65 protein-coding genes, 1 tRNA gene, 1 pseudogene and 1 other annotated feature (1 of these 68 only partly in view) are annotated in these 56,886 nt (G+C 44.8%); of the genes and pseudogenes, 65 read left to right on the plus strand and 2 right to left on the minus strand.

Annotation, left to right across the window (positions count from 1 at the left end; translation table 11 throughout):
• The first annotated feature begins 399 nt into the window (after positions 1-399).
• From EST42_RS00270 to EST42_RS00335, 18 genes are all read left to right on the plus strand, one after another.
• Entirely contained in the window at positions 400-840 is a 441-nt protein-coding gene (locus EST42_RS00270; protein WP_134643703.1) for a YueI family protein, read from the plus strand.
• A 25-nt stretch (positions 841-865) separates the two neighbouring features.
• Complete coding sequence (locus EST42_RS10775; protein ID WP_245150298.1) at positions 866-1,045, plus strand: helix-turn-helix domain-containing protein; 180 nt, start codon at positions 866-868, stop codon at positions 1,043-1,045.
• A 245-nt stretch (positions 1,046-1,290) separates the two neighbouring features.
• Positions 1,291-1,533 (plus strand): hypothetical protein, encoded by a 243-nt coding sequence (locus tag EST42_RS10780; protein WP_245150299.1) that lies wholly within the window; start codon positions 1,291-1,293, stop codon positions 1,531-1,533.
• Between the two features lie 24 nt (positions 1,534-1,557).
• Entirely contained in the window at positions 1,558-1,905 is a 348-nt protein-coding gene (locus tag EST42_RS10785) for a hypothetical protein (protein ID WP_245150300.1), read from the plus strand.
• Positions 1,906-1,926: 21 nt separating this feature from the next.
• On the plus strand, positions 1,927-2,460 hold the full coding sequence (locus EST42_RS10790) for a hypothetical protein (protein ID WP_245150301.1): 534 nt from the start codon (positions 1,927-1,929) through the stop codon (positions 2,458-2,460).
• Entirely contained in the window at positions 2,435-2,662 is a 228-nt protein-coding gene (locus tag EST42_RS10795; protein WP_245150302.1) for a hypothetical protein, read from the plus strand. Before EST42_RS10790 ends, EST42_RS10795 begins: the two co-directional genes overlap by 26 nt.
• A 32-nt stretch (positions 2,663-2,694) precedes the next feature.
• Complete coding sequence (locus EST42_RS00280; protein ID WP_134643704.1) at positions 2,695-3,981, plus strand: replication-associated recombination protein A; 1,287 nt, start codon at positions 2,695-2,697, stop codon at positions 3,979-3,981.
• Between the two features lie 305 nt (positions 3,982-4,286).
• A complete protein-coding gene (locus EST42_RS00285; protein WP_134643705.1) occupies positions 4,287-4,565 on the plus strand; it encodes a hypothetical protein in 279 nt (92 codons plus the stop codon).
• Between the two features lie 122 nt (positions 4,566-4,687).
• A complete protein-coding gene (locus EST42_RS00290) occupies positions 4,688-5,143 on the plus strand; it encodes a universal stress protein (RefSeq protein WP_010373452.1) in 456 nt (151 codons plus the stop codon).
• 425 nt (positions 5,144-5,568) lie between these two features.
• Entirely contained in the window at positions 5,569-5,802 is a 234-nt protein-coding gene (locus EST42_RS00295; RefSeq protein ID WP_134643706.1) for a hypothetical protein, read from the plus strand.
• 89 nt (positions 5,803-5,891) lie between these two features.
• Entirely contained in the window at positions 5,892-6,386 is a 495-nt protein-coding gene (locus EST42_RS00300; protein ID WP_134643707.1) for a DUF916 domain-containing protein, read from the plus strand.
• Positions 6,387-6,398: 12 nt separating this feature from the next.
• Positions 6,399-6,776 (plus strand): WxL protein host-binding domain-containing protein, encoded by a 378-nt coding sequence (locus EST42_RS00305; RefSeq protein ID WP_134643708.1) that lies wholly within the window; start codon positions 6,399-6,401, stop codon positions 6,774-6,776.
• Between the two features lie 17 nt (positions 6,777-6,793).
• Positions 6,794-6,985 carry a hypothetical protein gene (locus EST42_RS00310; protein WP_134643709.1) on the plus strand — a complete coding sequence of 64 codons (192 nt, stop codon included), beginning with the start codon at positions 6,794-6,796 and terminating at the stop codon, positions 6,983-6,985.
• A gap of 23 nt (positions 6,986-7,008) precedes the next feature.
• Positions 7,009-7,533 (plus strand): hypothetical protein, encoded by a 525-nt coding sequence (locus EST42_RS00315; RefSeq protein WP_134643710.1) that lies wholly within the window; start codon positions 7,009-7,011, stop codon positions 7,531-7,533.
• 8 nt (positions 7,534-7,541) lie between these two features.
• A complete protein-coding gene (locus tag EST42_RS00320; RefSeq protein ID WP_134643711.1) occupies positions 7,542-7,727 on the plus strand; it encodes a hypothetical protein in 186 nt (61 codons plus the stop codon).
• 75 nt (positions 7,728-7,802) lie between these two features.
• Complete coding sequence (locus EST42_RS00325) at positions 7,803-8,342, plus strand: hypothetical protein (RefSeq protein WP_134643712.1); 540 nt, start codon at positions 7,803-7,805, stop codon at positions 8,340-8,342.
• A 270-nt stretch (positions 8,343-8,612) separates the two neighbouring features.
• The gene (locus EST42_RS00330) at positions 8,613-8,858 is read left to right on the plus strand and encodes a PH domain-containing protein (RefSeq protein ID WP_134643713.1); all 246 of its coding nucleotides are present in this window, start codon (positions 8,613-8,615) and stop codon (positions 8,856-8,858) included.
• Between the two features lie 561 nt (positions 8,859-9,419).
• Positions 9,420-10,166, plus strand: coding sequence for a hypothetical protein (locus tag EST42_RS00335; RefSeq protein ID WP_134643714.1), 747 nt, complete (start codon positions 9,420-9,422; stop codon positions 10,164-10,166).
• 63 nt (positions 10,167-10,229) lie between these two features.
• On the opposite strand, the gene EST42_RS00340 is transcribed toward EST42_RS00335, so the two are convergent.
• Positions 10,230-10,303 (minus strand) — tRNA-Lys (locus EST42_RS00340).
• A 96-nt stretch (positions 10,304-10,399) separates the two neighbouring features.
• On the opposite strand from EST42_RS00340, the gene EST42_RS00345 reads away from it, so the two are divergent.
• Complete coding sequence (locus EST42_RS00345) at positions 10,400-11,167, plus strand: hypothetical protein (RefSeq protein WP_134643715.1); 768 nt, start codon at positions 10,400-10,402, stop codon at positions 11,165-11,167.
• Positions 11,168-11,283: 116 nt separating this feature from the next.
• On the opposite strand, the gene trhA is transcribed toward EST42_RS00345, so the two are convergent.
• Positions 11,284-11,937, minus strand: coding sequence for a PAQR family membrane homeostasis protein TrhA (gene trhA / locus EST42_RS00350; RefSeq protein WP_134643716.1), 654 nt, complete (start codon positions 11,935-11,937; stop codon positions 11,284-11,286).
• Between the two features lie 159 nt (positions 11,938-12,096).
• Between trhA and EST42_RS00355 the strand changes: the two genes are divergently transcribed.
• The 46 genes and pseudogenes from EST42_RS00355 to recN form a co-directional block, all read left to right on the plus strand.
• Complete coding sequence (locus EST42_RS00355; protein WP_209019461.1) at positions 12,097-12,711, plus strand: LysE/ArgO family amino acid transporter; 615 nt, start codon at positions 12,097-12,099, stop codon at positions 12,709-12,711.
• Between the two features lie 16 nt (positions 12,712-12,727).
• Complete coding sequence (locus EST42_RS00360; RefSeq protein WP_134643717.1) at positions 12,728-13,123, plus strand: tautomerase family protein; 396 nt, start codon at positions 12,728-12,730, stop codon at positions 13,121-13,123.
• Positions 13,124-13,256: 133 nt separating this feature from the next.
• Positions 13,257-13,544 carry a hypothetical protein gene (locus EST42_RS00365; protein WP_134643718.1) on the plus strand — a complete coding sequence of 96 codons (288 nt, stop codon included), beginning with the start codon at positions 13,257-13,259 and terminating at the stop codon, positions 13,542-13,544.
• A gap of 43 nt (positions 13,545-13,587) precedes the next feature.
• Positions 13,588-13,801 (plus strand) — a binding site (T-box leader).
• Positions 13,802-13,883: 82 nt separating this feature from the next.
• Positions 13,884-16,547: a valine--tRNA ligase gene (locus tag EST42_RS00370; protein WP_134643719.1), complete on the plus strand. Its 2,664-nt coding sequence runs from the start codon at positions 13,884-13,886 to the stop codon at positions 16,545-16,547.
• A gap of 580 nt (positions 16,548-17,127) precedes the next feature.
• Positions 17,128-17,583: pseudogene (locus tag EST42_RS00375) on the plus strand (matrixin family metalloprotease); the annotation flags it as partial.
• A gap of 249 nt (positions 17,584-17,832) precedes the next feature.
• Positions 17,833-19,143 carry a bifunctional folylpolyglutamate synthase/dihydrofolate synthase gene (locus EST42_RS00380; RefSeq protein ID WP_134643721.1) on the plus strand — a complete coding sequence of 437 codons (1,311 nt, stop codon included), beginning with the start codon at positions 17,833-17,835 and terminating at the stop codon, positions 19,141-19,143.
• Between the two features lie 143 nt (positions 19,144-19,286).
• Positions 19,287-20,036, plus strand: coding sequence for a glycosyltransferase family protein (locus tag EST42_RS10800; RefSeq protein ID WP_245150304.1), 750 nt, complete (start codon positions 19,287-19,289; stop codon positions 20,034-20,036).
• Positions 20,037-20,060: 24 nt separating this feature from the next.
• A complete protein-coding gene (locus tag EST42_RS10805) occupies positions 20,061-20,801 on the plus strand; it encodes a glycosyltransferase (RefSeq protein ID WP_245150305.1) in 741 nt (246 codons plus the stop codon).
• A gap of 11 nt (positions 20,802-20,812) precedes the next feature.
• Entirely contained in the window at positions 20,813-21,514 is a 702-nt protein-coding gene (locus tag EST42_RS00390) for a glycosyl transferase (RefSeq protein WP_134643722.1), read from the plus strand.
• Between the two features lie 178 nt (positions 21,515-21,692).
• Positions 21,693-21,911: a hypothetical protein gene (locus tag EST42_RS00395; RefSeq protein WP_134643723.1), complete on the plus strand. Its 219-nt coding sequence runs from the start codon at positions 21,693-21,695 to the stop codon at positions 21,909-21,911.
• A gap of 126 nt (positions 21,912-22,037) precedes the next feature.
• The gene (locus tag EST42_RS00400; RefSeq protein ID WP_134643724.1) at positions 22,038-23,996 is read left to right on the plus strand and encodes an ABC-F family ATP-binding cassette domain-containing protein; all 1,959 of its coding nucleotides are present in this window, start codon (positions 22,038-22,040) and stop codon (positions 23,994-23,996) included.
• 165 nt (positions 23,997-24,161) lie between these two features.
• Positions 24,162-24,437: a co-chaperone GroES gene (locus tag EST42_RS00405; protein ID WP_010373518.1), complete on the plus strand. Its 276-nt coding sequence runs from the start codon at positions 24,162-24,164 to the stop codon at positions 24,435-24,437.
• Positions 24,438-24,486: 49 nt separating this feature from the next.
• Positions 24,487-26,106: a chaperonin GroEL gene (groL, locus tag EST42_RS00410; RefSeq protein WP_134643725.1), complete on the plus strand. Its 1,620-nt coding sequence runs from the start codon at positions 24,487-24,489 to the stop codon at positions 26,104-26,106.
• A 185-nt stretch (positions 26,107-26,291) separates the two neighbouring features.
• Positions 26,292-28,124: an APC family permease gene (locus EST42_RS00415; protein ID WP_134643726.1), complete on the plus strand. Its 1,833-nt coding sequence runs from the start codon at positions 26,292-26,294 to the stop codon at positions 28,122-28,124.
• Positions 28,125-28,237: 113 nt separating this feature from the next.
• The gene (locus EST42_RS00420) at positions 28,238-29,221 is read left to right on the plus strand and encodes a DUF2785 domain-containing protein (RefSeq protein WP_134643727.1); all 984 of its coding nucleotides are present in this window, start codon (positions 28,238-28,240) and stop codon (positions 29,219-29,221) included.
• A gap of 68 nt (positions 29,222-29,289) precedes the next feature.
• Positions 29,290-30,438: a D-alanine--D-alanine ligase family protein gene (locus EST42_RS00425; protein ID WP_134643728.1), complete on the plus strand. Its 1,149-nt coding sequence runs from the start codon at positions 29,290-29,292 to the stop codon at positions 30,436-30,438.
• A 156-nt stretch (positions 30,439-30,594) separates the two neighbouring features.
• Positions 30,595-31,122: a YqeG family HAD IIIA-type phosphatase gene (locus tag EST42_RS00430; RefSeq protein ID WP_134643729.1), complete on the plus strand. Its 528-nt coding sequence runs from the start codon at positions 30,595-30,597 to the stop codon at positions 31,120-31,122.
• Entirely contained in the window at positions 31,118-32,257 is a 1,140-nt protein-coding gene (gene yqeH, locus EST42_RS00435; RefSeq protein WP_425335769.1) for a ribosome biogenesis GTPase YqeH, read from the plus strand. Before EST42_RS00430 ends, yqeH begins: the two co-directional genes overlap by 5 nt.
• 1 nt (position 32,258) lies before the next feature.
• On the plus strand, positions 32,259-32,573 hold the full coding sequence (yhbY, locus tag EST42_RS00440) for a ribosome assembly RNA-binding protein YhbY (RefSeq protein ID WP_043707651.1): 315 nt from the start codon (positions 32,259-32,261) through the stop codon (positions 32,571-32,573).
• Between the two features lie 27 nt (positions 32,574-32,600).
• Positions 32,601-33,266 carry a nicotinate-nucleotide adenylyltransferase gene (locus tag EST42_RS00445; RefSeq protein WP_134643731.1) on the plus strand — a complete coding sequence of 222 codons (666 nt, stop codon included), beginning with the start codon at positions 32,601-32,603 and terminating at the stop codon, positions 33,264-33,266.
• Complete coding sequence (gene yqeK / locus EST42_RS00450) at positions 33,229-33,828, plus strand: bis(5'-nucleosyl)-tetraphosphatase (symmetrical) YqeK (protein ID WP_134643732.1); 600 nt, start codon at positions 33,229-33,231, stop codon at positions 33,826-33,828. Before EST42_RS00445 ends, yqeK begins: the two co-directional genes overlap by 38 nt.
• Positions 33,828-34,199 carry a ribosome silencing factor gene (gene rsfS / locus EST42_RS00455; protein ID WP_134643733.1) on the plus strand — a complete coding sequence of 124 codons (372 nt, stop codon included), beginning with the start codon at positions 33,828-33,830 and terminating at the stop codon, positions 34,197-34,199. Before yqeK ends, rsfS begins: the two co-directional genes overlap by 1 nt.
• Complete coding sequence (locus EST42_RS00460; protein WP_134643734.1) at positions 34,199-34,945, plus strand: class I SAM-dependent DNA methyltransferase; 747 nt, start codon at positions 34,199-34,201, stop codon at positions 34,943-34,945. The genes rsfS and EST42_RS00460 overlap by 1 nt, the downstream gene beginning before the upstream one ends.
• A gap of 17 nt (positions 34,946-34,962) precedes the next feature.
• Positions 34,963-36,156 carry a nucleotidyltransferase gene (locus EST42_RS00465; RefSeq protein ID WP_134643735.1) on the plus strand — a complete coding sequence of 398 codons (1,194 nt, stop codon included), beginning with the start codon at positions 34,963-34,965 and terminating at the stop codon, positions 36,154-36,156.
• 3 nt (positions 36,157-36,159) lie between these two features.
• Positions 36,160-36,702 carry a DUF177 domain-containing protein gene (locus EST42_RS00470; RefSeq protein ID WP_134643736.1) on the plus strand — a complete coding sequence of 181 codons (543 nt, stop codon included), beginning with the start codon at positions 36,160-36,162 and terminating at the stop codon, positions 36,700-36,702.
• Positions 36,703-36,776: 74 nt separating this feature from the next.
• The gene (gene mutS, locus EST42_RS00475; protein ID WP_134643737.1) at positions 36,777-39,419 is read left to right on the plus strand and encodes a DNA mismatch repair protein MutS; all 2,643 of its coding nucleotides are present in this window, start codon (positions 36,777-36,779) and stop codon (positions 39,417-39,419) included.
• A gap of 14 nt (positions 39,420-39,433) precedes the next feature.
• Entirely contained in the window at positions 39,434-41,431 is a 1,998-nt protein-coding gene (gene mutL / locus EST42_RS00480) for a DNA mismatch repair endonuclease MutL (protein WP_134643738.1), read from the plus strand.
• A gap of 77 nt (positions 41,432-41,508) precedes the next feature.
• Positions 41,509-41,961 carry a flavodoxin domain-containing protein gene (locus tag EST42_RS00485; protein ID WP_134643739.1) on the plus strand — a complete coding sequence of 151 codons (453 nt, stop codon included), beginning with the start codon at positions 41,509-41,511 and terminating at the stop codon, positions 41,959-41,961.
• Positions 41,962-42,877: 916 nt separating this feature from the next.
• Positions 42,878-44,854 (plus strand): threonine--tRNA ligase, encoded by a 1,977-nt coding sequence (thrS, locus tag EST42_RS00490; RefSeq protein WP_134643740.1) that lies wholly within the window; start codon positions 42,878-42,880, stop codon positions 44,852-44,854.
• Positions 44,855-45,214: 360 nt separating this feature from the next.
• Positions 45,215-45,451: a class A sortase gene (locus EST42_RS11470; protein WP_342365122.1), complete on the plus strand. Its 237-nt coding sequence runs from the start codon at positions 45,215-45,217 to the stop codon at positions 45,449-45,451.
• A gap of 27 nt (positions 45,452-45,478) precedes the next feature.
• Positions 45,479-45,673 carry a sortase family protein gene (locus EST42_RS00500; RefSeq protein ID WP_134643741.1) on the plus strand — a complete coding sequence of 65 codons (195 nt, stop codon included), beginning with the start codon at positions 45,479-45,481 and terminating at the stop codon, positions 45,671-45,673.
• 137 nt (positions 45,674-45,810) lie between these two features.
• Positions 45,811-46,539, plus strand: coding sequence for a glucosamine-6-phosphate deaminase (locus EST42_RS00505; protein ID WP_134643742.1), 729 nt, complete (start codon positions 45,811-45,813; stop codon positions 46,537-46,539).
• Positions 46,540-46,838: 299 nt separating this feature from the next.
• Positions 46,839-47,117, plus strand: coding sequence for an HU family DNA-binding protein (locus tag EST42_RS00510; protein WP_134643743.1), 279 nt, complete (start codon positions 46,839-46,841; stop codon positions 47,115-47,117).
• 175 nt (positions 47,118-47,292) lie between these two features.
• Positions 47,293-47,568 carry a hypothetical protein gene (locus EST42_RS00515; protein ID WP_134643744.1) on the plus strand — a complete coding sequence of 92 codons (276 nt, stop codon included), beginning with the start codon at positions 47,293-47,295 and terminating at the stop codon, positions 47,566-47,568.
• Positions 47,569-47,580: 12 nt separating this feature from the next.
• Positions 47,581-49,020, plus strand: coding sequence for an ABC transporter permease (locus EST42_RS00520; RefSeq protein WP_134643745.1), 1,440 nt, complete (start codon positions 47,581-47,583; stop codon positions 49,018-49,020).
• 13 nt (positions 49,021-49,033) lie between these two features.
• A complete protein-coding gene (locus EST42_RS00525; RefSeq protein WP_134643746.1) occupies positions 49,034-49,693 on the plus strand; it encodes an ABC transporter ATP-binding protein in 660 nt (219 codons plus the stop codon).
• A 147-nt stretch (positions 49,694-49,840) separates the two neighbouring features.
• Positions 49,841-50,311: a hypothetical protein gene (locus EST42_RS00530; RefSeq protein WP_134643747.1), complete on the plus strand. Its 471-nt coding sequence runs from the start codon at positions 49,841-49,843 to the stop codon at positions 50,309-50,311.
• Between the two features lie 29 nt (positions 50,312-50,340).
• The gene (locus tag EST42_RS00535) at positions 50,341-50,601 is read left to right on the plus strand and encodes a hypothetical protein (RefSeq protein WP_245150306.1); all 261 of its coding nucleotides are present in this window, start codon (positions 50,341-50,343) and stop codon (positions 50,599-50,601) included.
• Positions 50,602-50,616: 15 nt separating this feature from the next.
• Positions 50,617-51,156 carry an ECF-type riboflavin transporter substrate-binding protein gene (locus EST42_RS00540; RefSeq protein WP_134643748.1) on the plus strand — a complete coding sequence of 180 codons (540 nt, stop codon included), beginning with the start codon at positions 50,617-50,619 and terminating at the stop codon, positions 51,154-51,156.
• 175 nt (positions 51,157-51,331) lie between these two features.
• Complete coding sequence (locus EST42_RS00545; protein WP_134643749.1) at positions 51,332-52,222, plus strand: bifunctional 5,10-methylenetetrahydrofolate dehydrogenase/5,10-methenyltetrahydrofolate cyclohydrolase; 891 nt, start codon at positions 51,332-51,334, stop codon at positions 52,220-52,222.
• Positions 52,207-53,472 carry an exodeoxyribonuclease VII large subunit gene (gene xseA / locus EST42_RS00550; protein WP_134643750.1) on the plus strand — a complete coding sequence of 422 codons (1,266 nt, stop codon included), beginning with the start codon at positions 52,207-52,209 and terminating at the stop codon, positions 53,470-53,472. The genes EST42_RS00545 and xseA overlap by 16 nt, the downstream gene beginning before the upstream one ends.
• Positions 53,472-53,690, plus strand: coding sequence for an exodeoxyribonuclease VII small subunit (locus EST42_RS00555; RefSeq protein ID WP_043707614.1), 219 nt, complete (start codon positions 53,472-53,474; stop codon positions 53,688-53,690). The genes xseA and EST42_RS00555 overlap by 1 nt, the downstream gene beginning before the upstream one ends.
• 1 nt (position 53,691) lies before the next feature.
• Positions 53,692-54,555: a polyprenyl synthetase family protein gene (locus EST42_RS00560; protein ID WP_134643751.1), complete on the plus strand. Its 864-nt coding sequence runs from the start codon at positions 53,692-53,694 to the stop codon at positions 54,553-54,555.
• Complete coding sequence (locus tag EST42_RS00565; RefSeq protein WP_134643752.1) at positions 54,556-55,404, plus strand: TlyA family RNA methyltransferase; 849 nt, start codon at positions 54,556-54,558, stop codon at positions 55,402-55,404.
• Entirely contained in the window at positions 55,391-55,840 is a 450-nt protein-coding gene (locus tag EST42_RS00570; protein ID WP_134643753.1) for an arginine repressor, read from the plus strand. Before EST42_RS00565 ends, EST42_RS00570 begins: the two co-directional genes overlap by 14 nt.
• Before the next feature lie 20 nt (positions 55,841-55,860).
• Positions 55,861-56,886 carry the 5' portion of a DNA repair protein RecN gene (gene recN / locus EST42_RS00575; protein WP_134643754.1) on the plus strand. 663 nt of this gene lie beyond the right edge of the window, so the window shows 1,026 of its 1,689 coding nt (coding positions 1-1,026); it begins with the start codon at positions 55,861-55,863; its stop codon lies off the right edge, out of view.

Consider the following 56,886-nt stretch of genomic DNA (forward strand, 5'->3'; position numbering starts at 1 on the left):
AACACAAAAAGGTGTTGATGGCATTTCTTCCACCAACACCAGAAAGTATAGAGCCGTTTTTTTGCGTTTTAGTGTACCGAAAACGGGATATAGAACATGCGTAAAATGCATGTGTTTTGTAAGGCTTGGGGTATAATATTTTTTGTTCTTAAAGCCCGTGGCTTTTACCCAATTTCTCACGAGCTACTAGTGTCAAAACTAGTTGAACTCCTATATGAAGTTGTTTGGTGTTTTTCCCAAATTTAACATCAAGCCTGAGTCGTATCAGGTAGGCTTCAAAATGATTCTTCTTTAGATAGAAGATTGAGTGAGACGGGATTTCCGTCTCTTTTTTTGTGCTGTCATTATGGTAAACTTAGGGGTGAAACAACTATGAAAATGAAAGTTGAGGACCCGTCTATGTCTGATATGGATCCACATATGCAAGCAGCCGTTTACGGCACACCACAAATTAACCCGGATGAACGTAACCACTATTTAGGCACGTTTAGAGAGCGAGTTTATGCGGCGCAAACACGTGACACATTTGGTCAGGCGGCCTACATGCCAACATGGGAGGCGCAATTTAAGGCGCATCCGGATGGCACGTTGTTCTTAAATGGCCATTTAGAATTAGATGATTTATCCCCATATATGCAATTAGCCTCGAAGTATAGCATTGGGTTTACGCTGAAGTCAGATGATGTGTTTGATCGTTCAGATATCGTTGCGGTTTTCGCAGCAAAAGAGGCTGTCAATATCGATCAAATTGATATTGTTAAGTTAACTAAGGCACCAACGGTGGAAGGAGAGAGCCAGCCGGTGGGGAAAAAGCCTTGGTATAAGCGATTGTTTGGTTAAATAGTTGCTTAAAGGGAGAGAGAAAATGAGACCATATGGTGAAGTGCTGAATGATATTCGAGCTGATAAAAACGTGAGTATCAGTGGGATTGAACGGTTTGGCATCAGTAAGTCACGCTGGTATCGCTTTGTTGCTGGCAAGGCAGAGTTATCGTTAAAAGAATTAATTGATGTACTAACATTGTTTAACCATGACTTTTTTTGAATTGGCTATGGCAGCCAAAGTCCCATTATTTCGGCTGTTTAGCACGGTCTCGATGTTTGCACTGTTACTTGACCAGTTAAAAACCGATGTGATTGAGACTGAAAATACTGTGGCAGTGGCGGGTCCTGACGATTATGGCCATCAACTGGCTCAGATGGTCCTGTACATTAGTGAAAACGGTACGTATAATCCGACGCTGTTTGAGTCGTTAAAAGAGTTATTGTTACACCATCTTCGAGCTGAATGTGGCTGGTTTGTTGGCGTATGGTTTGACGCCCGAAGAGTTTATGGTTGTGTACCAACATTTTGACCGTTCTATCACGATGTTTAACACGTTCTTGCCAATTGACGTCTGGGGGATTGCCATGCAGATGCACGTGCAAGCTATCAAAAAGTTTTTGATTGATCCTAAGAATCGTAATCGCGAAAATCCGCGGTTTATTCTAGAAGCGATTATTAACCAACCAGCCACGGTTGATATGGTTTAATTGAAAATTTTGCGACGGTTGGCGATGCTGGTTCGTGACGATAAGATGATGTTAAATCCCGCTTTGGATGATTTAGTTGCTTCGTTTTTGGCAGCAGCTGAACGCGAACAGGCGAGTGTCATTGGCATTGCACCAAGTGATTTAAACCTGACATTAATCTGGCAAACCTATCGCGCCGAACGTGAGAGCTTCTGGCAACTAGCTGAAACACCAAATAATTTCCCGGTTTATGCAGCCGGAACTGAAGTGCCATACTTTGAACACTTTGGGAAGCTGTTTCAATGGGGAGTGCAAGGGAAGCATATTACGACGGCAACGATTGATCGATCTGACGTGTCGACTTATAAGTTATACCGGGCCTACAAGGATTAGGACCTATTACGGGCTGATGATATGACGGTTTTGATGCGGGGCCTGCGCCTATTGCCGGCCTATTTAGATGCAGTGGTTTACAGTCAATACATTGATACCACGCATACAGCTTGGGTGGAGTATGTGCCAGAATTGACCGATCCCACCATGGATCATGTGATGGCCGAGGTTGCCCTGAAGAATTACGAACGACTAGGTTCTCGGCGTAATTTGGAAGCTTCCTTTGAACATCGCGGACTAGATGGTATGGCCCGTTTTCCTGGTTGGCTATCAAGTCCGGTGGCCAATCAGTTAGGTCGGGAAATCATAGATGAGTTGATAAACATTGATGTGTGGCATGATCACGAAGTACGCTTGGTGAAGTTTGGTTTACTGGACATTGATTCACTGGATATGATTGATATTTGGGCCAAACTCATGCGACAAGTCTATGAAAAAAACTATGAACCTTATCGCTTGATTGAAAACATTTTAGAGGCGCTTGACTTAGCAACATTTAGAGCAACGTTAATAGGCAACCGTGAGCTGGTTGCCTATTACACAGCTGGCACGTGACCTAGGTCGGGAACAAGTCCGTGACGGCAGTTTGCGGTTGCAGTGGCGCTGGACAATATTAGAGTACTATGAATGGTTCTTTGATGATCCGACAGCATTAGTCTCAATGTTGCGTAATTTTGTCATCGACTATCAAACGCTAACAGGTAATTTTGCTATGATGCTGCGTTATCGCGCAATTTTACAAGCACTTGGTAAGTAGCCAAAAATAAAGTAAGAAAGAAGGCGGTTGACATGCAACAACCTTTAGCATTTAGAATGCGCCCTCGGACGATTGAGGAAGTTGTTGGTCAGCAGCACTTAGTCGGTGAAGGGAAAATTATTCATCGCATGGTCACGGCGAAAATGTTGTCGTCGATGATTTTATATGGACCGCCCGGCACGGGTAAGACAAGTATTGCGAGTGCCATTGCCGGTTCGACGAAATATGCCTTTCGCATTTTAAACGCCGCAACGGATAGTAAAAAAGACCTACAAATTGTGGCAGAGGAAGCTAAAATGTCAGGTGCCGTCGTTTTGTTGCTTGATGAGATTCATCGGTTAGACAAAACAAAACAGGACTTTTTGTTGCCACATTTGGAAAGTGGTCGCATCGTTTTGATTGGTGCTACGACGGAAAATCCGTATCTCTCAATTTTACCGGCCATTCGATCAAGGTCACAAATTTTTGAAGTAAAGCCATTGTCAGAGGATGACATGAAGATTGCCATTCAACGTGCGTTAACCGATAAGGACCGCGGGCTTGGTAATTTTGATGCGGTGCTTGATGAAGATGCTGAACGTCAATTGGTTTACGCAACAAATGGTGATTTACGTTCGGCTTTGAATGGGCTCGAACTTGCTGTTAAATCAACGTTACCAAGTGAAGATGGCCAAATTCATATTACGTTGCCTATTATTGAGGAAACTGTCCAACGCAAGGCGTTAACAGCGGACAAAGATGGGGATGGCCATTATGACGTTATTTCGGCGCTTCAAAAGTCGATTCGTGGTAGTGATACTGATGCGGCGTTGCATTACTTGGCGCGCTTGATCGAAGCGGGTGATTTGCCAATTATTTCACGGCGCCTGCGGGTAATCGCGTATGAAGATATTGGCCTGGCCAATCCAGCAGTAGCAGCTCGAGCGATTACGGCAATCGATACAGCTGAAAAGCTGGGCTTTCCGGAAGCGCGGATTCCGTTGGCGAATGCCGTGACTGAATTGGCATTATCGCCAAAGTCGAATTCAGCGTACACGGCAATCGATGCGGCACTAGCAGATGTACGCAAGGGTGGCACGGGTGATGTGCCAGACCACTTGAAGGATGCACATTATAAAGGCGCCGAAAAACTGGGGCATGGGGTGGATTACGTTTATCCACACGGGTATCCTGGCGATTGGGTACCGCAACAATACTTACCTGATAAATTAGTTGGTAAACACTACTTTGATCCAGCGGGAAACTCAAAGGTCGAAGTGGCGTATAAAGATCAATATCAAAAATTGACTGACGCCCAACGTAAGGGATTAAAAAAGTAGCCTGTCAAGACTGTTTATTTTATGTAACAGGCGTATAATAAGGTTACGCGAATTCCTTGGACGTACGCGTGATTCCTACTATATGTAGTTGCTTTACAAACATATTGCTCGGGGATGTCGGGAAGCCGGCGAGGCCAGCTGTTTCACTCAGTAGCCGCGAACGCTGACTTATTCACCCACTTACCTATAATCTGGAGCCAACTCATTGTGAATCATTAACGGCGCCAATCAAGTGTTCGTGCACTACTACGGTTCGCCCTGGTGGTGCTTTTTTATTTGAAACGAAAAAGAGAGAAATTTTTATCATGATGATTATGATTACCTTTGTTGTCTTTGCTTTGCTCATCGGGGCGATGGGAATTTACTTATTGCGCCACCGAACTGGCTTTATGGACATCGATGCAACCCAAGCCAAAATGCCAGCGACAGTCTTTGGTTGGTTTTTCACGGTTGATGCCGTTTTGCTGCTCATTAGCGTGGCGATTTATCGGGATGCACCACTACCAGCTGGCATTTTTATTATCCTCGCAACAATTATGACAACGGCATTAGCGCTAACTGTCGTGCGCCGTTTGTTTAAGTGATTTGCGCAATAATGAAATCTTTATACCTTTCGCATGGTTTGCATGACATTTATTAATGAAATCGTTTTCTAATAGCGTATAATAAACATATAGGGAAAGAGCCTATTAGAGGAGGACTTATCATGGCAGATGTAAACGTAAACTACAAGAACATTTTGGTACCAGTCGATGGCTCAAAGGAAGCGGAAGCCGCTTTGGGCAAGGCAATTCAAGTGGCAATCCGTAATGGGGAGGATGCTAATTTGCACATTTTGCACGTTATTGATACACGTGCTTTCCAAAATGTGACTGATTTTAAGACGACAATGGTTGAACAAGTTGCTGAAACTGCAAAGAAGACGTTGGATGCATACTTGCAACAAGCTAAGGATGCTGGTGTGCAAAACGTGGACTACACAATTGAGTATGGTTCACCAAAGGACATTATTGCTCACCAAGCGCCAGAGAAGTTGAACGCTGATTTGATTATGATCGGGGCAACTGGTTTGAACGCAATTGAGCGTTTGCTAATCGGGTCAGTAACAGAATACGTAACGCGTACAGCCAATGTCGATACATTGATTGTTCGTGCAAAGTAATAAATCAAAACGCTCTGAAGCAATTGCGCTTCGGAGCGTTTTTTACTTATCAGCAAAATCTCGGCTAATGATCGATGAATCGACTGGCATACGAGTATTTGGGAATACTGGTAGCGTTTACAAATGGTGATGAATTAGGCATACTGTTGGGTTGCGAGGGAATGGGAATAAGTGAAATATTTGGGGTGTTTTATTACCTAATATAAGTAGGTTAAAAGAATTTTTTGACCTATGAGAAGTTATCAAGCCAAATGACGGGAAATCAAGTTGATAATGAACTTTTGAAGTAGAGAAATGGTGGGACTTGAGGAGAGACTTGTCTCATTAGAGAAACGAGGAAACAAATATGATGTTTAAGACTTTTGCATCTGCTGTACTTGGGGCTGCTGTTTTGGCTGCAACGGTTGCCACATCAGTCAATGTTGATGAATTTCTTAGCTGATAACGGTCAATGGACGTTGGAGGTTAAGCAAGGTGGCTGGGTTAAGGGGACTGATGGTACTAATGTCGCTACGGGTAATGCAGCCAACAACGGTAAGGCTATTGATTTGGGTGCGTACGCCTTGAACGTCGCAGCGGGAACGAACGTTAACAGTGGTACGTACACGAACATGTTGACTTGGTCATTGTCTAACATTGCTGGTAACACAACGAAGTAAAACTTTTTAAACCATCTTTGATTTCCCATCATTTGGCTTGGTAAAAAGAGAGTATTTCTGTAAGAGGTTATATACATAATGAATAAAAAATGACATGGTTGGCATTTGCTGTCGGGGTCGGGGCGGTGACATTGTCCGGTACGACCATCCACGCGGTTCAGGTTGATTTGAATGTGACACCTGTCCAGGCGGCAAGCCAACGTGATAAGAGCGAAAGTTTCTTTGATGTGGTCTTGCAACCGAACCAGACTGAAAACTTGGTCGTTAAGGTACAAAATACGGCCAGGAAAGATATGGTGGTGGACGCTCAGGCAGCACCTGCATCAACCAGTAATAGCGGTATCGTCCAGTACGATAACCATGCCAAATTGGATCCATCGTTGGTGTATAACGTGAACAAGTTGGTGCAAACACCGGACAAAGTGACGATTCCGGCCGGCCAAACGGTGACATATACGGCTAAGCTAACCATGCCTGGCGCAACGTTACCCGGTATGGTTTCTGGGGCGTTGATTTTTGAGCCCGAAACGGGTGAAAAATCAACCACCGGTCAAGGAATTATGGGGATTGTCAATAAATTCTAATACACTGTTGGTATTTTGGCACATAAAGAAAATCGGACATGGGAACCTGATTTGACGTTTGCAGGGGTAGCAACGAAAAGTGAGACCGGAACGACGAACATTGCCATTAACATACGTAACACAACGGGCGCATATTTGAACCAACTTGCGGTTGAAGCGACGGTCACGAAGGATGGTAAGCCATACAGCCGTAAGCAGCGAGATATGAAAATGGCACAAAATTCGAACTTTGGTTATATGATGCCGTTGAAGGATAATGCAACGACTGGTAAATACGCGGTTAAGGCAATAGCTTACTACGTTAAGGATAGGCGCTGGTCAGTACCAGGATGGTACGGGCCAACGTTATCGTTACAAGAAGACGTTGACAAATTCCGTCACACTGTCTGACCAGCAAGCCAAAAAATTTGAACGCTGATATTAAGCAAGCAGCTGGTGGGGTACCAACGAGTATTATTGCTGGAATTTCAGCAATTGTCGTACTTGTTGCGGCCGTGCTTGGCATGATTTTCTTGATGATGAAGCGTCGTAAGCACGCGGATAGTCGTATGGCTGACTTGGAAGCCGAATTGGCTAAATTAAAGGCCAACCAAAAATAATTAGAGGGAAAGGGGCAACTGACATGATTAATCGTAAGCAACAAACACGGTTACGGGTAGTTGTCGCCTTTTTGTCGTTAGTGATGCTTGGCTCAGCTGGTGCAGTGGGTTATGACGTGGTGCTGAACCAACCTGCACATCTTGTACAAGCCGATGCAACTACTAAAACAGTGCTTAGTTTGGGCATCCCCAAGGCGGTCATTCAGGCCATGCTGGATAACAGTTTGATGAGTGATGGCAAAACGCCAACAGCAGCCGGTAAAACTGTGACGAACTTTACAGGCGGTGACATCCAAAAGCTGAAGACGTTGTCGTTGGCAACGCGCGTGAAAAATGCTAATGGTACTTATACATCTAAAACCAATGAAGCCGTCGCAAATTGGTTGGGCGGTTTGAATTATAGTGCAACTAATGGTGGTGGATGCCCTGTTGTGACAGCGGATGTTGTGCTAGGAGCTGATTATTTGTCAACCGGTCAAACGTCTGCAAGTAGTATTTTGGATAATGGGGTGCCGGTGATCAATATTACTCACCAACGCCTATTTTAAATGTGCTGATGGCGGTCATAAATTCAGCCACAAATACAACAACCTTTGATTTGACAGGAATTCTATCTAAGGTGCCGGCTCAAAGTAATTACAACACGGTCCACATGGCCACGCTGGCATTGGCCCAGATAAATAAGTTAACGGCCCTCAAAACACTGAACCTTGATGGTAATCAATTAGGTGTAGATAAGTAGGGTTCAGCTGCAGTTGATGGCTCAGCCTACTATCTATTCTGTTCAAATACTCTGACATCGAGATCGGTCACCAATTTGGATTTATCAAATAATGATTTTACAACGCTGGATGGTAATATCTTGTCGGGAATTGGCTCACAAATTTCATCCTTAAACTTAGCTGGTAGTGAAAACTTGGATGTTTCTGGTAACACGGCCTACGTTATTGCGTCGGCTTTGAATTCTGGTTGTGCTTCTTTGACGCTGGATGATAAGACAGCGAACGACTTGGCTGCAAACCAATTAGCGAACCAAAGTGCTTGGCCGGGGGTTAGTTCGTCCGAACTCCAATCAATTGCGCCACAGCTAACGGGTGACACGGTTTCTAACATTGTTGACAAGAATGCCATGGCTGTAACGTCAAATGTGTCGGAAACGTTGGCGACAACTAACGCTGATGCTATCAACGCGAATACGTTGACTAGTTTGACTGATAAAAACGCCAATACGATTACGTCAGATTCTTTGGCCGTGGTGACGGCTAATAATGCGGGCACGTTTGATTCAGAAACTCTCGCAAATACGGATAAAACGAATCCGGACGCACTGACAAACTTGCCAGATGATGATAAGTAAAAAGTTGTTGAGGCGGCCGGTGGGGCGGACAAGGTCGGCGACATTGTGGCAGATCCAACTGCTGTACCAAAATCAGAAGCAATGAAACCGGCAATGCAGTAAGAAACGGACACGCCTGATAATTCATCACAAGCAGGACCTGTTGCAGTATCTGGTGGTAATATTGATTTTGACCATGCAAACCTAGGCACGACAAAAACTTCAACCTCACCATCGGCCATCGAGGTGTCGGGGACAGTACCAAAATCTTGGTCTTTGGCCGTGTTGGCAATGCCTTGGCAAACAGCGGATGGCCAACATAAATTCGAACCAACGTTGACATTTGATACCGTGCAGGATAAAACCAATAACAAAGCGTTAGAGGCAATTAAATTATCATCGGACGGCCGTGCAAAACTGTTGGTTAGTAATGCATCTGACGCGCAAGCCTTTGATGTGCGGATGGGATCGATTAAAATGACAGAATTTGAACAAGCTTTAGCTGGTCAAGCATACACTGGCACAATCAATTGGTAACTCAGCAATACGCAGAGTGCCACACAACAATAGTAACAAAAGGGACACCTTGTGAATGAGATATCCCTTTTTGGGTTATCCGGGACGGGTGAACGACTGGTCTAAATGCTTGTGGTGCCCTCAGACAGGGGTTTGAGGGGAGTGTGGGACACCGCATTTAGCTGATTAAAAGTGCGTTAGTTTAGTAGTCAGGAAGGGGATGTGACGTTATGAAAAAGCGTTATATGAGGAACATTACGGGGGTTCACGCTGGCACAACGTACGCTGGTTCATTGACGTGGTAGTTTAATAATCTGCCCGGGACGACAACAAGTTAAGAACGTTCCTTTTTTAGGGATTTTTCGTTTGGGGTGGTGGAAAAGGGTATAATTAGAGGTACGTAAAGGACAGTTTATCTTTTTAGCCATCTAACCAATGGTCTGTTCCTTTACCTCATATAACCATACAGACCTACTAGGGTAATCTCTTACTGGTGGGTCAGCGAAACCATGGGTACTACCCATGGTTTTTCTGTTACAATAGAAGGTAAAGATAAACAGTTAAAGAGATGAGGATCTCATAATGAATGAAACAAAAGTAAATTTAGTTGCTTCAACTTTGACAAATAGCTTAGGGACGACGGTCATTGGACACGTTGGGGTACCGGCAGCTGTGATCAATGTGAAGTATCCAAATGGTAAATATGATACGGTCGTTTCAGACAACCAAGGTGATTTTGTGATCAAGGCGCCAGCTGGCGTTATTGATGGAAAAATTTTGGTGGAGGCTCAGTTGCCTGGTGATGTCGCGTCAAAGGAAGCGGTTACGTTAACGATTGATATTCCAGCGCCAGTTGTGACGGCGATTATTTCAACACAAGATAATCAACGCTTGCTGGAAGGTCGGGTTAATCAGCCAGATGTCGATGTAACCGTTAAACTTAATGAAGAAGATGACCCTGTCTTTTTATTAGTTGATAATAGCCACGAATTTGAGCTGGTACTACCTGAAAACACGACACCAGCGCAAGTTGAAGTGATTGCTAAGAGCCGTATTACTGGCAAGACAGCAACTACTAAGGTTGGGTTAGGCGTTACGACTAAGACGCTTGTCATGCCAGCATTAACAGATGACATGATTGCCGAATATGTCGCTAAGGAAAAGGAACAGCAGGCTGCGGCTGAAAAGACGCCACGTCCGTTTCAACCGGCAGCGGAAACAGCACCAGTTGATATTCCAGAAGAAGTTGTTGATGAGGCGCCTGCCACGCGTCAACAAGAGAAGCGAACCGGTCTTCGTGGTTTTTTCTCAAAGCTATTTGGCAAGTAATCAAAAACAAAAACGACATTCAGAGCATGTGCTCTAAATGTCGTTTTTCTAATTGACGGTTTATACCCCCTCAGGGATTCGAACCCTGGACCCGCGGATTAAAAGTCCGTTGCTCTAACCAGCTGAGCTAAGGAGGCGTCAATACAGTTATTATTATGCACAAGCCACCAAAATTGTGCAAGAGGTTATGTTAAAATAATAAAGATAAGTTTAAGAGAAGACGAGGATACCGTATGTTTAAGGATAAACGAGTACTTGTTGCGGCCATTATGATTTTGGCGGCAATTGCAGTCGTATTTGCGATTGTCACGAATGGCACAAAAGGCAGTGAATCAAACCGTGCGAAGGAGACTTCTAAAACAGTGAAGAAGTCATCGAAGTCATTATCTGAAAAGTCGGCAAGTGTTGCCAAGTCGGCGAAGACTTCAAGTAAGCAAGATCAAGATAAGTCATCAAGCAGTTCTAACAAGGATTCGAGTTCATCATCAAGTTCAGCGAGTGCTAGTTCATCAAGTAGCGCTACCGACAAGTTTGATGTGACGGCAGCCTTGAAGGGCGTTGACGGCGCACCTGCAGTATTGTCAACGAATATTGGGGCGACATCAGCACAAGTCGTCCTGGCTGACAATGCTACTCAGGATTTTGATGCCTACACAGGAGCTTATGCAAAGTCAGCTGTTGCGATTTTGAAGGCAGCAGCCAAGACTGGCAAGATGACGGACATTTATGTGGCACGCCAAGTTAAGTTGGAAGACGGGACTGAGTTCGCGATTGCCGGTTATTGGACGGGTGATCAATTGAAGAATGCCGGGAACTTGGCAGACAATACATCGATGAAGGATTTGTTGGTCAATGCAAGTCGTTACTATATCGGTGGCTCGGTCTGGGGTACGTTCTCACAACAACAGAAGAATGATTACACGAATCACCAACAAGGTGGTCAAATTGGTGATAATCAAGACTTTACCAAGTGGGTGACGTCAGGTACGACGAAACAATAGTATTGAAGAGCCTGCAGATTATTTTGTCTGCGGGATTTTTAATTTGGCGCACGGAAAAGCACCCCAACTACTATGTTTCGTGATAGTGGGGTGCTTTAAATATTTTGACTATGCTATTAAAACAACATGCTGAAGATTGAGACGTACATTAAGGCGGCACCGCCGAGGACGAATAGGTGCCAATAGACGTGACTCATTGGCAACTTTGGAATTAAGTATACGCCGGCACCTAATGTGTAGGTAATACCACCCGCTAATAGCAGGTTAAATGCAAGCGGTGTTAATGAATGGTGTAATGATGGAAAGGCTAAGATGATTAGCCAGCCCATGACAACATAAATGAGGACTGACACCCAAGGCCAGCGACCGACAAAGAATAGGTCGTAGATGATGCCAGCAATTGTTAGTCCAAGAATTGTGCCCCAAATTGGCCAGCCAACATTATGTGGTAAGAACAACCAAGTGTAAGGCGTGTAACTTCCTAAAATCACCAGGTAGATACCAGAGTGATCTAAGAACTGAAATATCTTACCAGCTTTGGTAAAGACCAACGCATGAAAGAGGGTTGAAGCGAGCAGAAAAGTGATGATTGAAAGCGCGTAAATCCAAAGGGCGACCATTGTAAAGCCATCAAAGTCAGCGTGCATACTTTCCCAAAGTAGCAATGTGGCGCCACCAACGGCAGCTAATACGCCAAGTCCGTGGGTGACGGCGTTTAATGTTTCATAGGTAATTAAGTAACGGCGATTCTCATTTGTTAAGACAGGCATGATGCACACCTCCGTGTTTTCGTTTTTTATTGTTGTAACTATCGTAACGCCAACATCTGGTGTTGTAAACTAGATGAACTGAATTTTGACTTTAAATGGTTACTGACGGTCATTTTCTGTATACTGTATCGGTAGTGAAAATGTTGGGGGTGAAAAATAATGATGACCTTGTTGAAGGGCATGATGATTGGTTTTGCATTCGTTGCACCAATTGGCATGCAAAATTTGTATGTGTTTAATAACGCGATGAATAACCACTTGCGGCGTGCGTTTTTGTACGTCTTGTTTGTGTGGATTGCCGATTCAGCGTTTTCGATGGCCGCGTTCTTCGGGATGGGAGCGTTGATTAGTTCTCATGATACGCTCAAACTAATTGTGATGCTGTTGGGAGGCTTGTTAGTGATGTGGATTGGTTACGGCATTCTACGAGGAGCCAATTCGGTGCAACTGAATACGCAACAGAACGCCATGTCACTGAAAAAGGCACTAGTAACAGCGGTGATTGTGTCGTGGGCTAATCCACAGGCGTTAATTGACGGTAGTTTGATGCTTGGTGCACTACGGGGAACTTTGGCGGATTCGCAAGTGTGGCCGTTTATTATCGGTGTTATTATGGCGACATTTATTTGGTTTAGTGGCATCACGATTACGATGAATTTGCTAAAAGATCGCTTACCGAAACGAGTATTGGTTTGGGTCAATATCCTTTCTGCGGTCATTGTACTGGGATACGGGGTCTACTTATTGGTAGAAGCGATTAGCATGTTAATTTAAGAAATGAGGCGAAAAAATGCCATTACTACGATTTGATTTATATAAGACAGGTTGGGAAGATAAGTCACGCGTGAAGCAATTGTTGGACTTGTCATATGAGGTGATGCGTGAAACGTTTGATGCGCCTGAAGGGGATCGTTACCAAATCGTAAGCTACCACGAGCCGGAAGATTTCATTATGGCAGACACGGGGCTTGGATTTACGCGAACGAATCAATTTATTTCTTTGTCAGTTCGTACGCGTCCACGCACAACGGAACAGAAGGAAAACTTCTATCGTAAGCTGGTGGCGCGCATTCATAGTGAGCTGGGAATTGATCCACAGGATGTGATGATTAATCTGGTCTCAAACACGGATGAGGATTGGAGCTTTGGGTTAGGTAAGGCACAATTCTTGACGGGCGACTTATAGAATTACATTGTGACTAAAAGTTATTTCTGTTATGATAAATATATTAACGAAAGAGGTATCTGGCAATCGTCAGGTACCTCTTTCCTGCTTTAAGGAGATATAACGATACCATTAACAATTAACAGGGGGCATTATGTCAGAGACAAAAGAACGCTACGTGACATATGAAGAATTCAATGACTTTAAGCGCCATGATTTTCAAGAATTAAAGCGAGGTGTTAAAGGCTTACGTAGTGACGTAAGGGAAATTCGAATTGATTTGAAGGAAAGTCGCATCGAACTGACAGAATTACGTGGCGACTTGAAGGTTCTGACACAACGAGTTGATGGCATCGTCACATCGCTGAATTGGTACAAGTATGTCTTTGTACTAGTGGTTTTAGCACCATTTATTGAGCGCTTGGTGTCACACTTTATTTGAGCATCATGCCTTGCTTTTCTAACTAAATAAACGTAAAATACCTTTTATAGCAATTCACTAAAAAGTAAGTTAAACGGCGATTGTCCAGCGAGTGCACAGGTGATGAGAAGTGCATCAATCAGTTTAGGTGAAAGTAGTTAGTGGGCCGCACCGGTGAACGTGAGTAGTCGATGCCGTGAGAAACGCGTTAAGTTCTAACGAGATAGCGGGAGCAGTCCCGTTAAATCAGGTGGTACCGCGATTAAGTCGCCCTGATCATACAAGTTAGTATGGTTAGGGTGTTTTTTATTTGCGACCATCTGTTATTAAGATAGCTATTATTTATAAGGAGAATTTCACATGCGCGAAATTGATATGCCTGGAAAGTATGACGCCACTGCTGTCGAAGCTGGCCGTTATGACAAGTGGGTGCAAGAGAACCGCTTTAAGCCATCAGGAAACGATAAGGCTCGTCCTTACTCAATCGTTATCCCACCACCAAACGTTACAGGTAAGTTGCACTTGGGTCACGCTTGGGACACGACATTGCAAGATATGATTATCCGCCAAAAGCGTATGCAAGGTTTTGACACGTTGTGGTTGCCAGGAATGGACCACGCTGGTATCGCGACGCAAGCGAAGGTTGAACAACGTTTGGCTGAACAAGGTGTGTCACGTTACGACTTGGGTCGCGAAAAGTTTGTTGATCAAGTTTGGGACTGGAAGAACGAATATGCGGCGACCATCAAGTCACAATGGGGTAAGATGGGACTTTCTTTGGACTACTCACGTGAGCGTTTCACGTTGGACGAAGGATTGTCAGAAGCTGTTCGCAAGGTCTTTGTGACGTTGTATGAAAGGGGTTTGATTTACCGTGGTGAGTACATCATCAACTGGGATCCTAAGGCTCGTACGGCTTTGTCAGATATCGAAGTTATCCACCAAGACGACGAAGGGGCTTTCTACCACGTGAAGTACCCATTTGTTGAAGCGGGTGTGACTTACGACGGTAAGGACTATATTGAAATTGCTACGACGCGTCCTGAAACGATGTTTGGTGACGTTGCGGTTGCCGTTCACCCATCAGACGAACGCTACAAGGATTTGGTTGGTAAGATGGTGCGCGTCCCACTTGTTGGTCGCGAGATTCCAATTATCGCAGACGAATACGTTGACCCAGAATTTGGATCAGGAATGGTGAAGATTACACCAGCCCACGATTCTAACGACTTTGGGGTTGGTAACCGTCACGACTTGGAACGTATCAATACGATGAACGAAGATGCGTCAATGAACGAGCGTGCCGGCAAGTATGTTGGTATGGATCGCTTTGATGCCCGTAAGGCAATCGTTGCAGACCTGCAAGCCGAAGGTTGGATCCTGGAGATCGAGCCAATCGTGCACTCAGTTGGTCACTCAGAGCGTACTGGTGTTCCAGTTGAGTCACGTTTGTCAACGCAATGGTTCGTTAAGATGCAACCATTGGCTGAGCAAGCTTTGGACATGCAAAAATCAGATGACCGTGTTAACTTCTACCCACCACGTTTCGAAGATACCTTCACGCGTTGGATGGACAACATCCACGACTGGGTTATCTCACGTCAACTATGGTGGGGGCACCAAATCCCAGCTTGGTACCACAAGCAAACGGGCGAGATGTATGTTGGTATGGAAGCGCCTGAAGATATCGAAAACTGGGAGCAAGACTCTGACGTTTTGGATACGTGGTTCTCATCAGCTTTGTGGCCGTTCTCAACGATGGGTTGGCCTGATGAAGAGGCTGCAGACTTCAAGCGTTACTTCCCAACCAACACGTTGGTTACGGGATATGACATCATCTTCTTCTGGGTTGCGCGTATGATGTTCCAATCAAAGGAGTTCACGGGTCGTCGCCCATTTAAGAACGTTTTGATTCACGGTTTGATTCGTGACGAACAAGGACGCAAGATGTCAAAGTCTTTGGGTAACGGAATTGACCCAATGGATGTCATCGAGAAGTACGGTGCTGATGCATTGCGCTGGTTCTTGGCAACTGGTTCCACGCCGGGTTTGGATGTTCGTTTCTCATACACGAAGATGGACTCAGCTTGGAACTTCATCAACAAGATTTGGAACGCTTCACGTTACGTTATTATGAACTTGGACGACGAGACGAAAGTTGAATTGCCTGCTGACTTGTCAGTTTTGACGTTGGCTGACAAGTGGATTTTGTCACGTTTGAATGAAACGATTGCTTCAGTAAAAAAGAACTTTGATAAATTTGAGTTTGGCGAGGCGGGTCGTTCATTGTACAACTTCATCTGGAACGACTTCGCTGACTGGTACATCGAAATGACCAAGGAAACGTTGAACGGAAATGATGAAGCTGCCAAGAAGAATGTGCAAGCTGTTTTGGCTTACGTTTTGGACAACACATTGCGTTTGCTACACCCAATCATGCCATTCGTAACCGAAGCTATCTGGCAAGAGATGCCACACGACGGTGAGTCAATCGTGGTTGCTGTATACCCAGAAGAGAAGGCAGAATTGGATAACCCAACCGCTGAAGCTGACTTCCAAAGCTTGACGGATTTGATCAAGGCGGTTCGTACAATCCGTACGGAAGCCAATGCCCCAATGTCAACTGAAATCGACGTTTTGATTAAGACGTCAGATGAAAACTTGGCGCGCATCTTTGCTGAAAACTCAGATTACATCAACCGCTTTGTAAAGCCAAAGTCACTTAAAATTTCTGCTGATGTGGCTGCACCAAAGTTGGCCATGACGCAAATTATTTCTGGTGCTGAAGTTTATGTGCCTTTGGAAGAGTTGATTGACTTGGATGAAGAAATTGCCCGTTTGCAAGGTGATGTTAAGAAGTTTGCTGGTGAAGTAAAGCGTGCAGAAGGTAAGTTGGGTAATGAAAAGTTCGTGAACAACGCACCTGAAGCCGTGGTTGCAGAAGAACGTGAGAAGCTAACTGACTGGCAAGCTAAGTTGGCAGCAACCGAGTTTCGTTTGGCCGAATTGCAGGCTGCGAAGTAGGACAGAGCATAGAGCAATGTTTTTTTGGCTGAAAGTCAAAAATCAAGTGTCCGGAGATAGGTGAATAAATGCTTGGTGCGCTATCAGTGTGCCAAAATTTATTTGCTTATCGTAGAGATTCCTGAAGTTGCGCCAGGCGCTCTGAAACGAGATTGTTACTTCTAAAGGCTTGCAGGTCGTCGGCTTTTAGAGTATTATCTTATATATTGTTAATAACGAATTTAAGCTGTTCGTTGTTACAATGTTAGTAAATTACACCTGTAAAAGCGCTGTTCGCATTTGTGAATGGCGCTTTTACTATTTCTGTGCGTTTTTGCAACAGTTAAATCATAAATTGTCCGTGCAAACGGAAGCGATAACCGGTATACATACATTATGTTGGTTTATCGAACAGTGAAAGCGTAAGAGAGAGTGAGAACTATGTGGCGACGGAGCAAATGAATGGGCCAATGGGTGATGGCCAGCCTAACAATACTGCTCGCCGTGGGCACAATAAATGATGTGTCGGCTGCTGGGGCTTTAGTGTTTCAGGGAATGCTAGAATGCCTGATAAGGTCGAACAGCCGTTTTTGAGGCAGCTCAAGAATGGCAAACTGTTTTAAATGATGATGATTTGTTTGATGCTGCGGAAGCGACGCGGACGAACGTAACGGTTGTTTTGGATAGAACGCACGACGCCAGAACTGCGAAAGATGATGCTGTGGCCGTGACGAAAAGTACGGGGACCCCAACGAAACCGGCCTTTGAGATTGTGTTGTATAAGTGGGATATCAATCGGGCGTTAAAGCAAGATGGCTTTGCCACGCAGGGACAACAACTGCGGACGATTATGTTGCACGAATTAGGCCATACGATGGGCTTGGCGCATAGTGCGAGCGCACATGATGTGATATATCCAATGACACTGGGACCAACGCAACACATTACCGCCGAGGATGTTCGCCAGTTGCCGTTTGCTGTTCGCAATGGTGTACAGCAGGAATTAGCAAAGCAAGATCGTGCCTGGTTTGCGCCCCGTCGTTGGTTACAATGCTGACAGAATTGGTTGTGAAAACGTTTAAGCGACCACATAGTTTAGAAATTGCGGCGTTGAGTTTTGGTGGCGCACTTATGCTCACTGCGGTTAGCACGATGATTTATAATCGGCGGGCCCGCTGATTAAAAACAGTAAAACGAGTATGACGAGGCATCTAACCCTAGGTGCCTCGTTTTTTGCACCAAAAAATCGCTACAAGATATACGGTGTGTTAGGATTGTAGAGATGAAAAGGGAGGCTCGTTTAGAGATGATTACAATTGAAACGGCAGCTGACGCCATTGCCTATATTCACGGGCGTCATAAGTGGAAGAAAACACCTAGTTTTGCCAGAATTGAAGCACTCCTTGATCGATTAGACCATCCGGAACGGGCTTCTAAGTTTATCCATATTACTGGGACGAACGGCAAAGGGTCGACTAGTAAGATGATTGCGCAATTATTGCGTCAAACGGGCTTGACGGTGGGGATGTTTACGTCGCCTTTTATTATGACGTTCAATGAACGTGTTCAAGGAAATGACGGTAACATTCCGGACGCGGACTTATTGGCGATTATGCAGCGAATTGCACCAATTACGGAAGCGTTGGACCGAGAATTGCCTGACGGCGGTCCAACTGAGTTTGAAACGTTAACAGCCATGATGTTTGTGTACTTTGCAGAGCATCCAGTTGATGTGGTCGTGCTAGAAGTTGGGGTCGGGGGAACCTGGGACACGACTGAGGTAATTCCTGATAAACTGCTATCGGTAATTACAACGGTTGGGTTAGATCACATGCAGGTGTTAGGCAATTCATTAGCTGAAATTGCCACACAAAAGGCGGGCATTATTCAACGGCAACGTCCGGCAGTGACAGGACGTTTACCAGAAGAAGCTCGTCGAGTCGTAATAACGGTTGCTAAGGCCGCAGGTGCTCCGCTTTACGAGCTTGGTCATGAATTTGAGGTTGCCATGGAACCCGGTGATGCCGAATGGGGTGAACACTTTAATTTGTCTGGTACCGTAACACAGCAAAATGTTTTCGTGGATTTAATGGGTGATTACCAAATAGAAAATGCTGCCGTGGCCGTCCAAACAGCCAAGCTAGCTGCAAAGTTGCTTGGCCGTGAGCTTACATCTGAGATGATTGAGACGGCCTTGGCGATTGTTACTTGGCCGGTTCGGTTTGAACGCGTATCAAACACACCACTAACTGTTCTGGATGGTGCGCATAATCAGCACGGCGTAGGTGCACTAGCTACGACACTGGCACGACGTTTTAAACAACGAACAGTCCATATCTTGTTCGGGGCGTTAGCAGATAAAGCTTACCCGGAAATGCTCCACGCACTGGCTGACTTGCCTAATGTGGATCTGCACGTCGTTGGTTTCCGAACCCCGGGTAGTCGGACGGTACTAGATCCGAGTGAGGCGGCCGCTCAAGTGACTGGACACACAGTCACTGTTCACCAGGATTGGCAAACAGCCTATCAGGCTGTTAAAGCACTCGCGAAGCAAAATGATATGATTTTGTTCACAGGGTCATTATATTTTGTGTCAGAAGTTCGCGCTAATCTATAAATATGCATACACGCCTGCACTAATCTGCGGGCGTTTTTTGGTATACTTTTAAATCAAGACAGTGGCGATTGGAAATAACGGTGTCTTCGCATCACAAGTTTGATTGGCTACTCTATTAAATTGGATAATAAGAGGTAAGTGCGATGAATTTTTTCGTAAATGAGGGACTCGCAGCACAGGGCTCGGGGATTGAACACGCCCAAGTGCAACGCGGTAAGTTATTTCGTAAGCATGGTCAGTCATTTAAAATCGTGACCCGGGTTTACAATGCCAATGGTCATCGAGATTTGCTGGCATGGCAACTAAACGATGCTGAAGTAATTAATATGTATGATTACTATGCAGGAACAGAATATGTGCCCGATCGTATCGTGACGGCTGAAGATGTTAAATGGGGTGGTCGCCCAGTTGCATTGGTGGAGCCAATGGCTGATAAGCCTGAGACGTTTATGGCGTTTGAAGATAGTGAACGGACACGTTTTTTGGGGCGGATTCACGTAGACTTAGAGCACGAAAATCGTGTCACGATGGTGGAAGTGTTTGTGGATCGAACGATGGCGGCTGATGAAGGCTTGTTGCACATGGATCGACCAGCTTATATCGGGTTCCATTTGCACAACTTACATGCGTCGGACACCCGTGATGTCATGACAACAGATGAAAATAACAACTACGAGTTTGATTTCATGCACATGAATGACTATCAGGCGATTATCTCTGCAATGCCACGTCAAACGGCTGATGTGGTAGCGCGTTATGCACCTAAGGCAACACCGTTTACGATTCCGGTGGGGGTTGTGCCAGCTGAAATTCGTGAGGCGAACCGTGTGCCAATGGCTGATCGCGAGCCAAATTCAGTTTTGATGATTGTACGTCGCGCCCCAGACAAGTGACCTGCCGCGGTAGCAGAAGCTTTGATGATCGCGAACCAAAAGCAACCAGGGCTAAATGCACACTTAGATGTTTATGGTTACTTTGACAACACTGGCAACAATAAGACCAACAAGGACTTGATTAACTTGTTCGATAAGTACGGGCTACCAAAACCAACGATGTTAGATGAGAAGGACGAAGAGACGACTGATATTAATGAAGGCCGCCGTTTGGATTCACCAGTTGTGACTTTGCATGACTACGTGACGGATCGTGATGAGCTATATGCTATTCACCATTCACACCAAGTGTATAGTCTGGCGTCAATGATGGAAGGGTTTAACATTTCAATGATGGAAGCCATGTCAAATGGGGTGCCGGGTGTATCGACGAATGTGAACTACGGTCCAAAAGACTTGATTATCAATGGTGAGAATGGCTATTTGACAGCCTGGGCACCGGAAGGTCAAGAAAATGAATTTGTCTCTGAAATGGCCGATCGATTCCTTGAATTATTCAACGATCCACAAAAGTTACAAGCATTCTCAGATGCTGCTTATGACCACAGTGACCGTTATTACGAGGGAAATGTGTGGCAAGCTTGGCAAGGTTTGCTAGACGATGCAAACAAGCGCTGGCCAGCGATGGCAGCTCAAGATCCTGCATTATCAAACGTTGGGGTTGGAGAAGGCGGTACAACGATGACGGCGTACACCCTCGGTCAACGAGCGGATGAAGTGACGATTAATGGTGTTGCAGGTGTCACTTACTTTGCAGCGAATTAAGGAGATTAGCGATGAACTTATATATAGATAATTCAGATTTACCAACGCTTGATGTCAACGTGGCTGCACGGGTAAAAGATGATCGGGTAGCGGACAATGACGCAAAAATTGTTGTGCGTGGGTACTATCCGGATCAGCATATGAACTTGGCTAATCATGGTTTAACGGATCAAGACTTGTTGAATATGTATGATGTGTTTCAAAAGGCAACTGAAGTGGATCCTAAAATGGTCCACTATCGACACAATCCGCAAATTGATAAGACACGCTATCACTTAGACGGCATTGATTGGGGGATGGCGCAGGCTCGTCGGTTTGGGACGACTTACGGTCGCAATGTGATTGATGTAGAATTATTTGCCGGCAACCCAGCTGGCCGTTCATCAATGTTGCATTACATTGATAGATTGGACAATGTTGCTGTAACGGATATTTGGGACTGGCGTGGGTTTAAGTCAGCAACTCGTTATTACCAAATGAATGGGAATATCTCAAACATTATTTTCTATACCACGACTGGGGAGGTTGCCGCACGAGCCTCATTTATGTGGCAACACATTGAAGGTAAGCCGAATAATGAATGGCCACTTGTCCAAACATCATTGGAAGTTATGGACTACGATGGGAAGCATCTCTGGTTTGAGAGCGAAATGCATGCCTGGGGGTACTTTATTCAGCATGAAAAGCAGAAGCAAGGTGTCGTTTTCCAGTAATCTGCTCTTTTTAACGTAATATGTTATAGACTTTCTCTGTTCGACTAACATGGGTAAGTTAGTCAAACAGAGAAAGGGGTTAGAATATCATAAAGCGCTTAATAGTGGTTGCGTTGATTGTATTCGGTTTGAGTTTGGTGGGTGGCACGGCGTTTCTGATGAAACGACGGTTAGTCGGGTGACTACCAATGGCGCAAACGCGACCGGTGCGCAACTTGACGGTGGCACGGTGGTCCAATATCAAGCGCCTGATGAAGTGCGGGCAATGAAGGCCGGTAATCAAACCAATCATACGTTACCGAGTTACACATGGCTCTGTCTGGTGGTGGTTGCTGTCACGACGATTGGCGGCTTAGTCTGGCAACCGCCGCGACGGGAAATCAGACGGGCAGGCTAAAATAGCAAGGATAGTTTCGGGGTAGTCTTTTGACTATCGCGGAATTTTTTGCGTTTTCTGTTACACTAGATAGAAAGATTTAGGCAATGCCCTGGACGCGGGGTGTTGAGACGGAGATATATAATCATGATTATTTTACAAGCAAGTAATGTTGCCCGCCGTTTTAGCGGTGTAACGTTCTTTGAAAACATATCAATGCAGATTCAAGATAAAGGTCGGGTTGGTTTGGTCGGACGTAATGGTGCCGGTAAATCAACGCTTTTGAAGATGCTAATTGGCGAAACACAACCTGATGAGGGGACCGTTTCGATGAAAAAGGGCATTAAGCTCGCTTATTTGGCACAAAATTCAGGCTTAGATTCAGATCTATCGGTTTACAATGAGATGTTAACGGCGTTCGACCGCTTGATTTCGTTGGAAAAGAAGATGCGTGATATGGAAGCCAAAATCGCATCAGCGACGGATTACGAAAGCGATGAGTACACGAGCTTGTTGTCGGCTTATGATCAGGCACAACATGATTTCAATGAAATGAATGGTTACGGATATGAAGCAACTATTCGATCGGTGCTGCATGGATTTGGTTTTGATGAATCATTCTATGATCAAAAAATTTCATCACTATCTGGTGGTCAGCGCACACGTTTGGCGATTGCAAAGCAGTTGCTGGAGACGCCTGATTTGCTAATCTTGGATGAGCCAACGAACCACTTGGATATGCAAACGCTGTCTTGGTTAGAGCAATATCTGCAAAACTACCAAGGGGCATTGTTGATTGTTTCCCACGACCGTTACTTCTTGGATCGTGTCGTGAACGAAATTTATGACATGCACTCAGGTGTGTTGGATCACTACACGGGTAATTACTCACGCTTTATGGAGCTAAAGGCCGCTAAGGTGCTGCAAGAACAGAAGGCGTTTGACAAGCAACAAGAAGAGATTGCGAAGCTGGAGGACTTTGTGAACCGTAACATTGTTCGCGCGTCAACGACGAAGCGGGCTCAGTCACGCCGTAAGCAGTTGGAGCGTATGGAGCGTTTAGAAGCCCCCAAGAATGAAACGGGTGTTGCTCATATCCAATTTTCGACTGACGAAGAGTCTGGTAATGAAGTGATGCGTGTCAATGAAGTGAAGCTAGGCTACGACTTGACGAATATTTTGGCTGAGCACGTCAATATTGATGTGGACAAGCAACACGCAGTGGCATTGGTCGGACCAAACGGGATTGGTAAGTCAACGTTGATTAAGACGATTTTGGGGAAGCTACCTTTGATTGCAGGCACAATCAAAATGGGTGCGAATGTTGAGGTTGGTTATTATGACCAAGAGCAACAAACCTTGGATCCAAAGAAGTCTGTCTTAGACACAATTTGGGATGAACACCCAACAATGCCAGAACGTGATGTGCGCTCAATTTTAGGTTCATTTATGTTCTCAGGTGAATCAGTGGATAAGATTGTGTCGGCACTTTCGGGTGGTGAACGCGCACGTTTGTTGCTAACAAAGTTGTCATTGCAACACGCAAATTTTTTGATTCTTGACGAACCTACCAACCACTTGGATATTGATTCACGTGAAGTGCTTGAGACAGCGTTAAATGAGTTTAACGGTACGATTTTCTTTGTTTCGCACGACCGTTACTTCATTAACGCCGTGGCAACCGAGGTAGTTGAGTTATCACCAAACGGCACGCGCTTCTTCGATGGTGACTATGATTACTACTTGGAGAAGACAGCTGGCGAACAAGCGACGTCACACCGGGCCAAGGCTAGCTTTGAGACGACGGAAGAGTTCAAAGAAGCATCAGCCACGCTGATTGAGAACGTGAGTCGTGAAGAACGGAAGGAACGTCAGAAAGAACAACGTAAGATTGAACGGGCAGTGTCAGCAGCTGAAGAAGAGATGGAAACGCTGAATACCAAGCGAGATGCACTGAATGCGGAGTTAAATGATCCAGCCAACGGTGCTGACTTGGGTAAGTTGACGGACTTGTCTAAGGAAATCGCCGTGTTGGATGCACAATTAGCAACAGTCGAGGAACAATGGACTGAAGCAAGTATGGCACTGGAAGCATTTAATGATTAAGACAAAAGTCTCGGCAGGAAACGTCGAGGCTTTTGTCTTATCCGGGTAAATAATTGCACAAAATTTGTTGCAAAAATATCTCAGTGTGCTATTATTATTTATGTTGATTAGCACTTAACAAAAGAGAGTGCTAAAAATTATAATTGCCTATGGAGGTCATATAACATGTTGAAGCCTTTGGGAGATCGTGTTGTTTTGCAAGTTGAAGAAGCACCTGAGCAATCAGTTGGTGGTATTTTGCTTGCGTCAAACGCTCAAGAAAAGTCAGTTACCGGAACAGTTGTTGCTGTTTCAACGCAATCAGTTGGTGACTTGACGGCCCCAGCTGCGGTCAAGGAAGGTGACCAGGTCATCTTTGATAAGTATGCTGGCTCTGAAGTAACGGTTGACGGTGTCGACTACTTGGTCGTACACGAAAAGGATATTGTTGCGGTTCTTTAATTTACAAAACACAATTAATCAAAATTATTAAATAGAGGGTGAATAAATCATGGCTAAGGACATTAAGTTTGCTGAAGATGCACGCGCTAAGATGCAAGCCGGCGTTGATAAGCTTGCAAATACGGTTAAGACGACAATTGGTCCTAAGGGACGTAACGTTGTGATTGAACAAAGCTACGGCGCACCAACTATTACGAATGATGGTGTGACAATTGCCAAGTCAATCGAGCTGGAAGACCATTTTGAAGACATGGGGGCAAAGTTGGTTGCTGAAGTTGCCTCGAAGACTAACGATATCGCTGGTGATGGTACGACGACGGCCACTGTTTTGACACAAGCTATCATTAACGAAGGTTTGAAGAATGTGACAGCTGGCGCTAACCCTGTTGGTGTGCGTCGTGGAATTGAATTGGCAACGGACGCAGCAGTTAAGTCATTGCACGACATATCAAAGACGGTATCAACGAAGGAAGAAATTGCGCAAATTGCGTCAATTTCAGCTGCCAACTCAGAAGTGGGTGAGTTGATTGCTGAGGCGATGGAGAAGGTTGGTAACGACGGTGTTATCACCATCGAAGAGTCAAAGGGTATCGAAACGACGTTGGATGTTGTTGAGGGTATGCAATTTGACCGCGGTTACATGTCACAATACATGGTCACGGATACAGACAAGATGGAAGCATCTTTGGACAACCCATACATTTTGATTACAGATAAGAAGATTGCTAACATTCAAGAAATCTTGCCAATGTTGCAAAATGTTGTCGAGCAAGGTCGTGCTTTGTTGATCATCGCTGACGACATTACGGGTGAAGCTTTGCCAACATTGGTCTTGAACAAGATGCGTGGTACGTTTAACGTGGTTGCTGTTAAGGCCCCTGGCTTCGGTGACCGTCGTAAGGCCCAATTGGAAGACATTGCCATCTTGACGGGTGGTACCGTGATTACCGAAGACCTCGGTTTGAACTTGAAGGACGTTACGATTGCCCAACTTGGTCAAGCTGCTAAGGTTACGGTTTCAAAGGATAACACGACGATTGTTGAAGGTGCTGGTAACAAGGATGCCATCGCTGAACGTGTTAACTTGATTAAGGGTCAAATTGCTGAGACAACGTCTGATTTTGATCGTGAGAAGTTGCAAGAGCGTTTGGCTAAGTTGGCCGGTGGTGTTGCTGTTATCAACGTCGGTGCTGCAACTGAAACTGAGTTGAAGGAACGCAAGTACCGTATTGAAGACGCCTTGAATGCCACACGTGCCGCTGTTGAAGAAGGATTCGTTGCTGGTGGTGGAACTGCCTTGGTTAACGCAATCCCTGCGGTTGCTGCCTTGTCTGAGGATGGGGATGTGCAAACGGGTATCAACATTGTGCGTCGTGCCTTGGAAGAGCCAGTTCGTCAAATCGCTGAAAATGCTGGTTTGGAAGGATCAGTGATTGTGAACCAATTGAAGGCCGAAAAGCCTGGTATTGGTTACAACGCTGCGACTAATGAATGGGTTGATATGGTTGCTGCTGGTATCGTGGATCCAACGAAGGTGACGCGTTCAGCTTTGCAAAACGCTGCCTCAGTGTCAGCTTTGTTGTTGACAACTGAAGCTGTTGTTGCGGAGCAACCTAAGGAAGACGCAGCCCCTGCAATGCCTGCTCAAGGGATGCCGGGGATGATGTAATTTAATACAAACTAATGAACCACCGTCATGCTCTTGGCGGTGGTTATTTGTTTGTGAAAAATTATCTAAATATCAATGATAGACAACGGGTGTAAATAGCACTAAAATAAGTCGTTGTAGAAATTTTAAATTGTCTTACAAATTGGTGTAACAGCTAAATCTAATTTAATAGGAGCGAATTAATCATGTGGCGCTTTTTAAAGCGGTTGTTGATTGGAAAGCCATTGAAGACCCTGGAAGAAGGCTCGCAACATTTGAGTCGAACCAAGGCATTGGCATTGTTGTCTTCTGATGCGTTGTCATCAGTTGCCTATGGTACGGAGCAAATTACGACGGCGTTGATCGCTGCGAGTGCTGCGGCCCTTTGGATGCAGATTCCGATCGCAATTCTGGTTTTGGTGCTGTTGGCAGCGATTACATTGTCATATCGCCAAATCATTCATGCGTACCCATCAGGTGGTGGTGCGTATGTCGTAACGTCAACTAACTGGGGACGTAACGCAGGACTTGTCGCGGGTGGTTCATTGTTGGTTGACTACATGCTGACCGTGGCCGTATCTGTTGCGGCAGGTACAGAAGCCATTACTTCAGCAATTCCAGCCTTACATCCCTATGCAGTTGGGATTGGTGTCGTGATTATCTTGATTTTGATGGGAATCAACTTGCGTGGTGTCCGAGAGTCAGCCGGTTTCTTGATGGTGCCGGTTTACTTCTTTATCTTGATGATTACGGGGATGGTGCTATATGGTTTGTATAACATCGCTACTGGCCAGGTAGCGTTCCACGCTGCTTCGGCTATCGGTACGACGGGATCAAATATCGGTATCATCTTGTTCTTGAAGGCGTTCTCAAGTGGTTCATCTTCATTGACTGGTGTTGAAGCAATTTCAAATGCCGTACCAAACTTTAAAGAACCAAAGCCTCGTAATGCAGCGGCAACGTTGTCAATTATGGCCTTGATTTTGGCCTTCTTCTTTGCCGGGATTACGTTCTTGTCATATTGGTACGGTATTCGTCCAAATGATCACGTCACGGTTTTGGCCCAAATTGGTCAAGCAACCTTTGGTCATGGCGTACTGTTCTATTTGTTGCAAATTGCCACAGCTTTGATTTTGGCGGTTGCTGCCAACACCGGCTTCTCAGCGTTCCCACAATTGGCCTTTAATTTGGCTAAGGATAAGTTCATGCCGCACATTTACATGGACAAGGGTGATCGTCTAGGCTACTCAAACGGTATTATGTCATTGGCCATTGGCGCCATCGTCTTGCTGTTAATCTTTAACGGTTCGACGGAAGCGCTGATTCCATTGTATGCTGTGGGTGTGTTCATTCCATTTACGTTGTCACAATCAGGAATGATTATTCACTGGTTCCGTGAACGTGAAGGTGTCTGGCTGGGTAAAGCATCAATCAATTTCGTTGGTGCGGCCATTTCATTTGCCTTGGTGGTTATCTTATTCTGGATGCACTTCAAGTCAGTTTGGCCTTACTTGATTATCATGCCTGTGCTCATTAAGATGTTCTGGACTGTAAACAAGCACTACCGCGCTGTCGCGAAGCAATTGCGTGTTTTGTCTAAGGAACCGGTCAAGCGTCATCATTACGATGGTGCGACTGTGATTGTCTTGGTCTCAAACTTGACGAAGGCAACGGCTGATGCGATTGACTATGCCCAATCAGTGGGTGATCGGGTTTTGGCGATGCACGTTTCGTTTGATTCAAACCCGGAAAAGGAACATCGTTTGGGCGTGGAATTCAAGCGTGAATTCCCGGATGTCCGCTACGTGGATATTCACTCGTCATATCGCTCAATTACAGAGCCGTCATTACGTTTCGTGGATGAAATTGCGAAGGGTGCTAAGGAACGTAATCATTCCTTGACCATCTTGATTCCGCAATTCGTACCACGTCACGGTTGGCAAAATGCTTTACACAATCAAAATAGTTTGCGTTTGCGTACGGCGTTGGCCTCACGTGATGTCACGGTATCGACGTACTACTTCCACCTAAAGGAATAGTTGTTAAAAACGAATATTTTCATCTGCTATCATCAGGAGGTTGTGTTAACCTATTGATGATAGCTTTTATTTTGAAAGCAAAAAAATTTAGAGAAAATAAAGGGATAGAGATAATGGATTATACCGTTGATGAAGTCCGACAAGAATTACAAGCCATCCGTGAACGAGTGCACCATGGCGAATTATTCGATTCGATGGGAGCTGAGATTGGTCGCTTGATTGATCAGTTTGATTATGATGCACCAACAACCGTTGAGCAATTAGATGCAGCCACAGCTAGTGCGTTGCAAGAAAAATTGTCTGATTGGCAGACGGCGTTGATTGCAGGTGAACCGGTGGTGGTTACAGATCAAGACGTATTGGACATGATGACGGGTTTGCGTCAGACTGACCCTGAAGTACGTGATCGTGGTGTGTTTTTCTTTGTCAGTGATGGCTTACAGAATCATATTTTCAGTGATAACCAAGTTGTTATGATGACACGCTACCTCTTACAGGATTCTGTCTTGTTTTCACACATTACTGAAACAAATAATGATGGTATTTTCTTCCGATCATTTGCTGTGTTTATTCTATCAATGTTGAATTATGCTAATCGAACGAACGACTTTGATTTGTTTACGGATGATTTGCATGAAATGATGATTGATAACTTAGCGACTTATATTGCGCTGGAACACGACACACGGGGCTTTGTTGAAGGTAAGGGTTGGGCTCACACATTCTTACACATTGGTAATATGTTGGATGATTTATCAAACGACGATGCTGTGACCCGTGCAGACAAGATTTTCTTATTGACGGTGTTGATTGAACGGATTAAGCGTTTGGACACGCCATTGGTCATGGGTGAAAACCGTCGAATTGATAGCTATATCGTGATGTTAGTGAACATGAATCCGCTGTATCGCGATTACTTCTTGAAGCAATTAAAGCAATGGCGTCAAGAAATGACCCGTCAGATGCAGCCAGAAGTTGAGGCTGATTGGCATCGCATGTACAACCAACAACGTTTACTGCAAGGGTTACTATTACGCGAAAAGTTACCTAAAGAAATTTATAATTATCTTAACGAAGCGCGAAACTTTCTAGCGTAACTTATCAAGAATTCAGGAACGTGTTATACTGAGGGTTCCAAATAAATCAGTTTGACAGGGAGATGGACATGTCAGAAAAGCTAAACATTGCGATGTTCTTTGGTGGTAATTCATCAGAACACGACGTTTCAAAGCGTTCAGCACGCAACATTTACGATGCAATGGACAAGGAAAAGTACAACGTAACGGTTTTCTTGATTTCTAAGGACGGAATCATGATCAATGCCGCTGATTCAAAGCGCGTATTTGATGGTGAAGACGAAGACACGATTGTGGCAGCAGCAAAGTCAAAGATGGACTTGAAGAACCCGCTGGCACCAATCGCAGTTTTGGGTGAGATGCCAGAAATTGACTTGTTCTACCCAGTCGTGCACGGTAACTTGGGTGAAGACGGTACGTTGCAGGCGTTGTTCCGCTTGTTGCAAAAGCCATACATCGGACCCGGTACTGCAGCTTCAGCAATGTCATTTGACAAGGATTTGACGAAGCGTATCTTGAACCAAGCTGGTATCCGTAACACGAAGTATGTGTTGTTGACGGATCAAAACTTCCAAGACTACACGTACGAGGGTCTGGTTAAGGAACTTGGTACGGAAGTACTATTCGTTAAGGCTGCCAAGCAAGGCTCATCAGTTGGTATTTCACGCGTCACAAACGCTGCAGAATTCGAAGTTGGTGTTAAGGACGCTTTGCAATACGACTACAAGGTTTTGGTTGAAGCAGCGTTGACCAAGCCACGCGAAGTATTCATTTCAATCTTGGGTAATGAACAACCACGTGCATCTCGTTTGGGTGGTATTGTTTTGCCTGAACAAGATATTTGGTACGACTACAACAACAAGTTCGTTGATGCGTCAGGCATGGTTTTTGAATTGCCAGTTGAGTTAGGGGATGACCTTGAAAAGGAAATCACTGACATGGCCTTAAACGCTTACAAGGCATTGGGACTTGTTGGGTTGACTCGTATGGACTTTATGATTGACGCTGATGGCACACCATACTTGGGTGAGCCAAACACATTGCCTGGCTTTACGAATATCTCATTATATCCACAAATGTGGGAAGTTTCAGGTATCAGCTACACGAACTTGATTGATGAAATTATCAACTACGGTTTGGCTGAATTCGAACGCAATGCCAAGTTGTCATACGACTTCGTGTCATTGGGTGAAGAGCACGTTGGTGAAAAGAAGTACAACGCCGAGCGCGCTAAGTAATATGGATTTAAAAACAATCAGTAACAGTGTTGTTGCTGGTTTTTTTATTTGGTGGCATGTGGCAACGCGCGATGCTTAACTAGCTATCGCCACTTTATAAACGCCATTATTTAGCGTATAATTTATAGTAAGACAATTTGTAGAAAAGGACTTAAAATGACTGAATCATTTACACCAACTTGGATGATTGATGCAATCTACCGTTTGACGCCTGAACAATTAAAGGCTCAAGGAATCAAGGCAGTGCTGACTGACTTGGACAACACGTTGATTGCTTGGAATAACCCAGACGGCACAACGGAATTGCATGACTGGCTTGAACAAATGAACGAGGCAGGAATCCCCGTAATGATCGTTTCAAATAATTCAGCACCCCGTATCGCACGCGTTGCTGAACCTTTGAAGTTGCCATTTGTCTCACGTGCTTTGAAGCCACTGACCCGTGGTCTAAACGAAGCCACAACAACGTTTGGCTTGGCAAAGCAAGAAGTTGTCATGGTCGGCGATCAATTATTAACTGACGTCTGGTCATCTAATAATTATGGCGTTCGAAGCATTTTGGTTAAGCCGCTAATTGAGACTGACCAGTGGAATACAAAGATTAATCGTTTTTTTGAAAAGGGTGTTAAGAAGCGCATGTTGAATGCCCACCCAGAACTACAATGGAGGACTACTCTTGATTAGTGAAACAGAAGTACAAGGTTACTTGGACGATGGTTTGCGCTGCATTGGTTGTGGCGCTCTGATTCAAACTGAGCGTAAGGGCGAATTGGGTTATGCCCCAATGTCAGCCTTGCTTAAGGGCTTTGAAAATGAAGAAGTATTGTGCCAACGTTGCTTCCGTTTGCGTCACTATAACGAAATTCAACCCGTTGATTTGACGGATGATGATTTCCGTTTGTTATTGAATGAGATTTCAACGACTGACTCTTTGGTTGTTTACGTGATGGACGTCTTTGACTTCTCAGGGTCATTGATTCCAGGCTTGCACCGCTTTGTTGGCAAGAACCCGGTTTTGTTGGTTGGCAACAAGGTTGATGTTTTGCCAAAGTCTTTGAAGCGTTCAAAGATTAAGGATTGGATGCGTCAACAAGCTAATGTAGCTGGGTTGCGTCCAATTGATGTGATGTTGACTTCAGGTAAGAGCGGTGATGATGTTCCTGAACTGTTGGATATGATTGAAAAGTATCGTGAAGGCCGTTCAGTTTACGTCGTTGGTGTGACGAACGTTGGTAAGTCAACGTTGATCAACCAAATCATTAAGGATGCAACTGGTGATTCAAAGGATGTCATCACAACGTCACGTTTCCCAGGAACAACGTTGGATCGTATTGAAATTCCACTTGATGATGACACATTCATTATTGATACACCAGGAATCATTCACCAAGATCAAATGGCGCACTACTTGGCGCCGAAGGATTTGAAGTACGTTTCACCACAAAAGGAATTGAAGCCAAAGACGTATCAATTGAACCCAGAACAAACGTTGTTCATGGGGGCCTTGGCCCGTTTTGATTTCATTCAAGGTGATAGGGCCGGCATTACGGCTTACTTTGAAAATAATTTGATGATTCACCGGACGAAGTTGGAAAAGGCGGATGAGTTCTACAGAAAGCACGCCGGTGAACTATTGATGCCACCAACAACGGAAAACTTAGACATGTTGCCACCATTGCAGCGTCACGAGTTTAAGGTGACTGAGAAGACGGATATCGTGATTGATGGATTGGGCTGGATTACAGTTCCAGCCAACACGGTAGTAGCAGGCTGGGCACCCGAGGGTGTTTCAGTATTAACACGAAGGGCAATGATTTAATATGATTTCACTACGCGGTAAGCAAAAGCGTTACCTACGTGCCTCAGCGCACGACATGCGACCACTCTTTAGTATTGGTAAGCAAGGATTGACACAAAACTGGTTGGACCAACTTTCAGATGCAATTAACAAGCGCGAGTTGTTCAAGGTTAATATCTTGGCAAACTCAGATGTTGAAGTTGCCGATTTGAAGGAATTTATCGAAGAGAACACGGATATTCAAGTTGTTCAAACGATTGGACACACGCTAGTATTGTTCGGAGAGTCAGCTGACAAAGAGAACCGTCGCTACTCTGTCGCCGTTCAAAAAATTTAACATCACTCTCGGAGCGGGGGTTCGGGCATGAATAATACAATCGAGAAGACAATGACGCAGGCACGAGCTGAGCGTAGTTTTGTCGGTGAGACAAAGAAAATTGGTATTTTAGGTGGCACATTTAATCCACCCCACTTGGGACATTTGATGATTGGCGAACAAGTCGCTGAACAGCTCGGCTTAGATAAAGTTTACTTTATGCCAAATGCTAAGCCGCCGCATGTTGATCCTAAGGGGGCAATCGATCCCTTGCATCGTGCCAAAATGGTGCAAGCAGCCATTGCAGGTAACAGCCATTTTGGTTTGGAACTGCTGGAAGTGCAGCGAGGTGGTAAGAGTTATACGTACAACACCATGTTGCAATTAAAAATTGAGCACCCTAATTATGAATACTATTTCATCATCGGCGGTGATGAAGTCGCTTATCTGAAAACATGGTATCGCATTGATGACTTGTTGAAGTTAGTGAATTTTGTCGGGGTTAATCGACCAGGACAACCACGAGAATCGGATTATCCAGTGAAATGGGTTGAGGTGCCAAACCTTGAAATCAGTTCAACGGATATTCGAAAGCGAATTGCGACCAAGCAGTCGGTTCGTTACTTGCTACCAGATATGGTGGCGGCCTACATTGTAGAAAACGGGTTATACATGGATGACAAACGAGATGATTTATCGGGGCCGGTACTATAACGGGTCACGAGCAAGTTTAGTTGCAGCTGCACAAGCTGCTATGTCTGATTACCGTTTCCAGCACGTCCTACGTGTGGAGGAAATGGCAGTTCGGCTAGCAGACAAGTGGGGCATTGATGCAGAGTTGGCTTCTGTGGCAGCTTTGACGCACGATTACGCCAAGGAACGCTCAGATGCTGACTTCTTGGCGAAGATTGCGGAAAAGCAATTGGATCCGGATTTGGTTAATTGGGGTAACAACGTTTGGCACGGTATCGTTGGCGCAGAAATGATCAAGGATGAGCTGGGCATTCAAAACGAAGATATCCTAACGGCAATTCGTCAGCACACAACAGGTGCCCCTTATATGACGACGCTGAGTCAAATCATTTATATGGCAGATTATATTGAAGCAGGGCGTGACTTCCCAAGGGTCGAAGAAGTTCGAGTTTTGGCGTTTGATGACCTTGCGGCTAGTGTGGGATGGCAAACGGGCCACACATTAGCGTACCTCATTGAAAAGCGCGTGCCGGTTTATCCGGGAACGCTTTTGACTTACAACGCATGGAGTGTAGAGAAGTAATGGAAAACAAAGTAAACGAAATGTTGGAAGTAGCTGTTAAGGCCGCCGATCAAAAGCGCGCTGAAAACTTGATGGCTTTGGACATTCACGAAATTAGCTTGGTGGCAGATGCCTACCTTATTTTGGATGCCCCAACGCAACGCCAAGTTTTGGCAATTGTTGATGAAATCGAAGACAAGATGGCTGAAGCAGGATTCGAGTTGCAACGCCACGAAGGCCGTCGTGAAGGTGAATGGGTCTTGATGGACTTTGGTGACTTGTTCGTCCACGTATTCAAGGATGAGATGCGTCAATTCTACAACTTGGAAAAGTTGTGGGGCGCTGCACCCGAAATTGATATCGACCACTGGATTGTTAAGGAAGAGTTCTAATGAATTATCAAACTTTTGCGAAGTTGTATGACGACCTGTTCGATGAGGATGCATACGCTGATTGGTTCCAATACGCTACTAGGTTCATTAAGAACAAAGATGGTAAGTTATTAGAATTAGCGGGTGGTGCAGGTCGATTGGCTATCCAATTAAAGCAGGCTGGGTACGAAGAAGTCACGGTCTTTGATTTATCAACTGAAATGTTGGCTTTGGCAGCACAACACGCACAGGAAGCAGATGTGATGTTGCCACTAATTGAAGGTGATATGCGTGAATGGTCAGATTACGAGCAAAAGTTTGCAACCATTACGTCGTTTGCGGATTCTTTCAATTATCTGGCGTCTGAAGAAGAAACGCTGCAAGCCTTTAAGCAAGTTGCAGCTCACTTGGAAGATGATGGTCAATTTTTGTTTGACGTGATTTCGCCTTGGCAGACCGATGTGTACTATCCGGGTTATATGTACAATTGGCACGATGATGAGACGGCATTTATGTGGTCATCATATGGTGTTGAGGAGCAAGCTCACACAGTAGAACACGAGTTAACGTTCTTTGTTTACAATGAAGAAATTGATGGCTTCCAACAAATTCAAGAAGTGCACACAGAGCGCACGTACGAGTTAGAAACATATAAGCGCTTGTTGACTGAAGCTGGTTTTACCAACATTGAGGTATTGGCCGACTTTGGGCGCGAAACAGTAACGGTTGAATCGCCACGTTGGTTCTTTAACGCAACGAAAGCTTAAAAAGGAGTGAGCTGGTAATGGAGGCTGTTGGGCTAATAACCGAATATAATCCGTTCCACAATGGACACGCTTACCATGTGGCACAAGCGAAAGCACTAACCGGTGCTGACGTCGTGGTCGCTGTCATGAGTGGTAACTACGTGCAACGTGGGGTACCAGCTAGCTTTGATAAGTGGCAGCGGGCGGAACTGGCATTACTAGGCGGGGTTGATTTAGTTTTTGAATTGCCGTTCGCATTTGCGGTACAGCCGGCGCATATTTTTGCGCGTGGTGCAGTGCAATTGCTTGCCAATGCGGGTGTGAAAACGATTGTCTTTGGTGCTGAACACGGCGACTTAGACTTTCTAGCGCTAGCGCAACAGGCCCATCAACGGTTAATGGCTGACAAACAGTTTTCAACTGACTATAGCCAAACTTATGCCACGGCATTTAATGATGTGCTGGCGGACGTTGTTGGCTTTCGATTAACTGATCCAAATGATATGTTAGGGTTTGCGTATGCGACCGCTGTCATCGAATTGAACTTAATAGGGACAATCACGCTGCAACCAATCCAACGGATTAAAGCGGGCTATCATGAAACACGTTTGGTTGATGATCATATTGCCAGTGCAACTGCAATCCGAGAATTAATGGACAAACAAGCACCAACAACGTCTTTCTTACCGTACGTTGGACAGCAAGCTGCTGAGTTGTTAGCCCAAGGGGCTCAAACCGCACCTTGGTCAACGACTTGGTACCACGCGTTGCAAACGAAAGTGATGACGACGCCAATTGCTGAGCTTGAACAAATTTATCAGTTAACGGATGGTTTAGCGTATCGATTGCAAGAGCAGGTGGCGCAACACTTAGCGACTGATTTTACGTCATTTATGGCAGCGTATAAGTCGAAACGATATACACAAGCGCGCCTACAACGCACGTTACTGTACACTGTTTTAAATATTACAAGCGCGGAAATGCAAACCGCGATGGCAACCCCTTATTTACGTATGCTTGGGGTCACGACCCTTGGTCGTCGTTATCTCAAGCAACAGCGTGATGAGTTTTCGTTGCCGGTGATACATAAAGTTGAAAAGGATGATTTAACCGGCATTTTAGCGCTTGATTATCGAGCTGGTCGATTGTATCAACTTTTCTCACAACGACCAGCCGATCTTGCAAAGGCGCAGGACACCGGTCGCATTCCAGTTTTTATAGAAAGAGGATAGATCATGAAGTGGCAATTTGTGGAACTCCAGAAGTATAAGACAGAAGCACTCCAGTTCAATGAAGTTGTGGATTTGAAGGATGAAATTACAACAACGTTTGGGGATGTCATTTTAGATGTTACCCCGTTGACAGTGACGGGTTTTGCACAAGCAGATCGTGAAGACATCATCGTTCACGCGAATGTGAAGGGACAACTAGTGACACCGTCAACACGTTCATTGGAACCTGTTGAAATGCCAATTGATTTTGACATTGACGAAGTTTACTTGCAAAATGAAGCGCACGCTGACCGTTATGAAATTGAAGATTCAGTCATCTTAGTTGAAGATGGTGTGATCGATTTCAACCAGGCATTGGCTGAGTATGTGGCATTGTCAGTACCATTGCAAGTGTTGACTGAAGAAGAACAAAATCAACCAATGCCTGAAGGAAATGGTTGGGCAGTGATTTCTGAAGATGACTTTGACAAGAAAAAGGAAGAAGAGCCAGTACAAGCAAATACGCCACTGGCTGGTTTGGCTGACTTGTTCAAGGATGAAGATTAGTTAAACAAAGGCGCTTACCGGCGTTGAACCGGTGAGCGTTTTTCCACATTTTAAACGGAAGGAATACTTGCATAATGGCTAAGCCGAAAGAAACGCCGATGATGAAGCAGTACAACGAAATCAAGGAGCAATATCCAGATGCATTTTTGTTTTATCGTCTGGGAGATTTTTATGAACTGTTTAATGACGATGCCGTTTTGGGCTCACAATTATTGGAATTAACGTTAACCCAACGGAATAAGAATTCCGCTGAACCGATTCCGATGGCTGGCGTACCACATCACGCCGCCCAGAATTATATCGATATTTTGGTCGATAAGGGATATAAAGTTGCGGTTGTTGAACAGATGGAAAATCCGGCTGAAGTAGAAGGAATGGTTAAGCGCGAGGTTGTCCAACTGGTGACACCTGGTACCCGGATGCGCACGAGTGCTGATGCGGCGAAAGAAAATAACTATCTAGTTAGTCTATCAATGACCCCAACGGGTGGCTTCGGCTTGGCATACGCTGATCTATCGACGGGTGAAGTTAAAGCGACCACGGTGACTGCAACTGGGGGCGTACTTAATGAAATCAGTCGCCTGGAAACTAAGGAAATTGTCACAAACGCAACGTTGTCAGATGATTTGACGGCCAATTTAACCAGTTTGGGAATTTTGGTGTCACATCAGGATGAAGAAGCGGCCAACGCGGAAACGTCGTATTTGACGCAACAACTGACGGTGCCAGAACAAAAAGAGGCCGCCGATGTGTTATTGGCCTATCTGTTTGCGACACAAAAGCGGTCACTTGATCATTTGCAAATGGCGGCATCATACGAAATCGCCCAATATTTGAAGTTAGATCGTAACTCACGCGCTAATTTGGAATTAACGGTTAATTTACGCACCCAACAACGGCCTGGTACCCTCTTATGGTTGCTGGACAACACGAAAACTGCAATGGGTGGTCGTGCCTTAAAGCAATGGTTGGAACAACCATTACTGGATCGGGAAACGATTGAGCAACGCTATGACAAGATTGGTGAGTTACTCAAAGATTTCTTCTCGCGGGCGGCATTGCAAGAAACATTGAAGTCAGTCTACGATTTGGAACGTTTGGCTGGACGCGTGGCGTATGGTACAGCAAACGGCCGTGACTTATTGCAGTTGCGTAATTCGTTGCGACAAGTGCCAGATATCATGGTAACGCTGGGAGATTTAGATCCTGCCGTTTTCGGTGATTTACTACGTCGAATTGACCCTGTTGCAGACATTGAAAAGTTAATTTCCACGGCTATCGCTGAAGAACCACCAATTTCGGTCACTGATGGTGGTGTGATTCGAGCTGGGTATAACACACGCCTAGATGAATATCGCAGTGTTATGAAGAATGGTAAGCAATGGTTGGCTGAATTAGAGGCGAAGGAACGTAGCGAAACTGGTATTAGTTCGTTGAAAATCGGTTTTAACAAGGTGTTTGGCTACTACATCGAAGTCACTAAAGCGAACATTGATAAACTCGACCCAGATCGTTATACGCGTAAGCAAACATTGGTCAATGCGGAACGTTTTATCACACCCGAACTAAAGGATCGTGAGCAAATGATTCTGGAAGCCGAAACAAAGTCGAGTGACTTGGAATACCTGTTATTTACGGAAGTGCGTGAGCAAATTAAAAATAACATTACCCGTATTCAAAAGCTCGCTGCCACGTTGGCTGAGTTGGATGTGCTACAATCATTGGCAACCGTGGCAGAAGACTATAAGTTTACGCGGCCTGAGTTGACGGATAAGCAACGGTTAGTGATTAAAGACGGTCGCCACCCGGTTGTTGAAAAAGTGTTGGGTCACCAATCTTATGTGGCCAATGATGTGTTTATGGATGAGGATGAGACCATCATGTTGATTACTGGACCGAATATGTCCGGTAAGTCAACTTATATGCGTCAATTAGCTTTGACGGTTGTGATGGCTCAAATCGGTTCGTACGTGCCAGCTAGCGAAGCTGAGTTGCCTATTTTTGATCAAATCTTTACCCGCATCGGGGCGGCGGATGACTTGATTTCAGGTAATTCAACTTTCATGGTGGAAATGTCTGAGGCAAATACAGCCATTCAGAACGCCACAAAGCGATCATTAATTTTGTTTGATGAACTTGGACGCGGAACAGCAACCTATGATGGGATGGCGTTGGCGCAAGCGATTATTGAACACGTACACAATAACACGAAGGCGAAAACATTATTCTCAACTCACTATCACGAGTTAACGGCGCTAGCTGATGAGTTGCCTAATTTGCGAAATGTTCACGTTGGTGCGACAGAAGAGAATGGTGAGCTGGTCTTTTCACACAAGGTCTTAACAGGTCCTGCAGATCAAAGTTACGGGATTAACGTTGCCAAATTGGCGGGTTTACCAGATAGTTTGATTGACCGGGCGGCTGATATTTTGGCCAACTTGGAGGCTCAGGATGTGTCATTGGAAGCGACAGCGCCAACACAATCTGCTAAGCTAGCTGAACCAGTTGCCACATATCAGGCGCCGGTGGCTGAGCCGGAACCCGAGGTCACGACGACTGAACCAGCAGATACGCAGTTAGACTTGTTTGCAGTTGGACCAGAAATTGATCCAGCCACGCAAGCCGTTTTGGATGAAATTAAAGCAACAAATATTGCAACAATGACGCCATTAGATGCCATGATGAAGTTAAATGGGTGGCAAAAGCAAATGAAGTAAAAGAGGATTAAGAGATGGCTGAGATTCATGAGCTTTCTGATATTTTAGCGAACCAGATTGCGGCCGGTGAGGTGATTGAGCGACCTGCGTCTGTGGTTAAAGAGTTGGTTGAAAATGCGATTGATGCTAATTCCCAGCAAATTGATATTTTGGTGGAAGAAGCAGGGGTAAAATCAATTCGGATTATCGATGATGGAGATGGAATCGACGCTGATCAGGTAACGGAGGCATTTTTGCGTCACGCAACGTCAAAGATTACATCACGTAACGATCTGTTTCGTGTACATTCACTTGGATTCCGCGGTGAAGCGCTCCCATCAATTGCGTCAGTTGCGGATGTTGTGCTGGAAACAGCCACAGCCGGGGTAGAACAAGGTAAGCGAGTTCACTACAAGGGGGGCGAACTGCTCGAAGAAATTGGGACTGGTGCACGTAAGGGAACAGACATTACAGTGTCGGATATTTTCTTCAATACGCCCGCCCGCTTGAAATATTTGAAGTCACAATCAACCGAGTTGGCTCAGATTGTAGATGTTATTAATCGGTTGGCACTGAGTTATCCAGAGATTAGCTTCCGCTTGTCGCACAAAGGTAATGAGGTAATGCGAACAGCGGGAAATGGTAATTTGCAACAAGTTATCGCCGCCATTTACGGTGTCCAACAAGCGCGTAAGATGCAAGCCATTCAAGCTGAAGATAATGACTTTGGGGTGTCAGGTTACATTTCATTACCAGAATTAACACGGGCAAGTCGTTCATATATCTCAGTGCTGATTAATGGGCGCTATATTAAAAATTACAATCTCACCAAAGCGTTGATTAAAGGCTATGGTTCTAAGTTAATGGTTGGTCGCTTCCCAATTGCGGTGTTACAAATTACAATGGATCCATTGTTAGTCGATGTGAACGTACACCCACAAAAGCATGAGGTCCGATTGTCAAAAGAAAGCCAGTTGATGGCGTTGATTGAACAAGCTGTGAAGGATCGGTTTGTTAATGAGAATTTGATTCCGAGTGCCTATGAGAATTATTTGGGTGAGGAGCAAAACGCGGCTGAAAATGATGCAGCTTTTATTGCCCAACTAAACGATGCGTCACAGTCATACGTTAGTTCATATACGCCGGAGTCGACACCAGATCATCCGATACCAATGACACCAGCTGACTATGAAAAGTTGGCGGATAACTTCTCGGTGTCTGATGTGACCCCAGTCGTAGTCCACAATGCCGAGGAACTGCAAGGCACTGCTGTGAGTGAATTTACGAATAAGTATCAAGATGGTGCGGATATAAACCCCTTTGACGAAGGTGGGACAGCGATGGTGGCTGAGCAGAAGTCACTAGATTTGGCAGATGACAGTATTCAAGCTGTTGATGAACATGGACAAACATTCCCTAAGTTAGACTATATTGGGCAAATGCACGGGACGTTCTTGTTTGCACAATCTGAAGAAGGCCTGTACCTAATTGACCAACACGCAGCTCAGGAACGTGTTAAGTATGAGTATTACCGTGAAGAGATTGGTAAGGTTGGCTTAGAAATGCAAAAGTTGCTAGTGCCAATCGTGTTGAATTACCCCAAAATTGATATTTTGAAGATTCAATCACATGAAGCTGAGTTAGCCCAAGTTGGCCTGCATTTGGAACCGTTCGGGGATGATGTGGTCATCGTTCGCGAGCATCCTGGCTGGTTCGAAAAGGGACAAGAAGAAGATACGATTCGTGAAATGGTTGATTGGATTCTGCGGAATGGTAGCTTAACGGTTGCACAATTCCGTGAGCGAACGGCAATTATGATGGCATGCAAGCGCTCAATCAAGGCTAACTGGTCAATAAACGATTTTGAAGCTAAGGGGTTACTTGATCAATTATCACATACAGAGAACCCTTACAATTGCCCACACGGTCGTCCCGTCTTGGTGACGTTCTCAACGTTGGACATGCAAAAGATGTTCAAGCGTATCCAAGATTCACACGAACCTTGGGTTGAGTATGATAATCACCCCTTTTAATTTGAAAGTGGTCTAATTTAGCTATAAACTAAAGTCATCGATTAAGAAATTAAAAACTTTAACAGAGGTAATTTATCATGAAGGCACGTGTATTTTACGCAACTATCACCGGAAACAACGAAGACGTCGCAGATGTAATCATTGATACATTCGAGGCAGAAGGTGTTGAAGTAACTAAGGAAGATATCCAAATGGTTGACCCTCACGACATCTCAGCTGATGAAACTGATATCGTTGTGGTTGTACCATACACGTTCGATAAGGGAACGGTCCCTGACGAGTCTTTGGACTTCTTCGAAGACTTGGAAGATACTGACCTATCAGGTATCGTTTACGGTGTTTCAGGTTCAGGGGATGACTTCTACGGTAAGGACTTTGCGGTGGCTATCGACAAGTTCGAGGCGCAATTCGAAAAGTCGGGTGCTACCAAGGGTGCGGACGGTGTAAAGGTTAACTTGAGCCCAGACGTTGAAGTAACTGAAAAATTACAAGCATTCACGAAGGCTTTGATTGCCAAGGTAAATGCGTAATAACACTTGCTAAAAGGGTTACGGTTTTTAAATTAAAATTTTTCAAAAAAATCACTAATAAAAAATAAGCAAATTCTGATAAGACAGCTTAAAATGAGACTGTTCATGAGAAAGCGAATTACCCGAGTTTGCCTTCTTAACAGGCTAACCTGTAGAACCTATAACCACAAGTCACATTATGATTTTTCTCTGTAAGGATTTTGTGACGGCAGGAGAGCAAGGATAACCACTTTGCTCTCTTTTTTTGGCTAAAAAGCATCGACAATTGTCCCTGCGACAGGCCAACACGATGCTAATTAAATATAGGTGTTAAACACCGGCTTGAAAAGCCAACAAATAAGGGACACTCCCCATAAAGACGAACACTAATGTGCCAACACAAGATTACTGATCGTTGGTTGTAGGGAGTAAACGTAAAATAGATGGCCGGTAATCCCAATCAAAATGGCGGTTACAACCATCAAAAATACAATAAACGTCATGAAAAATACCCTCAATAAAATTAAAATCTTTTCCCATTTCTCGATGATTCTTATTTTACGTAAGTTATCAGTCAAGACCAACAAAAGTGCCAAACTTGGGACAAAAACATGTATTTTCAGTTTAACCTGACATGTGCTATAATTACGTCAGTATAAAACGTTGATGAAGACACGTCGGATAACAAGATCGTTTTAAGAGAGTTTGCTAGTGGTGGGAGGCAGATAATGATCGTTACGCGATACTACTTCCGAGTGGATTGGGGAACCAATTCCGTATCCCGCGTTAAGGGGACGATGAGGCGAAGGGCAACTTTCGCGAACTCGGGTGGTACCGCGTGCAAACGTCCCGTTACAACAAGTATGATTGTTGTGGCGGGACGTTTTTTGTTGCCACGCGTTAGGTCGATGAATAGTCATTATAGGAGATAAGACACATGGCAGATGTAAAGATTACATTCCCAGATGGTGCGGTGAAGGAATTTCCTGCTGGCGTTACGCCATTGGAAATTGCGAGCGGCATTTCAAAGTCATTGGCTAAGAAGTCAGTGTCAGGAAAGTTGAACGGCCACTACGTTGGCATGAACGATGGCATCAACGAAGACGGTGAATTTTCATTGATTACCAAGGATGATGCGGAAGGGACGCAACTTTTGCGTCACTCTGTTTCACACTTGTTGGCACAAGCATTGAACCGTTTGTATCCAGATCAAATTCACTATGGTGTAGGTCCAGCCATTGAAAATGGTTTCTACTACGATACTGATAAGGTCGATGGTAGCCAAATTTCAGCAGAACAGTTCCCAGAGATTGAAAAGATGATGAAGCAAATTGCTTCAGAAAACTTGCCAATCGTTTCTCGCGAGATTACGCGTGATGAAGCTTTGGAAATGTTCAAGAACGATCCTTACAAGATTGAATTGATTAACGATTTGCCTGCTGATGAGCACATCTCAATTGCTGTGCAAGGTGAGCACGTAGAATTGGATCGTGGTGGTTTGGTACCATCAACGAACTGGATTAAGCACTTTAAGTTGACTTCTGTTGCGGGTGCTTACTGGCGTGGAAAGTCTTCAAATCCAATGTTGCAACGTATTTACGGAACGGCATTTTGGACGGCTGAAGAGTTGGATGCTGAATTGAAACGTCGTGAAGAGGCTAAGGAACGCGATCACCGTAAGATTGGTGCTGAGCAAGACTTATTCTTCACGTCACAAGAAGTTGGTGCAGGTTTGGCTGTTTGGATGCCAAACGGTGCGGCAGTTCGTCGTACGTTGGAACGTTACATCGTTGACCGTGAAGTGCAAGACGGTTACCAACACGTTTACACACCAATCATGTCTAACTTAAACTTGTACAAGCAATCTGGTCACTGGGATCACTACCACGATGACATGTTCCCACCTATGGACATGGGGGATGGCGAATTCTTGGAATTGCGTCCAATGAACTGCCCATCTCACATCATGGTGTTCAAGCACAAGCCACGTTCATACCGTGAATTGCCATTCCGTATTGCGGAATTGGGAATGATGCACCGTTACGAGAAGTCAGGTGCGTTGACTGGTTTGTCACGTGTGCGTGAAATGACGTTGAACGACGGTCACACGTTCGTTATGCCAGACCAAATCGAGGATGAGTTCAAGAAGATTTTGGGCTTGATGATCGACGTTTACGCTGACTTTGATATCACGGACTACCGTTTCCGTTTGTCATACCGTGATCCTGAAAACACGGAAAAGTACTACGATGACGATGACATGTGGGACAAGGCCCAAACGATGTTGAAGAAGGCCATGGATGACATGGAGTTGGATTACTTCGAAGCTGAAGGTGAAGCTGCGTTCTACGGACCAAAGTTGGACGTCCAAATCAAGACGGCTTTGGGTGGTGAAGAAACGTTGTCAACGATTCAATTGGACTTCTTGTTGCCTGAGCGATTTGATGTTAACTACGTCGGACCTGATGGCGAATTGCACCGTCCAGTTATGATTCACCGTGGTATCATCTCAACGATGGAGCGTTTCACAGCTTACTTGACTGAAATGTACAAGGGTGCGTTCCCAACTTGGTTGGCACCACACCAAGTACGTATCATTCCGGTTAACCGCGATGCGCACGGTAAGTTCGCTAAGGACTTGGCAGACCGTTTGATTAAGCAAGGTATTCGTGCTGAATACGAAGACCGTAATGAGAAGTTGGGTTACTTGATTCGCGATGCTCAAACGTCTAAGGTTCCTTACACGTTGGTTATCGGTGATGAAGAAGTTAACAACAACACTGTTACGATTCGTCGCTTTGGTTCAACGGACACAAAGTCAAAGTCTGTTGACGCCTTTGAGGCACAATTGCTGGCTGATATTGCACGTCATTCACGTGCAATAGAGACATTGGAAAAGGCTGTTAAGGGGTAACCAATAAATTAAAATCTCAGTTATGCTTGTTGCGTAACTGAGATTTTTTATACCCTTTTTCGCCATGTTTTGCGTCATTTTCCTCTAGAATATACATGAAAGAAATTTGTGAGGAAAACAATGAAGAGTAAAGCGGTTTAATACACACTGTTGGGGGGGTAACGGCATCGTTAGGGCTAATTTTTCACAATCAAATTGGCACATTAATGATTAAGACGTATAAAACCAACAGTGACACAAAAAATGGTTGCAAAAACGAAAACAGCGAAGGCCAATTATGACTGGAAAAGCGTTAAAACACTGACCGCCTAAGAAATGATTAATGCGCGCTTATACGCAGGAAAGTTGCGTTACATCAGGATGGTTTCTGTACCGAGGATTGGGTTGAGTTTGCCGATTAGTAAGGGCGTTAATGGTATAGCACTCACTTTTGGCGTGGGAACGCTTTATCCCGATCAGGAGATGGGGAAGAACAATTACTCGTTGGCGAGTCATTTTGTTCAAAGCAGCAGTAATAAGAAGATTCTCTTTAGTCCGATTTACTACGAGGGCAAGACGGGTCAGCATATGTATTTGACAGACATGTCAAAAATATAAAGCCATCAAGCAACGTCAGTAAAGGTCGTGCAACCGACAGCTGTAGAAGTGACTTATAATCAGCCAAATAAAAACCAAATCACTTTGATTACGTGTGATTACACAGCAGAGCGTGGCCACGTTGCAATGCAAGACGATTTGAAACAGGTTTATACCTGGCATGATGCCCCAAAGGAAATTCGCGATTCATTTAGTCACACAAATGAATGGTACAAAAGTTAAATAGTATAAACATGATTGGCGGCCTTTAATGGCTGTCAATTTTTTTATCTCTCATGACTTGCAAACGGTATAGACCATGGTTTATAATTGGTCTATACCAAAGGAATTGCTAGACATTTTATTAAGGGGAGAATAACATGAAAATTCTACAAGTGAGTGATCAAAAAATCGGCGGCCAGGCAGGCTACAACGTCTTTTCAGAGGCGTTAGCAAATGGTGCCACGGTGTTTGGGTTGGCAACCGGTTCAACCCCTATTTCAATCTATGATGCGCTTACAGCAAGTGATTTAGATTTTAGCAACGCTGTCTCAATTAACTTGGATGAGTACAAGGGATTGCCAGGGACCCACGAACAAAGTTATCGTTATTTTATGAATGAGCACCTGTTTAATAAGAAGCCATTTAAGGAAAGCTATGTGCCTGATGGCATGGCGGATACGGCTACAGAAACAGCCCGCTATGAGCGCATTATTAACGACAACCCTATTGATTTACAAATTCTTGGCTTAGGGCAAAATGGACACATTGGGTTCAATGAGCCAGGTACACCCTTTGATTCATTGACCCACGAAGTGGCATTGACCCAATCAACGATTGATGCCAATGCACGTTTCTTTGCGGATGAAAATGATGTCCCACGTTATGCGTACTCAATGGGAATTGGCAGCATCATGAAGGCTAAGCAGATCTTGTTGGTAGCCTACGGCGATAACAAGGCAGACGCAGTCGCTACCATGATAGAGGGCCCAGTAACGGAAGATATGCCAGCGAGTGTGTTGCAACGCCACCCTAATGTGACGGTGATTGTCGACGCTGCAGCAGCGGAAAAACTCACGAACCGTAAAGAAATTGTGCCGTTTGTGTAGAAAGTCCGACCTTTAGGAAATTAAACCGGTGATTGGTTGCAAAGGTATAACGAGCATGTTATATTTGTAAGCGTAAGGTAGTAATGCCTTACACAACCAATTCTCTTTCTCTCTCTTAGCCGCTGTAACTTGCCAGTTATAGCGGCATTCTCTTTGTAAAGGGGCATTTGAGTATACATTTTACATATATTCTTTAGATTTCCCTAAGAGTGGGTAACTAATTGGCACAAAAGTCTAGTATTCTCATGCATGCATAGCGTATACTATTCGAGTAATAACTATTAAAGAGGTATTGAAACATGGCTTCAAAGACTGAATTGATTGACTTGGTTGCAGCAAAGACTGGACAAGCTAAGTCAGAAACGGCTAAGACGGTTAACGCATTGTTGGACGTTATTAAGGACCAATTGGCACAAGGCGAGAAGGTTGCCTTGGTTGGCTTTGGTACTTTCGAAGTTCGCGAGCGCGCTGCACGTAAGGGTCGCAACCCACAAACTGGTGCAGAAATTGAAATCGCAGCCGCAAAGGCACCTGCCTTCAAGGCTGGTAAGGACTTCAAGGAAGCCGTTAACAAGTAATTTAATCGTTACGTTTAAAACGCCACGTTAGCATTTGCTAATGTGGCGTTTTTTGTATTATTGGACTATCCAAGTTTGCTCACAAAATTTAGGTTTTGTTTTAGCTGACGTGAAGATAGCGCTAAGCTAAGCGTCATATGATAATCCTCGTCAAAAACACTTGGAGGAACGCGATATGACAGATCGTAATCAAAATAAAGTCCAACGGCCGTGGTTGCAATGGGTGACCTTAAGTGTTGCTAGCTTAGCAATGGTGTTCAGCCTCATCACTGCCTTTCATCCGTTTGGTATCGGATCAGACACTAGTCGGCCCACTATGACCCAACAATCCGGTGGTTTCGGTGGCCATGTCCCAATGGAAAATAATCAAGCGGGTTTGAATGGTAACACATCCTCGGGAGCAACGAATTCAGTAGATGAAGCCGCAAGTAACGGTACGACAACCCAGTGATAGGAGATTAAAATGAATTTTGTGAAACGAGCAGGCATTACGCTGTGGGCCCGAAAAGGTCGTTCTTTGTTACTAGTCTTGACGTTAACAGTGATTTTAGTTTTCGTCATGGCGGGTTTGATTATTCAGAATGCTGCATTAACGGCAGCTAATAACGCCGCTAATGCAGTTGGCTCAACAGTCAGCTTATCAGCTAATCGTGAAAAGATATTCGAACAGATGAAAGCAAGCCAGTCAAGTGCTAGTTCAACATCAAACAGTGAGACGAAGCCAACGGCGATTACAAAGCCAACGGCGACCGTGAAGCAGGTTAAAAAGATTGCAGCGCTGCCAAATATTTCATCGTATAATATCACCAATAATGCGGCAGTGAATGCAAATAGTTTTAAGGCAGTTACGACGACATCGACATCAAATGCGATGGGCGGTGGTCCAATGGGCGGCGAGAGTAACAGCGGTGATATTCAAGTGAATGGTGTTTCGCTTACATCAGCGACGTCGTCTTTTGTAGATGGCTCAGCCAAGATTACATCCGGTCGTGGTATCAAAGCGTCTGACCACGGTACTACCAATGTGGTCATTGAAAGTGAATTAGCATCAGCCAATAAGGTAAAGATTGGTCAAACGATTACGGTGAAGACGACTGCTGATGATGCGAAAACGGTTAAGCTAACTGTTGTGGGAATTTACAAGGCGAAGACAGCGACTGATGGCTTCCAACGCAATAATCCATCGAATACAATTTACGGTTCATATACTTTAGCGAATACAATCAATGGCACTGAGAATGTCGCATCTAACGTTACCTTCACGATGGCTGAACCAGCTAAAACATCGGCTTTTGTTAAGGCTGCTAAGAAGTATATTGATACTGATAAGCTCACGCTGACATCAGATGCCTCGCAGTACAAGACCGCAGCAGCAAACATGAAGAACGTAGCTGCATTTGCATCAAAGATTGTTTGGATGGTTTCAATTGCAGGAATCTTGATTCTTGGTTTGATTATTATCCTGATTACACGCGAACGTCGTCGTGAAATTGGTATTCTGGTGGCGTTGGGTGAATCAAAGCCTAAGGTTGTCGCGCAATTGTTCACTGAATTATTAGCTATTCTGATTGTGGCCCTTGGCATTGTCACTGCTGCAGGTAATGGTGTTTCAGGTGTGATTGGTAAGCAGTTAGTACAACAACAAACGAAGCAACAAATACAAAGTGCTAATGGTGGTCTGCCGGGTGGTGGTGCTGGTCAAAAGCTATCAGGTAATATGGGTGACGGCCCAATGGGTACCCGGGGTGGTATGGCTAAAACGGCCGAACTACAAACAGCGATGACGCCGGTTGCAATGGCTGAACTTGGTGGCGTGGCCTTCCTGATTGCAGTGTTGTCAGTTTCAGGAGCGGCATTCAGTATTTTGCGCATGAGGCCAAAGCAAATTTTGCAGGCGGATTAATGGAGAAGACAGGATGACATTAGAAATTAAACATTTAACCCACTGGTATACGGATCGAGATCATAAATTGTATGAGGATGTTAATCTAACATTTGAGTCTGGTCGTTTTTATGCGATTGTTGGCGAATCCGTCTCGGGTAAGACAACGTTACTATCATTTTTAGCGAGTCTTGATGCACCTCGTGAGGGAGATATTTTGGTAGATGGGATCTCGATTAAGGAAATCGGGTTGACTAAATTTCGCCAGAAGTACGTGTCGACAATTTTTCAGGCCTACAATTTGTTGAATACGATGACGGCTTTCCAAAATGTGCAAACGGCTCTAGCGATTACAGGGTCAGCTCACGCGAAAGATAAGTTGTATATCCTGGATCAGTTGGCACGGGTGGGCATTGATGAGGAAAAAGCTCATCAAAACGTGCAATGCTTATCTGGTGGTGAACAACAGCGAGTGGCGATTGTCCGGGCGTTGTTGGTCGATACACCAATCGTTGCCGCTGATGAGGCGACTGGTAATTTGGATCACGAGAACTCACAAAAAATTGTAGACTTATTTGCTGAACTGGCACACGAATTTGGTAAGACAGTGATTTTAATAACGCACAATCGCGATGTTGCAAGTCGGGCGGACGAACAGTTGCTGTTGCAAAATCACATTTTTGAGCCAATATAAACAATGGGAGTATGACGAAAGATGCATGGAATCACGTTGGATGACGGATTCAAACTTTCGGAACATGTTTAACGGGCGCTAGATGATAATCTGGCGCCTGTTTTGTGCTACACTGGAAGGATAATTAATGAAGAAGTGAGATGTACCATGCAAATGACAGGAAATGATTTCATTACGGCTTTGAAAGATGAAACCTATGAAATCAAAAGCTTTATTGCTGCTGATCAAGCAACCATTAATTTGGATGATTTGTTTGGTTATGTTGAACAAGCGATATCAGAAGAGAAATTGTTCAGCGCAGAACTACTGATTAGTGGGGATGAACCAATTAGTTTACGGGTTGAAACCGGTCTAGTTAATCTACCCATTCGTTATACCAACGCGATTAGTAAGATTGTGATTAATGACCCAGAGACAGAAGTAACGTTATATATGATTGCGGAGCATCCGTTGGTTACTAAGTCGGGTCTACGAATCGAAACGGCAGCAACCGTCGCGGCTTTTGCGGATGACCCAGAACCTGTTGAAAGTAAGATTGCGGCCTTTTTCGACAAAGAATTGCAAAACATCAACGAGGCTGTCGCAGCGGCCGAGGCTGATGAATCTGAAGTAGAGTAATTGAAGGTTAGAGAAAGATTGAGTGAGACATGGCACGGAATGGTCATGCGCTAGCACTTAAACACCAAGGGCCTGCACTTGATTTAATGTCACCAATGGTGGGGATTAAAGATTCAAGTAAGCCAAACGAAACGGAAGTCATGCAGGTTAAGACAATTCGTTATTTGGCCATGTATCCTGAGGCACTTAATGAAGGCACGTATAATGATGTCTTCCGTAAGTATTACAAACAAATAAACGGTCAAGACATTCCAGATGATCTGGTGGTTTTGAATGATAATCATGATTAAGGGGATTTAATTATTATGAAGCACAATATTTTAACGGCCCACAAGGTCATTGGTACGATCGTTGGTATCATTGTGTTTTTGTTGTTATTTAAGTACGTGGCCATACCAGCCGGCGTATCCAATACGAAGATAACATTAGCACCAGCTTGGTTGGCATTGATAACGGCTATTTTCGGTCCGATTGCCGGGGCGGTTGTTGCCTTTATTGGACACACATTAAATGATGGCTTGGCATCAGGAACAGTTTGGTGGACATGGGCGATTACTGATGGTATGTTCGGCCTATTCCTAGGTTTGGCAACGCAACGAATTGGGTTGTTTATTGGGTCATTAACGGCCCGCAAGATAGTGCTGTTTAATGTTTGGCAATTAATTGCTAATGTGGTGGCTTGGCTAGTGATTGCGCCCTTAGGTGACCACTGGATTTATGGTTTGGCATTATCAGAATCATATCAGCAAGGGGTGGTAGCCGCTTTGGCGAATACGGTAGTCATTGCTGTCATTGGAACAGCCTTGATTACGGTTTATAATCGTTATTTTGTTAAGCAAAACTAAGCTTTATTCATTTTCTATTACGGCTACAGGTTGAAAATGAATAATGACTAAAAATACAGGAAACCCTTGATATACCAAGGGTTTCCTGTATTTTTAGTCGGCGTGATTCATGGTTTATTTTCAGTTAGTGTGGTAGAATTTATGCATTAGTAATGAATAAAAAGTGAGGTGTACCATGGCAAAATTAATTGATGGTAAGGCGATCGCCAAGTCGTTACGTGCTTCAGTTGCGGAACAAGTCGCGCGTTTATCAGAGTCTGCTGTTGTGCCTGGATTAGCGGTTATTTTGGTTGGTGATGATCCAGCAAGTGAAATATACGTCCGTAACAAGGAGCGTGCTGCTAGTAAGGTTGGCGTTAATGCACAAACCATCCGTTATGATGCAGAGACGGCGGAAGAAACTTTGTTGGCAAAAATTGACGAGTTGAATGCTGATACAAGCGTTGATGCCATTCTGGTACAGAGCCCAGTTCCAGGTCACATTGATGAACACAAAATCCAAGAAGCAATTAGCCCTACTAAGGACGTAGATGGGTTTCACCCAGAGAACATTGGTCGCTTATATGCCAATCGTGAAGGCTATTACCCAATCGCCAATACACCTCGAGGTATTATGACGATGCTTGCTCATGAGGGCGTCTCATTGGCGGGGAAGAATGTTGTGATTATTGGTCGCTCTATTTTAGTCGGCCGGCCAATGTTCGCGTTGGCGCAAGCGGCTGATGCAACTGTGTCATTGTTACACCGTTATACACCAGACAACTTACGCCATGAATTATTGCAACAAGCCGACGTGGTTATTGTTGCAACTGGTGTCGCTGGTTTGGTAACAGGGGCCGACTTAAAGGCGGGGGCAACGGTTATTGATGTTGGTATTAATCGAATGACTGACGGTTCGTTAGTTGGCGACGTTGACTTTGCTTCAGCGGAACCTGTCGCCGGCTTAATTACGCCGGTACCTGGCGGTGTTGGGCCAATGACCATTGCCACATTATTGCAAACGACAGTTGAGTTGGCCGCATTACATCACGGTGAAACATTGGAGGCAGGATGGCAGACTATTTAACGGTTTCAGCGCTAACCAGTTATCTAAAGCGTAAATTTACGGCTGATCCGTATTTGAAAGAAGTCTATGTGACGGGTGAAATTTCTAATTATCGTCAACGACCCGGTCATCAATATTTTTCTTTGAAGGATGATGGGGCGGTGCTTAATGCAACGATGTTTAAGTTTGCTTTTCAAAAGTTGCAATTTAAGTTAGAGCCGGGGATGAAAGTTAATGCTGTTGGCCACATGGATTTGTACGCGCCTAATGGGTCGTACAGTCTCATTATTGATAAGTTAGAACCGGATGGCGTCGGGGCCCTTTATCAGGCATATGAACAGTTAAAAGCAAAGCTATCAGTTGAAGGTTTATTTGACCAACTTCGCCGGCCAATTCCACGCTTCCCTAAGAAAATTGCTGTGATTACTTCGCCAAGTGGAGCAGTTATCCGCGATATTATGACGACGGTTCGCCGCCGTTATCCAATTGCGGAAATTGTTTTGTACCCTGCAGTTGTTCAGGGTGACGGAGCGGTACCTTCATTAACAAAGCAGATGACGGCCGTTGCGGAAGCAACTGATTATGATGTCTTGATCATGGGACGTGGTGGTGGATCGATTGAAGACTTGTGGGCCTTTAATGAGGAGGCGGTGGCACGAAAAATGCTGACCATGCCAATGCCAATTATCAGTTCGGTTGGCCACGAGACAGATACCACGATCGCGGATTTTGTGGCCGATCAGCGGGCCGCTACACCAACGGCAGCAGCAGAATTAGCGACACCGGTACCATTGGCTGACTTATGGTTGGGCATTCAACAAATGCAACAACGTTTGGTTAACCAAATGCAGCGTCAAGTTGTAGCCAACCAAGAGTGGTTAAGCCGTTTACAAAATAGTTACGTGTTGACCCAACCAGCTCGTTTATATGAAGGATATTTACAACGATTAGATATCGCGCAACAACGGTTACAACAAGCTGTCACAACGACGGTTACTCAGCGTCAGCATCAATTTGACTTATTGGCACCACGGTTAGTAAATGCCATGACCCGGCAGGTTGAGCGTTCCCAGGAACGAGTTGGTCGCGCTGTGGCCGGCCTGCAATTAGTGAGCCCGTTGGCTATCTTGGCCCGTGGTTATAGTGTTGTTGAACATGACACGCACATTTTAACGACTGTAGATGATGTTGCTGTTGGTGATACAGTTCATATTCGGTTGGCGACTGGTGAACTAGAAGCCACGGTTTCAGCAAAGGAAAGTGAAAAATAATGGCAGAAAAAACATTTGAAGAAAATTTGGCAACACTGGAACAAATTGTTGCGCAACTTGAAAAGGGTGACGTACCGCTAGAAGAAGCCCTTAAGCAATTCGAAGTGGGCGTTAAGTTAAGTCAAGAACTACAACAGACCCTGCAAACCGCTGAACAAAGTTTGGCGAAAATTGTGAATGCGGACGGGACGACATCAGATTTTGAACCAGAGGGTTAACATGAAATTATCAGAATTTTCAGCAACCGTTGTCCCACAAATTGAGGATAAACTAGCTACTGAGTTAGCACACAGTACATCTAACCAAACGATGCGTGACGCCATGACGTATGCCGTCATGGCAGGCGGTAAGCGACTACGCCCTTTGCTAACATTAGCTGTGGCGCAGTCTTATGAATTGGGCATCAATGGTTTGCTTCGGGCAGCAAGTGCTTTGGAGTTAATTCATACTTACAGTCTTATTCATGATGACTTGCCGGCGATGGATAATGACGACATGCGACGTGGGAAGCCAACAACACACAAGTCTTTTGGTGAAGATGTGGCGATTTTGGCAGGGGATGCGTTGCAACCATTGGCTTATCAATGGTTAGCGAGTGACCCATTATTAACAACGCCGCAAAAAGCCGAATTGACACTACAACTTGCCTTGGCTTCTGGTGCTGATGGGATGGTTGCTGGACAAGCCATGGATATGGCCGCAACTAACGCAGCGACCATCTCACTAGATCAAGCAAAAGCAATTCACTACCGAAAAACCGGCGCCTTGATTGCATACGCGGCAATTGCTGGGGGAATCATGGCCCACGCGTCTGATGAAGTCAAAGAAACCTTGTGGAACTTCGGTATGGCCTATGGTTTGGCTTTCCAAATCAAGGATGATTTAGATGATTTAGGTCAAGATGATGTTGCGGATAAGCATGCGTACCCAACTATTTTGGGCGCTGACGGTGCGAAGGATGCCTTGCGGGAGCAGGTTCGCATTGCGTCAAATGCCATTGTAAAGTTTGGCGAACTAACGGGAAACGAAACAACTTTGTTGTTGTCGTTTTTGGATTATTTTGAAGAGGTTGTGGAGAAGTAGATGGCAATTGAAAAAGAGCGTGTTGATGTTTTAGCAGTACAACAAGGACTGTTTACGTCACGTGAACAAGCGAAGCGAGCAATTATGGCTGGCGAAATCTTGGGCGAAAATGAGCAACGCATGGATAAAGCGGGGGAGAAAATCCCGGTAACAACGGAGCTTCATTTGAAAGGGGCGCCGATGCCATATGTGTCACGTGGTGGCTTTAAATTAGAAAAAGCCCTCGAATTTTTTGACATTTCAGTGCAGGACAAGGTTGTTTTGGACATCGGTTCATCAACGGGTGGCTTTACAGATGTCTCACTACAAAATGGGGCGAAGTTGGTCTACGCTTTAGATGTGGGCACAAATCAACTGGCTTGGAAGTTACGTTCAGATGAACGTGTGGTGGTGATGGAAAACACGAACTTCCGCTATTCAGAACCAACTGACTTTACACACGGTCAGCCGGCAGTCGCAACGATTGACGTATCGTTTATTTCATTAAACTTGATTTTGCCACCGCTTGCCAAAATTTTGACGCCAGGCGGTTCGGTTGCGACGTTGATTAAGCCACAGTTTGAGGCTGGTCGGGAAGCAATTGGTAAGCATGGTATCGTTAAGGACGCTATAACCCACTTAGCTGTTCTTGATAAAGTGGTCGGTTATGCGCAAGCAGCTGGCTTTAGTATTGTGGCGCTTGATTACTCACCAATTAAGGGCGGTTCGGGTAACATTGAGTTCTTAGCGCACTTGGTATTGGACGGTGGCGAGAGTACCATGACTGAAGCTGAACGTGAAGCGGTTGTGACACGCGCACATGCGCAATTGAATGCGCGTCGTAAGGAAAATGCGGATGAGACGAAGTAAGCAAGAACGTCAGCAAGCAATTAAGACGTTGATTATTAATGAACAGATTCAACGGCAAGAAGATTTGGTTCAAAAATTAAATGAGGGTGGTTGGGAAGTAACACAAGCCACCGTCTCACGTGATATTACTGAAATGCAGTTGGTAAAAGTACCATTGCCAACAGGTGGTTTTGCGTATGCCATGATGTCTGGTTCAGATTACTTAGGGCAGTTGGGACGTATTTTGAAAGAAAGCACGACGGAGATTAAGACGCAAGCCAACATGGTGATGATTCGTGTTGCGCCAGGAACTGGACCAGCGTTAAAAACGGCACTCGAAGAGGCTGATTTAACTGATGTATTTGGTTTGATTGGTGATGACGCTGGCGTGTTAGTCATCCTAAACGAAGGCGTACGGGCGCAACAATTTGCGAGTGACTTGATGGCGAAAGCTTAGTGGAAAGGGAGGAGGACGCAATGTTACAGGAATTATCAATTCAAAATTTTGCGATTATCCCGAAACTGAATATTAGTTTTCAACCGGGGATGACGGTGTTAACCGGTGAAACCGGGGCCGGTAAGTCAATTATTATTGATGCGGTTGGTTTGTTAACCGGGGGCCGTGGCTCGCAAGACTTTATTCGCGAAGGTGCTGACAAAGCTGTTTTGCAAGGGCTGATTGACGTAGAACCTGATCAGCCAGTTGTTGCAGTTTTGAACGAGCTTGGCCTCCCGGTAGAGGATAACCAACTGTTAATTCATCGTGAGTTACAGCGAAGTGGACGAAATGTGATTCGGGTTAATGGCAGTTTAGTTAATGCGGCTACGCTTAAGGAAATTGGGCAGCACCTGGTTGACATACATGGACAAAATGAGCATCAAGAGTTAATGCAAGTTGAACGTCACTTGGGCTTATTAGATGAATTTGCAAAAAAGACCATTGCACCAGTTGCGCAAAAGTATCAAAAAGCATATGAAAATTACCGTAGTTTAGAAACGGCTTTTCACAAGCGCCAGGCTGATGAACAAGCTTGGGCCCAACGGTTAGACATGCTGAGTTTCCAAAGCAAAGAACTAGCTGATGCCGCTTTGGTTGATGGGGAAGAAGAGGCGTTGGAAGCTGAATATCAAGAGTTGACGAACTTTCAGGATGTTTTAGAAGCCTTATCTAAAGCGTATGAGGCACTTGATGGTGATTGGGACAATAACGGTTTAGAGACGATTTCGACGGCAATGTGGTCGTTGGAAGATATTGAGGAACTGGCTCCGAAGTATGGTAAGTTAACAGAAGCAGTGCGAGGGGCTTACTATGAATTACAAGAAGTGGCTTCTGAAATTATGTCTGTCCGAGATGGATTGGAATTTGATACTGAGCGGTTACGTGAGGTTGATGATCGTTTGAACTTGATTCGTAATTTGGAACGCAAATATGGTGCGACAATCGCAGACGTCTTGGCACACCAAGAACATGTTGATAGTGAATTAGCTGAAATGGGCGGTGGG

Source organism: Weissella cibaria (genome assembly GCF_004521965.1).
GTDB classification, from domain to species: domain Bacteria; phylum Bacillota; class Bacilli; order Lactobacillales; family Lactobacillaceae; genus Weissella; species Weissella cibaria_A.

What these genes read in the sequence shown, in the direction of transcription:
- EST42_RS00270 (WP_134643703.1), top strand. Translation starts at nt 400, where the DNA reads ATGTCTGATATGGATCCACATATGCAAGCAGCCGTTTACGGCACACCA.
- EST42_RS10775 (WP_245150298.1), top strand. Translation starts at nt 866, where the DNA reads ATGAGACCATATGGTGAAGTGCTGAATGATATTCGAGCTGATAAAAAC.
- EST42_RS10785 (WP_245150300.1), top strand. Translation starts at nt 1,558, where the DNA reads ATGCTGGTTCGTGACGATAAGATGATGTTAAATCCCGCTTTGGATGAT.
- EST42_RS10790 (WP_245150301.1), top strand. Translation starts at nt 1,927, where the DNA reads ATGACGGTTTTGATGCGGGGCCTGCGCCTATTGCCGGCCTATTTAGAT.
- EST42_RS00280 (WP_134643704.1), top strand. Translation starts at nt 2,695, where the DNA reads ATGCAACAACCTTTAGCATTTAGAATGCGCCCTCGGACGATTGAGGAA.
- EST42_RS00285 (WP_134643705.1), top strand. Translation starts at nt 4,287, where the DNA reads ATGATGATTATGATTACCTTTGTTGTCTTTGCTTTGCTCATCGGGGCG.
- EST42_RS00290 (WP_010373452.1), top strand. Translation starts at nt 4,688, where the DNA reads ATGGCAGATGTAAACGTAAACTACAAGAACATTTTGGTACCAGTCGAT.
- EST42_RS00295 (WP_134643706.1), top strand. Translation starts at nt 5,569, where the DNA reads ATGAATTTCTTAGCTGATAACGGTCAATGGACGTTGGAGGTTAAGCAA.
- EST42_RS00300 (WP_134643707.1), top strand. Translation starts at nt 5,892, where the DNA reads ATGACATGGTTGGCATTTGCTGTCGGGGTCGGGGCGGTGACATTGTCC.
- EST42_RS00315 (WP_134643710.1), top strand. Translation starts at nt 7,009, where the DNA reads ATGATTAATCGTAAGCAACAAACACGGTTACGGGTAGTTGTCGCCTTT.
- EST42_RS00320 (WP_134643711.1), top strand. Translation starts at nt 7,542, where the DNA reads ATGGCGGTCATAAATTCAGCCACAAATACAACAACCTTTGATTTGACA.
- EST42_RS00330 (WP_134643713.1), top strand. Translation starts at nt 8,613, where the DNA reads ATGCCTTGGCAAACAGCGGATGGCCAACATAAATTCGAACCAACGTTG.
- EST42_RS00335 (WP_134643714.1), top strand. Translation starts at nt 9,420, where the DNA reads ATGAATGAAACAAAAGTAAATTTAGTTGCTTCAACTTTGACAAATAGC.
- EST42_RS00345 (WP_134643715.1), top strand. Translation starts at nt 10,400, where the DNA reads ATGTTTAAGGATAAACGAGTACTTGTTGCGGCCATTATGATTTTGGCG.
- trhA (WP_134643716.1), bottom strand. Translation starts at nt 11,937, where the DNA reads ATGCCTGTCTTAACAAATGAGAATCGCCGTTACTTAATTACCTATGAA.
- EST42_RS00355 (WP_209019461.1), top strand. Translation starts at nt 12,097, where the DNA reads ATGATGACCTTGTTGAAGGGCATGATGATTGGTTTTGCATTCGTTGCA.
- EST42_RS00360 (WP_134643717.1), top strand. Translation starts at nt 12,728, where the DNA reads ATGCCATTACTACGATTTGATTTATATAAGACAGGTTGGGAAGATAAG.
- EST42_RS00365 (WP_134643718.1), top strand. Translation starts at nt 13,257, where the DNA reads ATGTCAGAGACAAAAGAACGCTACGTGACATATGAAGAATTCAATGAC.
- EST42_RS00370 (WP_134643719.1), top strand. Translation starts at nt 13,884, where the DNA reads ATGCGCGAAATTGATATGCCTGGAAAGTATGACGCCACTGCTGTCGAA.
- EST42_RS00380 (WP_134643721.1), top strand. Translation starts at nt 17,833, where the DNA reads ATGATTACAATTGAAACGGCAGCTGACGCCATTGCCTATATTCACGGG.
- EST42_RS10800 (WP_245150304.1), top strand. Translation starts at nt 19,287, where the DNA reads ATGAATTTTTTCGTAAATGAGGGACTCGCAGCACAGGGCTCGGGGATT.
- EST42_RS10805 (WP_245150305.1), top strand. Translation starts at nt 20,061, where the DNA reads ATGATCGCGAACCAAAAGCAACCAGGGCTAAATGCACACTTAGATGTT.
- EST42_RS00390 (WP_134643722.1), top strand. Translation starts at nt 20,813, where the DNA reads ATGAACTTATATATAGATAATTCAGATTTACCAACGCTTGATGTCAAC.
- EST42_RS00400 (WP_134643724.1), top strand. Translation starts at nt 22,038, where the DNA reads ATGATTATTTTACAAGCAAGTAATGTTGCCCGCCGTTTTAGCGGTGTA.
- EST42_RS00405 (WP_010373518.1), top strand. Translation starts at nt 24,162, where the DNA reads ATGTTGAAGCCTTTGGGAGATCGTGTTGTTTTGCAAGTTGAAGAAGCA.
- groL (WP_134643725.1), top strand. Translation starts at nt 24,487, where the DNA reads ATGGCTAAGGACATTAAGTTTGCTGAAGATGCACGCGCTAAGATGCAA.
- EST42_RS00415 (WP_134643726.1), top strand. Translation starts at nt 26,292, where the DNA reads ATGTGGCGCTTTTTAAAGCGGTTGTTGATTGGAAAGCCATTGAAGACC.
- EST42_RS00420 (WP_134643727.1), top strand. Translation starts at nt 28,238, where the DNA reads ATGGATTATACCGTTGATGAAGTCCGACAAGAATTACAAGCCATCCGT.
- EST42_RS00425 (WP_134643728.1), top strand. Translation starts at nt 29,290, where the DNA reads ATGTCAGAAAAGCTAAACATTGCGATGTTCTTTGGTGGTAATTCATCA.
- EST42_RS00430 (WP_134643729.1), top strand. Translation starts at nt 30,595, where the DNA reads ATGACTGAATCATTTACACCAACTTGGATGATTGATGCAATCTACCGT.
- yhbY (WP_043707651.1), top strand. Translation starts at nt 32,259, where the DNA reads ATGATTTCACTACGCGGTAAGCAAAAGCGTTACCTACGTGCCTCAGCG.
- EST42_RS00445 (WP_134643731.1), top strand. Translation starts at nt 32,601, where the DNA reads ATGAATAATACAATCGAGAAGACAATGACGCAGGCACGAGCTGAGCGT.
- yqeK (WP_134643732.1), top strand. Translation starts at nt 33,229, where the DNA reads ATGACAAACGAGATGATTTATCGGGGCCGGTACTATAACGGGTCACGA.
- rsfS (WP_134643733.1), top strand. Translation starts at nt 33,828, where the DNA reads ATGGAAAACAAAGTAAACGAAATGTTGGAAGTAGCTGTTAAGGCCGCC.
- EST42_RS00460 (WP_134643734.1), top strand. Translation starts at nt 34,199, where the DNA reads ATGAATTATCAAACTTTTGCGAAGTTGTATGACGACCTGTTCGATGAG.
- EST42_RS00465 (WP_134643735.1), top strand. Translation starts at nt 34,963, where the DNA reads ATGGAGGCTGTTGGGCTAATAACCGAATATAATCCGTTCCACAATGGA.
- EST42_RS00470 (WP_134643736.1), top strand. Translation starts at nt 36,160, where the DNA reads ATGAAGTGGCAATTTGTGGAACTCCAGAAGTATAAGACAGAAGCACTC.
- mutS (WP_134643737.1), top strand. Translation starts at nt 36,777, where the DNA reads ATGGCTAAGCCGAAAGAAACGCCGATGATGAAGCAGTACAACGAAATC.
- mutL (WP_134643738.1), top strand. Translation starts at nt 39,434, where the DNA reads ATGGCTGAGATTCATGAGCTTTCTGATATTTTAGCGAACCAGATTGCG.
- EST42_RS00485 (WP_134643739.1), top strand. Translation starts at nt 41,509, where the DNA reads ATGAAGGCACGTGTATTTTACGCAACTATCACCGGAAACAACGAAGAC.
- thrS (WP_134643740.1), top strand. Translation starts at nt 42,878, where the DNA reads ATGGCAGATGTAAAGATTACATTCCCAGATGGTGCGGTGAAGGAATTT.
- EST42_RS11470 (WP_342365122.1), top strand. Translation starts at nt 45,215, where the DNA reads ATGGTTTCTGTACCGAGGATTGGGTTGAGTTTGCCGATTAGTAAGGGC.
- EST42_RS00505 (WP_134643742.1), top strand. Translation starts at nt 45,811, where the DNA reads ATGAAAATTCTACAAGTGAGTGATCAAAAAATCGGCGGCCAGGCAGGC.
- EST42_RS00510 (WP_134643743.1), top strand. Translation starts at nt 46,839, where the DNA reads ATGGCTTCAAAGACTGAATTGATTGACTTGGTTGCAGCAAAGACTGGA.
- EST42_RS00515 (WP_134643744.1), top strand. Translation starts at nt 47,293, where the DNA reads ATGACAGATCGTAATCAAAATAAAGTCCAACGGCCGTGGTTGCAATGG.
- EST42_RS00520 (WP_134643745.1), top strand. Translation starts at nt 47,581, where the DNA reads ATGAATTTTGTGAAACGAGCAGGCATTACGCTGTGGGCCCGAAAAGGT.
- EST42_RS00525 (WP_134643746.1), top strand. Translation starts at nt 49,034, where the DNA reads ATGACATTAGAAATTAAACATTTAACCCACTGGTATACGGATCGAGAT.
- EST42_RS00530 (WP_134643747.1), top strand. Translation starts at nt 49,841, where the DNA reads ATGCAAATGACAGGAAATGATTTCATTACGGCTTTGAAAGATGAAACC.
- EST42_RS00535 (WP_245150306.1), top strand. Translation starts at nt 50,341, where the DNA reads ATGGCACGGAATGGTCATGCGCTAGCACTTAAACACCAAGGGCCTGCA.
- EST42_RS00540 (WP_134643748.1), top strand. Translation starts at nt 50,617, where the DNA reads ATGAAGCACAATATTTTAACGGCCCACAAGGTCATTGGTACGATCGTT.
- EST42_RS00545 (WP_134643749.1), top strand. Translation starts at nt 51,332, where the DNA reads ATGGCAAAATTAATTGATGGTAAGGCGATCGCCAAGTCGTTACGTGCT.
- xseA (WP_134643750.1), top strand. Translation starts at nt 52,207, where the DNA reads ATGGCAGACTATTTAACGGTTTCAGCGCTAACCAGTTATCTAAAGCGT.
- EST42_RS00555 (WP_043707614.1), top strand. Translation starts at nt 53,472, where the DNA reads ATGGCAGAAAAAACATTTGAAGAAAATTTGGCAACACTGGAACAAATT.
- EST42_RS00560 (WP_134643751.1), top strand. Translation starts at nt 53,692, where the DNA reads ATGAAATTATCAGAATTTTCAGCAACCGTTGTCCCACAAATTGAGGAT.
- EST42_RS00565 (WP_134643752.1), top strand. Translation starts at nt 54,556, where the DNA reads ATGGCAATTGAAAAAGAGCGTGTTGATGTTTTAGCAGTACAACAAGGA.
- EST42_RS00570 (WP_134643753.1), top strand. Translation starts at nt 55,391, where the DNA reads ATGAGACGAAGTAAGCAAGAACGTCAGCAAGCAATTAAGACGTTGATT.